The sequence below is a fragment of the Cupriavidus yeoncheonensis genome (genome assembly GCF_905397275.1).
Lineage (GTDB): Bacteria > Pseudomonadota > Gammaproteobacteria > Burkholderiales > Burkholderiaceae > Cupriavidus > Cupriavidus yeoncheonensis.
In genome coordinates, this window is record NZ_CAJPUY010000013.1 from 171590 (window position 1) to 226583 (window position 54994).

At 66.4% G+C, this 54994-nt stretch carries 58 protein-coding genes, 1 tRNA gene and 1 riboswitch (2 of these 60 cut by a window edge); of the genes, 33 read left to right on the top strand and 26 right to left on the bottom strand.

Translation table 11 applies throughout. The annotated features are described in order from the left end of the window. Positions 1–1017: the 5' portion of a CoA transferase gene (locus KHO22_RS18980; protein WP_211948708.1), read on the bottom strand. 438 nt of this gene lie to the left of the window's left edge; 1017 of the gene's 1455 nt are visible here — the first part of the coding sequence; it begins with the start codon at positions 1015–1017; the stop codon falls past the left edge of the window. A gap of 254 nt (positions 1018–1271) precedes the next feature. Here KHO22_RS18980 and KHO22_RS18985 point away from each other — a divergent pair, with 254 nt between their 5' ends. The 7 genes from KHO22_RS18985 to KHO22_RS19015 all read left to right on the top strand — a co-directional run bounded on the left by KHO22_RS18985 (position 1272) and on the right by KHO22_RS19015 (position 5848). Continuing rightward, a complete protein-coding gene (locus KHO22_RS18985) occupies positions 1272–3032 on the top strand; it encodes a glutamine--tRNA ligase/YqeY domain fusion protein (protein ID WP_211948709.1) in 1761 nt (586 codons plus the stop codon). Next, entirely contained in the window at positions 3032–3274 is a 243-nt protein-coding gene (locus tag KHO22_RS18990) for an RNA-binding S4 domain-containing protein (RefSeq protein ID WP_211948710.1), read from the top strand. Before KHO22_RS18985 ends, KHO22_RS18990 begins: the two co-directional genes overlap by 1 nt. 59 nt (positions 3275–3333) lie before the next feature. Further along, on the top strand, positions 3334–3720 hold the full coding sequence (locus KHO22_RS18995) for an MAPEG family protein (protein WP_211948711.1): 387 nt from the start codon (positions 3334–3336) through the stop codon (positions 3718–3720). A gap of 12 nt (positions 3721–3732) precedes the next feature. Next, a complete protein-coding gene (locus KHO22_RS19000; RefSeq protein ID WP_211948712.1) occupies positions 3733–4320 on the top strand; it encodes a YceI family protein in 588 nt (195 codons plus the stop codon). Between the two features lie 110 nt (positions 4321–4430). Further along, on the top strand, positions 4431–4739 hold the full coding sequence (locus tag KHO22_RS19005) for a hypothetical protein (protein WP_211948713.1): 309 nt from the start codon (positions 4431–4433) through the stop codon (positions 4737–4739). Between the two features lie 126 nt (positions 4740–4865). Continuing rightward, positions 4866–5414, top strand: a complete 549-nt coding sequence (locus KHO22_RS19010) for a YaeQ family protein (protein ID WP_211948714.1) — start codon at positions 4866–4868, stop codon at positions 5412–5414. 86 nt (positions 5415–5500) lie between these two features. After that, on the top strand, positions 5501–5848 hold the full coding sequence (locus KHO22_RS19015; protein ID WP_211948715.1) for an FKBP-type peptidyl-prolyl cis-trans isomerase: 348 nt from the start codon (positions 5501–5503) through the stop codon (positions 5846–5848). A gap of 45 nt (positions 5849–5893) precedes the next feature. On the opposite strand, the gene KHO22_RS19020 is transcribed toward KHO22_RS19015, so the two are convergent. After that, positions 5894–6214: a hypothetical protein gene (locus KHO22_RS19020; RefSeq protein ID WP_211948716.1), complete on the bottom strand. Its 321-nt coding sequence runs from the start codon at positions 6212–6214 to the stop codon at positions 5894–5896. A 224-nt stretch (positions 6215–6438) separates the two neighbouring features. Between KHO22_RS19020 and KHO22_RS19025 the strand changes: the two genes are divergently transcribed. Together KHO22_RS19025 and KHO22_RS19030 are read left to right on the top strand one after the other, a co-directional pair. After that, complete coding sequence (locus tag KHO22_RS19025; RefSeq protein WP_211948717.1) at positions 6439–7227, top strand: gamma-glutamylcyclotransferase; 789 nt, start codon at positions 6439–6441, stop codon at positions 7225–7227. Positions 7228–7243: 16 nt separating this feature from the next. Then, a complete protein-coding gene (locus KHO22_RS19030) occupies positions 7244–8044 on the top strand; it encodes an ankyrin repeat domain-containing protein (protein ID WP_211948718.1) in 801 nt (266 codons plus the stop codon). Between the two features lie 20 nt (positions 8045–8064). On the opposite strand, the gene KHO22_RS19035 is transcribed toward KHO22_RS19030, so the two are convergent. After that, positions 8065–9780 carry a long-chain fatty acid--CoA ligase gene (locus KHO22_RS19035; RefSeq protein WP_211948719.1) on the bottom strand — a complete coding sequence of 572 codons (1716 nt, stop codon included), beginning with the start codon at positions 9778–9780 and terminating at the stop codon, positions 8065–8067. Between the two features lie 209 nt (positions 9781–9989). On the opposite strand from KHO22_RS19035, the gene trxA reads away from it, so the two are divergent. Together trxA and KHO22_RS19045 are read left to right on the top strand one after the other, a co-directional pair. Beyond that, positions 9990–10835, top strand: coding sequence for a thioredoxin (gene trxA, locus KHO22_RS19040; RefSeq protein ID WP_211948720.1), 846 nt, complete (start codon positions 9990–9992; stop codon positions 10833–10835). Between the two features lie 58 nt (positions 10836–10893). Continuing rightward, entirely contained in the window at positions 10894–11277 is a 384-nt protein-coding gene (locus KHO22_RS19045; protein WP_211948721.1) for a cupin domain-containing protein, read from the top strand. Between the two features lies 1 nt (position 11278). Here the strand turns inward: KHO22_RS19045 and KHO22_RS19050 are convergent, their stop codons facing one another. Continuing rightward, positions 11279–11722 (bottom strand): bacteriohemerythrin, encoded by a 444-nt coding sequence (locus KHO22_RS19050; RefSeq protein WP_211948722.1) that lies wholly within the window; start codon positions 11720–11722, stop codon positions 11279–11281. Positions 11723–11878: 156 nt separating this feature from the next. Between KHO22_RS19050 and KHO22_RS19055 the strand changes: the two genes are divergently transcribed. Continuing rightward, positions 11879–12457, top strand: coding sequence for a P-loop nucleotide/nucleoside kinase family protein (locus tag KHO22_RS19055; RefSeq protein ID WP_211948723.1), 579 nt, complete (start codon positions 11879–11881; stop codon positions 12455–12457). 46 nt (positions 12458–12503) lie between these two features. Here KHO22_RS19055 and tcdA read toward each other — a convergent pair whose 3' ends face one another. Continuing rightward, positions 12504–13376, bottom strand: a complete 873-nt coding sequence (gene tcdA, locus KHO22_RS19060) for a tRNA cyclic N6-threonylcarbamoyladenosine(37) synthase TcdA (protein WP_230426926.1) — start codon at positions 13374–13376, stop codon at positions 12504–12506. Between the two features lie 189 nt (positions 13377–13565). Here tcdA and KHO22_RS19065 point away from each other — a divergent pair, with 189 nt between their 5' ends. From KHO22_RS19065 to KHO22_RS19085, 5 genes are all read left to right on the top strand, one after another. Then, positions 13566–15923, top strand: a complete 2358-nt coding sequence (locus KHO22_RS19065) for an AsmA family protein (RefSeq protein ID WP_211948724.1) — start codon at positions 13566–13568, stop codon at positions 15921–15923. A 249-nt stretch (positions 15924–16172) separates the two neighbouring features. Beyond that, the gene (locus KHO22_RS19070; protein WP_211948725.1) at positions 16173–17378 is read left to right on the top strand and encodes an MFS transporter; all 1206 of its coding nucleotides are present in this window, start codon (positions 16173–16175) and stop codon (positions 17376–17378) included. A gap of 84 nt (positions 17379–17462) precedes the next feature. After that, on the top strand, positions 17463–18101 hold the full coding sequence (gene pdxH / locus KHO22_RS19075; RefSeq protein ID WP_211948726.1) for a pyridoxamine 5'-phosphate oxidase: 639 nt from the start codon (positions 17463–17465) through the stop codon (positions 18099–18101). Positions 18102–18310: 209 nt separating this feature from the next. Continuing rightward, positions 18311–19546: an SAM-dependent methyltransferase gene (locus tag KHO22_RS19080; RefSeq protein ID WP_211948727.1), complete on the top strand. Its 1236-nt coding sequence runs from the start codon at positions 18311–18313 to the stop codon at positions 19544–19546. After that, positions 19543–20604: a DUF72 domain-containing protein gene (locus KHO22_RS19085; protein WP_211948728.1), complete on the top strand. Its 1062-nt coding sequence runs from the start codon at positions 19543–19545 to the stop codon at positions 20602–20604. The genes KHO22_RS19080 and KHO22_RS19085 overlap by 4 nt, the downstream gene beginning before the upstream one ends. A gap of 24 nt (positions 20605–20628) precedes the next feature. Here KHO22_RS19085 and msrA read toward each other — a convergent pair whose 3' ends face one another. After that, entirely contained in the window at positions 20629–21171 is a 543-nt protein-coding gene (msrA, locus tag KHO22_RS19090) for a peptide-methionine (S)-S-oxide reductase MsrA (protein ID WP_211948729.1), read from the bottom strand. A 330-nt stretch (positions 21172–21501) separates the two neighbouring features. On the opposite strand from msrA, the gene KHO22_RS19095 reads away from it, so the two are divergent. Then, a complete protein-coding gene (locus KHO22_RS19095; RefSeq protein ID WP_211948778.1) occupies positions 21502–22062 on the top strand; it encodes a flavin reductase family protein in 561 nt (186 codons plus the stop codon). Between the two features lie 18 nt (positions 22063–22080). On the opposite strand, the gene KHO22_RS19100 is transcribed toward KHO22_RS19095, so the two are convergent. After that, positions 22081–22569: an Lrp/AsnC family transcriptional regulator gene (locus KHO22_RS19100; RefSeq protein ID WP_211948730.1), complete on the bottom strand. Its 489-nt coding sequence runs from the start codon at positions 22567–22569 to the stop codon at positions 22081–22083. Positions 22570–22723: 154 nt separating this feature from the next. Between KHO22_RS19100 and kynB the strand changes: the two genes are divergently transcribed. From kynB to kynA, 3 genes are read left to right on the top strand one after another with little or no spacing between them, the layout of a single operon-like run. Beyond that, positions 22724–23383 carry an arylformamidase gene (gene kynB / locus KHO22_RS19105; protein WP_211948731.1) on the top strand — a complete coding sequence of 220 codons (660 nt, stop codon included), beginning with the start codon at positions 22724–22726 and terminating at the stop codon, positions 23381–23383. 31 nt (positions 23384–23414) lie between these two features. Further along, positions 23415–24671, top strand: coding sequence for a kynureninase (kynU, locus tag KHO22_RS19110; RefSeq protein ID WP_211948732.1), 1257 nt, complete (start codon positions 23415–23417; stop codon positions 24669–24671). Between the two features lie 12 nt (positions 24672–24683). After that, positions 24684–25568: a tryptophan 2,3-dioxygenase gene (gene kynA, locus KHO22_RS19115; RefSeq protein WP_211948733.1), complete on the top strand. Its 885-nt coding sequence runs from the start codon at positions 24684–24686 to the stop codon at positions 25566–25568. Between the two features lie 25 nt (positions 25569–25593). On the opposite strand, the gene KHO22_RS19120 is transcribed toward kynA, so the two are convergent. Next, on the bottom strand, positions 25594–26397 hold the full coding sequence (locus KHO22_RS19120; RefSeq protein ID WP_211948734.1) for an IclR family transcriptional regulator: 804 nt from the start codon (positions 26395–26397) through the stop codon (positions 25594–25596). A 218-nt stretch (positions 26398–26615) separates the two neighbouring features. On the opposite strand from KHO22_RS19120, the gene KHO22_RS19125 reads away from it, so the two are divergent. After that, entirely contained in the window at positions 26616–27809 is a 1194-nt protein-coding gene (locus KHO22_RS19125; protein ID WP_211948735.1) for an acyl-CoA dehydrogenase, read from the top strand. Between the two features lie 148 nt (positions 27810–27957). Here KHO22_RS19125 and KHO22_RS19130 read toward each other — a convergent pair whose 3' ends face one another. Continuing rightward, positions 27958–28596, bottom strand: coding sequence for a peroxiredoxin (locus KHO22_RS19130; protein ID WP_211948736.1), 639 nt, complete (start codon positions 28594–28596; stop codon positions 27958–27960). Between the two features lie 228 nt (positions 28597–28824). Between KHO22_RS19130 and KHO22_RS19135 the strand changes: the two genes are divergently transcribed. The 3 genes from KHO22_RS19135 (at position 28825) to KHO22_RS19145 (ending at position 30192) form a co-directional block, all read left to right on the top strand. After that, positions 28825–29151 carry an ElaB/YgaM/YqjD family protein gene (locus KHO22_RS19135; protein WP_338031349.1) on the top strand — a complete coding sequence of 109 codons (327 nt, stop codon included), beginning with the start codon at positions 28825–28827 and terminating at the stop codon, positions 29149–29151. 172 nt (positions 29152–29323) lie between these two features. Beyond that, a complete protein-coding gene (locus KHO22_RS19140) occupies positions 29324–29704 on the top strand; it encodes a phage holin family protein (protein ID WP_211948738.1) in 381 nt (126 codons plus the stop codon). Next, complete coding sequence (locus KHO22_RS19145) at positions 29701–30192, top strand: DUF3318 domain-containing protein (protein ID WP_211948739.1); 492 nt, start codon at positions 29701–29703, stop codon at positions 30190–30192. The genes KHO22_RS19140 and KHO22_RS19145 overlap by 4 nt, the downstream gene beginning before the upstream one ends. Here KHO22_RS19145 and KHO22_RS19150 read toward each other — a convergent pair. The 11 genes from KHO22_RS19150 to ybgC form a co-directional block, all read right to left on the bottom strand. After that, positions 30189–33026 (bottom strand): EAL domain-containing protein, encoded by a 2838-nt coding sequence (locus KHO22_RS19150; protein ID WP_211948740.1) that lies wholly within the window; start codon positions 33024–33026, stop codon positions 30189–30191. The genes KHO22_RS19145 and KHO22_RS19150 overlap by 4 nt on opposite strands. A gap of 189 nt (positions 33027–33215) precedes the next feature. After that, a tRNA-Lys gene (locus KHO22_RS19155) sits at positions 33216–33291 on the bottom strand. Positions 33292–33353: 62 nt separating this feature from the next. Continuing rightward, a complete protein-coding gene (locus tag KHO22_RS19160) occupies positions 33354–34475 on the bottom strand; it encodes a YeeE/YedE family protein (protein WP_211948741.1) in 1122 nt (373 codons plus the stop codon). A 34-nt stretch (positions 34476–34509) separates the two neighbouring features. Further along, positions 34510–35190: a 7-cyano-7-deazaguanine synthase QueC gene (gene queC / locus KHO22_RS19165; RefSeq protein WP_211948742.1), complete on the bottom strand. Its 681-nt coding sequence runs from the start codon at positions 35188–35190 to the stop codon at positions 34510–34512. A gap of 120 nt (positions 35191–35310) precedes the next feature. Beyond that, positions 35311–36069: a tol-pal system protein YbgF gene (ybgF, locus tag KHO22_RS19170; RefSeq protein ID WP_211948743.1), complete on the bottom strand. Its 759-nt coding sequence runs from the start codon at positions 36067–36069 to the stop codon at positions 35311–35313. A 23-nt stretch (positions 36070–36092) separates the two neighbouring features. Next, positions 36093–36602: a peptidoglycan-associated lipoprotein Pal gene (pal, locus tag KHO22_RS19175; protein ID WP_211948744.1), complete on the bottom strand. Its 510-nt coding sequence runs from the start codon at positions 36600–36602 to the stop codon at positions 36093–36095. A gap of 23 nt (positions 36603–36625) precedes the next feature. Next, positions 36626–37990: a Tol-Pal system beta propeller repeat protein TolB gene (gene tolB / locus KHO22_RS19180; protein ID WP_211948745.1), complete on the bottom strand. Its 1365-nt coding sequence runs from the start codon at positions 37988–37990 to the stop codon at positions 36626–36628. Between the two features lie 199 nt (positions 37991–38189). Further along, positions 38190–39308 carry a cell envelope integrity protein TolA gene (gene tolA, locus KHO22_RS19185; protein ID WP_211948746.1) on the bottom strand — a complete coding sequence of 373 codons (1119 nt, stop codon included), beginning with the start codon at positions 39306–39308 and terminating at the stop codon, positions 38190–38192. 19 nt (positions 39309–39327) lie between these two features. Continuing rightward, complete coding sequence (gene tolR / locus KHO22_RS19190; RefSeq protein WP_211948747.1) at positions 39328–39765, bottom strand: protein TolR; 438 nt, start codon at positions 39763–39765, stop codon at positions 39328–39330. Between the two features lie 26 nt (positions 39766–39791). Further along, positions 39792–40475 (bottom strand): protein TolQ, encoded by a 684-nt coding sequence (gene tolQ / locus KHO22_RS19195; RefSeq protein ID WP_211948748.1) that lies wholly within the window; start codon positions 40473–40475, stop codon positions 39792–39794. Beyond that, complete coding sequence (ybgC, locus tag KHO22_RS19200; protein WP_211948749.1) at positions 40472–40876, bottom strand: tol-pal system-associated acyl-CoA thioesterase; 405 nt, start codon at positions 40874–40876, stop codon at positions 40472–40474. Before ybgC ends, tolQ begins: the two co-directional genes overlap by 4 nt. Positions 40877–41031: 155 nt before the next feature. After that, positions 41032–41133: riboswitch (ZMP/ZTP riboswitch) on the top strand. A 126-nt stretch (positions 41134–41259) separates the two neighbouring features. Here ybgC and glyA point away from each other — a divergent pair. Next, complete coding sequence (gene glyA / locus KHO22_RS19205; RefSeq protein ID WP_211948750.1) at positions 41260–42507, top strand: serine hydroxymethyltransferase; 1248 nt, start codon at positions 41260–41262, stop codon at positions 42505–42507. A 143-nt stretch (positions 42508–42650) separates the two neighbouring features. Then, positions 42651–43115 carry a transcriptional regulator NrdR gene (gene nrdR / locus KHO22_RS19210; protein ID WP_211948751.1) on the top strand — a complete coding sequence of 155 codons (465 nt, stop codon included), beginning with the start codon at positions 42651–42653 and terminating at the stop codon, positions 43113–43115. A 10-nt stretch (positions 43116–43125) separates the two neighbouring features. Here the strand turns inward: nrdR and KHO22_RS32510 are convergent, their stop codons facing one another. From KHO22_RS32510 to KHO22_RS19240, 6 genes are read right to left on the bottom strand one after another with little or no spacing between them, the layout of a single operon-like run. Next, positions 43126–43614 (bottom strand): type IV pilin protein, encoded by a 489-nt coding sequence (locus tag KHO22_RS32510; protein WP_211948752.1) that lies wholly within the window; start codon positions 43612–43614, stop codon positions 43126–43128. Next, positions 43611–47288: a pilus assembly protein gene (locus KHO22_RS19220; protein ID WP_211948753.1), complete on the bottom strand. Its 3678-nt coding sequence runs from the start codon at positions 47286–47288 to the stop codon at positions 43611–43613. Before KHO22_RS19220 ends, KHO22_RS32510 begins: the two co-directional genes overlap by 4 nt. Further along, positions 47285–47911 carry a pilus assembly PilX family protein gene (locus KHO22_RS19225; RefSeq protein ID WP_211948754.1) on the bottom strand — a complete coding sequence of 209 codons (627 nt, stop codon included), beginning with the start codon at positions 47909–47911 and terminating at the stop codon, positions 47285–47287. The genes KHO22_RS19220 and KHO22_RS19225 overlap by 4 nt, the downstream gene beginning before the upstream one ends. After that, the gene (locus tag KHO22_RS19230) at positions 47912–48664 is read right to left on the bottom strand and encodes a PilW family protein (protein ID WP_211948755.1); all 753 of its coding nucleotides are present in this window, start codon (positions 48662–48664) and stop codon (positions 47912–47914) included. It abuts the gene before it with no gap. A gap of 41 nt (positions 48665–48705) precedes the next feature. Next, the gene (gene pilV, locus KHO22_RS19235; RefSeq protein ID WP_211948756.1) at positions 48706–49293 is read right to left on the bottom strand and encodes a type IV pilus modification protein PilV; all 588 of its coding nucleotides are present in this window, start codon (positions 49291–49293) and stop codon (positions 48706–48708) included. Beyond that, positions 49284–49922: a GspH/FimT family pseudopilin gene (locus KHO22_RS19240; RefSeq protein WP_338031350.1), complete on the bottom strand. Its 639-nt coding sequence runs from the start codon at positions 49920–49922 to the stop codon at positions 49284–49286. Before KHO22_RS19240 ends, pilV begins: the two co-directional genes overlap by 10 nt. A gap of 409 nt (positions 49923–50331) precedes the next feature. On the opposite strand from KHO22_RS19240, the gene KHO22_RS19245 reads away from it, so the two are divergent. The 6 genes in view from KHO22_RS19245 to KHO22_RS19270 are tightly spaced (at most 11 nt apart) and all read left to right on the top strand, a layout consistent with a single transcriptional unit that may run on beyond the window. Next, positions 50332–50718 carry a type IV pilus modification PilV family protein gene (locus tag KHO22_RS19245; protein WP_211948758.1) on the top strand — a complete coding sequence of 129 codons (387 nt, stop codon included), beginning with the start codon at positions 50332–50334 and terminating at the stop codon, positions 50716–50718. Beyond that, on the top strand, positions 50715–51647 hold the full coding sequence (locus tag KHO22_RS19250; protein ID WP_211948759.1) for a PilW family protein: 933 nt from the start codon (positions 50715–50717) through the stop codon (positions 51645–51647). Before KHO22_RS19245 ends, KHO22_RS19250 begins: the two co-directional genes overlap by 4 nt. Beyond that, entirely contained in the window at positions 51641–52237 is a 597-nt protein-coding gene (locus tag KHO22_RS19255; RefSeq protein ID WP_230426927.1) for a pilus assembly PilX family protein, read from the top strand. Before KHO22_RS19250 ends, KHO22_RS19255 begins: the two co-directional genes overlap by 7 nt. An 11-nt stretch (positions 52238–52248) precedes the next feature. Then, a complete protein-coding gene (locus KHO22_RS19260) occupies positions 52249–54078 on the top strand; it encodes a pilus assembly protein (RefSeq protein WP_230426928.1) in 1830 nt (609 codons plus the stop codon). Beyond that, positions 54075–54542, top strand: coding sequence for a type IV pilin protein (locus KHO22_RS19265; RefSeq protein ID WP_211948760.1), 468 nt, complete (start codon positions 54075–54077; stop codon positions 54540–54542). Before KHO22_RS19260 ends, KHO22_RS19265 begins: the two co-directional genes overlap by 4 nt. A gap of 1 nt (position 54543) precedes the next feature. Continuing rightward, positions 54544–54994, top strand: partial view of a GspH/FimT family pseudopilin gene (locus KHO22_RS19270; protein WP_211948761.1) — the 5' portion only. 98 nt of this gene lie beyond the right edge of the window; only the first 451 of its 549 coding nucleotides appear in the window; its start codon is at positions 54544–54546; the stop codon falls past the right edge of the window.

Genomic DNA, 54994 nt, shown 5'->3' on the forward strand with positions numbered 1-54994 from the left:
TGGGCCGACATGGCCATAGGCACTCAGCGACACATAGACGAGGCCAGGCCGTGCACGCGCCGCCGCCTCCGGGCCAACGCCGAGTTCCGCGAGGCCGCCGGGCCGGTAGCCCTGGATCATGACGTCAGCGCCGTGCAGCAGCTTGTGCAGCGTGCGCTTGTCGTCGGGATCGCGCAGGTCGAGCTCGCAGTTGCGCTTGCCGCGGCCGGTATCGATGACCAGCGGCGCAATCGACGGCAGGTGTGCCGCCGTGACCAGCAGTACGTCGGCGCCATGTGCCGCCAGCGTGCGCCCGGCCACCGGGCCCGCAATGATCCGCGTGAAATCGAGGACCCGGACCCCGGAAAGCGGCCGGCTTTCGGCCGAAGACAGCGCGGGAAGCGCGGGCAGTGGCTGGGGCGGCGCTTCGCCGATCCGCTCCAGCGTCACCGGCGGCAGCCCGCGCAACGCCTCGGCCTGCGGGTGCCGGTCCCATTCATCGAAGCTGCGCATGGCCGCGACCACCAGGCCGGCATCGGAAGCCGTGGCTTCGAACGCCTCGGCTTCCCACTTGCCTAGCGCCGCCTGCACGGCGGCCTTGTCGTGGGCGCAGCCGAGCAGGCGCAGCACGCCGTCGCGGTGGTGCGGGAAATTGGTATGCAGCCGGACCCAGCAGCCATCGCCGCAGCGGTAGACGCCGGCGATCCTGTCCCACAACTCCGGCGCCGGGCCACCGTCCACGCGCAGGTAGCGTTCGCTGCGGAACTCGGTGATGGCGTGGCGCATGTCCACGGCCACCTGCTGCCAGCGTCCGGTGCGCTGCTGCCAAAGCGCCGCAGCGGCCAGGGCCGAGGCTGCCAGGCTGGCCTGCGCCGCGGTGCCGACGGCAAAGCTGGACGGAAGCACCGGATCGGCGCCCGTCAGATCAAGGTGGCCCAGCGCTTCGGCAGGCAGCCCGGCGCCTTGCCACAAGGCGGCGGCGACACTGGCGGGAGCGGCGGAAGCGGAAGCGGAAGCGGTATCGAGACTGGCAGTCATGGCGGCAAACCCCGAAAAAATGGCGGATGGCGCGAGGCCAGCCGGCCGGTGAACGTTCGGCCTCCATGCTACCCCCGGACGTCACTTTCGGCTGCCTCGGCGTGCCGGCCGGACAGCCCCGGACACAAAAGCGGGCACAAATCCGCCATGCTCGCGCCGAGTGGCGCCGCTGGCACGGTAAAATCACGAAATTGGCAATCCGCCACGCAACACTGAAGACCAAGCGGTCCATCCAGCCGCCAAACGGCGCCACCATGAGCCACGACAACAAGCCTACCGACAGCACGCCCGCCTCGCCCGCAGCCTCCAACTTTCTGCGGAGCATCATCGACCAGGACCTCGCCGCCGGCACCTACGCCGGCCGCCAGGACAGCCAGGGCGAACCGCTGCCGACCGTCATCACCCGTTTCCCGCCGGAGCCCAACGGCTATCTGCATATCGGCCACGCCAAGAGCATCTGCCTGAACTTCGGCCTGGCCCGCGACTACGGCGGCCGTTGCCACCTGCGCTTCGATGACACCAACCCGGTCAAGGAAGACACCGAATACGTCGACTCGATCATCGACGCGGTGCACTGGCTGGGCTTCTCCTGGGACAACAAGACCCCGGGCGGCCAGCCGCACCTGCACTATGCAAGCGACTACTTCGATCAGCTCTACGCGTTCGCCGAGAAGCTGATCGAGCGCGGCGCCGCCTACATCGACAGCCAGAGCGCCGAGCAGATGGCCGCCAACCGCGGCAATTTCTCCGAGCCGGGCAAGCCTTCGCCGTTCCGCGACCGCAGCGTCGAGGAAAACCTGCAGCTGTTCCGCGACATGCGCGACGGCAAGTACAAGGACGGCGAGCACGTGCTGCGCGCGAAGATCGACATGGCCGCGCCGAACATCGTCATGCGCGACCCGGTGCTGTACCGCATCCGCCATGCGCACCACCACCGCACGGGCGACAAGTGGTGCATCTACCCGATGTACGACTTCACGCACTGCATTTCGGATGCGATCGAGAACATCTCGCATTCGCTGTGCACGCTGGAGTTCGAGAACAACCGCCCGCTGTACGACTGGGTGCTCGAGCATCTGCGCGACTGCGGCGTGTTCCGCGATCCGCTGCCGCACCAGTATGAATTCGCGCGCCTGAACCTGACCTACGCCATCACCAGCAAGCGCAAGCTCAAGCAGCTCGTGGACGAGCAGCGCGTGGACGGCTGGGACGATCCGCGCATGCCGACCATCGTCGGTATCCGCCGCCGCGGCTATACGCCGGAATCGATCCAGCTGTTCTGCGACCGCGTCGGCGTGGCCAAGGCCGACAGCTGGATCGACATGAGCACGCTCGAAGGCTCGGTGCGCGATGACCTGGACGGACTCGCCGCACGCGGCGTGGCCGTGCTCGACCCGCTCAAGCTGATCCTGGACAACTACCCCGAAGGCCAGACCGAGGAATGCTCGGCGCCCGTCCACCCGAAGAAGCCGGAACTGGGCAAGCGCGTGTTCCCGATCTCGCGCGAGCTGTGGATCGAGCGCGAGGACTTCAACGAGAACCCGCCGAAGGGCTATTTCCGCCTGTTCCCGGGCAACAAGGTGCGCCTGAAGTACGGCTACGTGATCGAGTGCACCGGGGTGGACAAGGACGCCGACGGCAACGTCGTGGCCGTGCATGCCAACTACCTGCCGGACACCAAGAGCGGTACGCCGGGCGCGGACAGCGTCAAGGTCAAGGGCGTGATCCACTGGGTCAGCGCCGCAGCCGCCTATGAGTGCGAAGTGCGCCTGTACGACCGCCTGTTCAACGACCCGAACCCGGATGCCGGCGGCAAGAACTTCCTGGAAGCGCTGAACCCGCACTCGAAGAAGGTCGTCACCGCCTACCTGGAGCCGAGCCTGCGCGACGCCAAATCGGAAGACCGTTTCCAGTTCGAGCGCCACGGCTACTTCGTCGCCGACCGCATCGATTCGCAGCCGGGCAAGCCAGTCTTCAACCGCATCGTCGGGCTGAAAGACAGCTGGGGCAAGTGATGGCAAAGGCAGGCAAGTCACAGGTGCAGGTCATTACGTTCCCGCTCGATCGCGAGTTCATCGCGCTCAATGACCTGCTCAAGCTGGCGGGCGTCTGCGACAGTGGCGGCGCCGGCAAGGCGCTGGTCGCTGCCGGCGAGGTCTCGGTGGACGGCGAGCCCGAATCGCGCAAGACTGCGAAGATTCGCGCCGGCCAGGTGGTCAGCCTGTCCGGGATCGACATCCGGGTGGTCGCGGCCTGACGGCTGGCGGTCGGGAACTCGGCCGCTGCGAAGATTCAGCTTCACCGAAGGACGAAACCATGCCGATCGCATTCTGGTGTGTCCTCGTGGCAGGCATCCTGCCCGTGGCGACCGTGGCCATCGCCAAGGCCGGCGGCAAGGCCTTTGACAACCACGACCCGCGCGGCTGGCTGGAGCGCCAGAGCGGCCGCGCGCGCCGCGCCGACCTGGCGCACCGGAACCATTTCGAAGCCTTCCCCTTCTTTGCCGCTGCAGTGCTGGTCGCCAGCCACCTGCAGGCGCCCCAGGCGCGCATCAACGAACTGGCGGTGGTCTTCATCATCGCGCGTGTGCTGTACACAGTGTGCTACCTGACCGACCGCGCCACGCTGCGCACGCTTTGCTGGACCATCGGCTTGCTGTCAGTGGTCGGCATCTTCCTGCTGCCGGTCTTCGTGCATAACTAGGAGCAACCAGCCATGCGCGCGCTTCGCCTTGCGTGGCCGCTGGCCGTCCTGAGCGCAGCGGCTGTCGCCGCCCCGGTCTCCTACACCGTCGACCCGACGCATACGAGCGTCTACTTCGCCGCCAGCCACTTCGACCGCACCACGGTACGCGGGCGGTTCGGCAAGATCGACGGGCGGATCGTCTACGACCCCGCCACCGGCGCCGGCGGCATCGACTTCACCGTGGAAACGGCTTCGGTCGACAGCGGCAATCGCAGTCTGGACGGCGTGCTTCGCTCGCCGCAGTTCCTGGATGCCGCCAATTCCCCCGTGGCCAGGCTACGGGCCGACCGCTTCGTCGTCGAGAACGGCAAGCTCGTGGCGGTGGAAGGCGAGTTGAGCCTGCTCGGCACGACCCGGCCGCTGAGGCTGGAGGTCGATCGCTTCAGTTGTGGCGAAATCTCGCTGTTCGGCATCCGTCGCAAGGTCTGCGGCGGTGACTTCCACGCCACTGTGGTGCGCAGCGCCTTCGGCATGACACGCTTCCTGCCGGAAGTGGGCGATAACGTAACACTGCAAATCTCGGTCGAGGCATCCCCTGCGGATTCGACTGCGCCATGACGGCATCCGATCACCTTTACGGCAGGATTCTTTTGTAGAATCAGCGGTTAGCTTCCCCACAATTGCCTGCCGCGCGTCGCATTCAGCGTGCCGGCGACGCGAGACAGACAATGATCGATATCCACTCCGGCGACATCGTGGCCGCCGCGCTGGCGGCGTCCGGTGCCTGCCTGCTGTGTGCCATCCCCCTCGAATTCCTGCGGCGTTTCCCGCTCTGGGCCGTGCGCACCTATGGGCGCGGCGCGCTGCTGCTGCCGTTCCTGGCCATGACGGTCGGAACCTGGCTGTTCCGCCTCACGCTGGCAGGCCAGCTCGACAGCCCGGCAGGGAATGCCATGGTGGTCGCGGCAGCCTTCCTGACGACGGTGCTGATGTCGGCGCTGCTGCGCTTCTATCTCAGCGACTACCGCAAACGCTGACACCCTCCGGCTGGCCAGGCGCCAGCCCGCCCGCGCCGGAGTCGGGGCCGGTCATATGGCCGGCCGCCCGAATCACGTATGATGCGGCCTTTCGCGTCGCACGACGCGTGCCGCCCACCTTTCTCCATGGCGCTCAAATCCACCATTTTCAAAGCCGAACTGGCCGTTTCCGACATGGACAGGCCGTACTACGGCAGCCATACCCTGACCATCGCCCAGCACCCGTCCGAGAACGACGCGCGCATGATGGTGCGCCTGCTTGCCTTTGCCTGCGAGGCGAGCGAAACCCTCGCCTTCACGCGCGGCCTGGACGAACCCGACGAACCCGACCTGTGGGACCGCAAGCTGACCGGTGACATCGAGCACTGGGTGGAACTCGGCCAACCCGACGAATCACGCCTGAAGCGCGCGGCCGCCCGCTCGGATCGCGTCACGGTCTATGCCTACAACGGCGCCAGCGCGCGCGAGTGGTGGAAGGGCATGGCCGGCAAGGCTGGCAAGCTGCGCAATGTGACGATCTACAATGTGCCGACTGACGCTGTCGACGCGCTGGCCGGGCTGGCGCAACGCGCCATGCGCCTGTCCGTGACGATCCAGGACGGCGAAATCTGGGTCAGCGACGATGACCGCAATGTGCAACTGACGCTGGACGTGCTCCAGCGCGCCGCAAGCTGAACAGGCCCGGGACGCACCGCGCACTGGCCTGCCCCGCTCCCCCGCTCCAACCGCATTTTTTTGCACCAACCGGAAGGAATAACACCATGCAAACCACCCCATCTGGCCTGCAGTACGAAGACACCACCGTCGGTTCCGGCGCCGAAGCCGTTGCCGGCAAGCACGTTACCGTGCACTACACCGGCTGGCTGTACGAAAACGGCCAGGCCGGCCGCAAGTTCGATTCGAGCAAGGACCGCAACGATCCGTTCGTGTTCCCGCTGGGCGCCGGTCATGTCATCCGCGGCTGGGATGAAGGCGTGCAGGGCATGAAGGTCGGCGGCGTGCGCCGCCTGGTGATCCCGGCCGACCTAGGCTACGGTGCGCGCGGCGCCGGCGGCGTGATTCCGCCCAACGCCACGCTGCTGTTCGAAGTGGAACTGCTGGCCATCTGACGCCAGTGCCGAGGCGGGCGCTGCCCGCCTCGCTGGTGGATGGACTCAGAAACCGATGGCGGCATTGCCGACATCGACACGGACCTTGTCGCGGTCCAGCAGGCGAGCCGCATGGCGGGCATAGTCCTGTGCCCAGGCGGTATCGCCGGCAAAGCGCGACTCCCCTGAAAATTTGGCCACGTTCAGGATCTTGTCGATCACGAGCACCTTGCCGACCGGGCTCGACGCCTGGCAGTCCAGCTCGGTGTACTCCTTGTCGAACCAGCGCCACGCCGCCTCTTCCCCGACTGCTGCCAGTTCCGCCTGGCCGATCGAGAATTCGAACTCCTTGCCGTTGCCGAACACCACCGTAAGCGTACGCGCCATTGCCGGTTCTCCAAGGTCGGGATGATGCCGCCATTGTAAGGACAAGGTGGCAGCCTGGGCCAGCCCGGACAGCCTGAAGACGCGCCGGCCTGATCGCGGACAAGGCGGCCGTTGCGGACCGAGCGTTGCCTGGCGCCCACACCCATGCCTGCCAGCGACGCAATATGACGGCCATGCCGCTTCCTGTCCCCGCCCGTTGGCCGACTTTGCATTATGCTGGCAACATGGCCATCACCCGACAGGACCTCGAAACGGATCGGCTGCGCGCCTCGCTGTGCAGCACGCCGGTCGCGTCCGCCCTGTTGCCCGTGGAAGCCTTCGAGCGCTCCCTGCGCGACGCGCTGGCCAGCCGCCCCGACGACTGCGCGCTGCGTGGCGATGTCTGGGTGTTCGGCTACGGCTCGCTGATCTGGAACCCGATGGTGGTGCATACCGAGCGCCAGCGCGCCACCGTGCATGGCTACCATCGCGGCTTCTACCTTTACTCCCGCATCAACCGCGGCACCTGGGACAACCCGGGGCTGGTGCTTGGCCTCGACCGCGGCGGCTGCTGCCACGGCATGGTGTTCCGCATTCCGAGTCACGTGGTGGAGCAGGAATTCCGGCTGTTGTGGCGCCGCGAGATGCTGACCGGCGCCTATCATCCACGCTGGCTGCGCATCCGCACCGGCCCGGCCGACGACGCCGGTGGCCGTGAGCAGCGCGCGCTCGCGTTCGTCATGAATCGCGACCACGAAGGCTATGCGGGCCGCCTGCCCGACGCCAGCGTGGTGGAACGGCTGCGCCATGCCGTCGGCCTCTACGGCCCGGCCCGTGAATACCTGCAGCAGACGCTGCTGGGCCTGGCCACCAATGGCGTCGACGACCCCTACCTCGGCCGCCTGTGGCGCCAGCTCCAGGCCCATGACGCCGCCGATGCGGACCACGGCCATGGCGGGCCGGCCCATCCGTCGCAGCCCGGTGGCGAAGAGGCGCCGTTGCCCGCGCCGGCCAGCCCGCACGAGACCGTCTGACCCAGGAGCGAACGCCATGACGCGCCCCTTTGTCCGCACCCGTCGCCAGGCGCTCGCCGAAATGCTGGGACTGATGGGACTGTTGAGCTGTGGCGCCCTGCTGGCCGGCCAGGGTGGCCCGACACTGGCTGCACGCCCCGCTGGCAGCACGGAGGGAGCCGGCTCGTCGCGCGGCACACAAGGCAACGGCGCACACGTCCCGAATCGCTCGGAAGGCATCAGCGCGCTGGACCGCAACCTGATTACCGCCGCCACGGGAGGCGACCTGGAGCTGGTCAACCGACTGCTGGCAGCCGGCGCATCGGCGCAGGCCGTCGACGAACGGGGCCGCAGCGCGCTGCTGGCGGCGGTCTACAACCGGCGCGGCGACGTGGCGAAGACGCTGACCCTGGCCGGCGCCGACGTCAACCGCAAGGACGCGGAATCCAACAGTCCGTTCCTGCTGGCGGCCGCCACGGGCCAGGTCGAGGTGGTGCGGCTCGCCCTGTCGCACGGCGCGGACCTGGCCAGCACGGACCGCTACGATGGCACCGCGCTGATCGCGGCCAGCCAGCACGGCAATGTCGAGGTGGTGAAGCTGCTGCTGCAGAAAGGCATCGCGGTCGACCATGTCAACCAGCTTGGCTGGACGGCCTTGCTCGAGGCGGTAGTCCTCGGCGATGGCAGCGCGCGCTATGAAGAAATCGTGCAGTTGCTGATCGACGCCGGTGCCGACGCCAACCTGGCCGACCGCGAAGGCGTGTCGCCCACGCGCCATGCGCGCGAGCGCGGCTACAAGTCGATGGTCAAGATCCTCATGCGCGCACGCGGCCACTGACCGCGGCGCGCCCGTCCGCCTCAGGCCACGGCAGGCTTCTGCGCGTCGGCATTGCGCGCGTTCTCGGTTTCCTGCAGCTGGCGCCACATCACCTTGCCCGTGCCGGACTTGGGCAGGGCATCGACGAACTCGACCACGCGCGGGTACTTGTAGGCCGCCATGTTTTCCCTGGCCCAGTCGACGATTTCCTCGGCCGTGGTCTTGCCCCTGGCATGCGCGCGCAGCACCACCACGGCCTTCACGGTCTCGCCGCGATACGCGTCGCGTGTGCCGATGATGCATGCCTCCTGCACGTCCGGATGCTTGTACAGCAGGTTTTCCACCTCGGCCGGCCACACCTTGAAGCCGGAGGCATTGATCATGCGCTTGAGGCGATCGGTGATGAAGTAGTAGCCCTCTTCATCCATGCGCCCGAGGTCGCCGGTGCGGAAGAAGGTCCTGCCCTCGAACTGGATGAAGGCGTCGCGCGTGGCCTCGTCCTTGCCCCAGTAGCCCTTGAACACCTGCGGGCCCGACACGATGATCTCGCCGACCTCGTTGGGCGGCAGCTCATTGAGCGTGACGGGGTCCACGATGCGCGCGTCGGTATTGAAGGTCGGCACGCCCAGGCATTGCAGCTTGGGGCGGTCTCCCGGATTGCTGTGCGTCGGCGCCATGGTCTCCGACAGGCCATAGCCTTCCAGGTAGTTCAACCCGAACTGGTCGCGCAGCCGCTCGGCAATGGCCTGCGGCATGGCCGCGCCGCCGCCGCCGATGTAGCGCAGGCTGGACAGGTCGAACTCCGGCAGGTTGGGGCTGGCCAGGAAGTCGATCACCATGGTCGGGATGTTGGTCCAGTGCGTGACCTGGTAGCGCGAGATCAGGCGGCCGGCCACCTCGCGGTCCCAGCGCGGCAACATCACGACCGTGGCGCCGCTATAGATCGGGCCGTTCATGCCGTACTGCATGCCCGTCACGTGGAACAGCGGCAGCACCGACAGGATCACCGATTCCGCGCCGCTGCCCGACCAGGTCGCAGCGCCGACGACGTTGTGCATCACCGAACGGTGCGTGTGGATGCAGCCCTTCGGGAAGCCGGTGGTGCCGGAGGTATAGGGCATCACCGCCATGTCGTCGGGGCCGGCCGTGTGCGGCCCCGGCTGCAAGCCTGCGCCAAGCGCTTCAGCCCACGGCGTGGCGCCGGTCGGCAGCGGATGCTGCGCGGTCAGCCAGGCGGCCGGGGCGTCTTCGGGATGCTCGTGGGTGGCCGGCAGTGCGTCCGAATATTGCGACACCAGCAGGTGCTGCAGGCGATCGGCCGGCGCCAGTTCGGACAGCGCCTGCGCGACACCGGCGCCCAGGTCGGCGGTGCAGATGGCCACGCGGGCACCGGCGTCAGTCACGTAGTGCTTGAACTCTTCGGCGCGGTTCATCGGATTGACCGGCACCACCACGGCGTCCGCGCGCAGGATCGCGTAGTAGCTGATGATGAACTGCGGGCAGTTCTGCATGTACAGCAGCACGCGGTCGCCCTTCTTCACGCCGGCCTTCTGCTGCAGCCAGCCCGCCAGCGCCGTGGCCTGCGCCTCCAGTTCGCGGAACGTGACCGCCTTGCCGAAATAGCGAATGGCGGCCTTGTCCGCATAGCGATGGGCGGAAACCTCCAGGTTGTACCAGAGCGACGTCTCCGGCAGCACGATCGTGGTCGGCACGCGCTTTGGCCAGAACTGGAAATGCGGGCGAGCAAGGTTCTGCATCGAAGAGTCTCCTGAGCGGTCTTGGGCGACCTGTTTGTAAGGGTGTCATCGACTATAACCGAACGATCGTTCTATTTTCAACCGGTGGCTTCCCTCAATCTCGCGCCGGATGGCAGGCGGCCCGGTTGCATTCCCGGTTGCATTTGGCGCCCTTGCCCTCACAATCGTTGTATTCCAGAACTCCATGCCTGCCCGACAGGCCCGCTGCCATGAGCGATGTCACCTTGCAGAACTTTGAACCGGAAGTGATCGAAGCCTCGCGCCAGGCGCCGGTTCTCGTGGATTTCTGGGCGCCCTGGTGCGGCCCCTGCCGCACGCTCGGCCCAATGCTGGAGAAGCTCGAAGCGGAAGCCGACGGCCAGTGGAAGCTGGTCAAGGTGAATGTGGACGAGAACCAGGAGTTGGCCGGCCATTTCGGCGTGCGCAGCATCCCCCACGTGGTGGCCATCGCCGACGGGCAGGCGGTGGACCAGTTCACCGGCGTGCTGCCGGAATCGGGCCTGCGCGAGTTCCTGTCGCGTCTTACGCCGGACCCCGCGCAACTGGCATTGCAAGAAGCCCGGACCCTGGCCGCCGCTGGCGACCGGCAGGCTGCGGGCGATGCCTTCCGGTCAGCGCTGGCGCTGGATCCGGGTTCGGATGCGGCGCGCTTTGCGTACATCAGCTTCCTGCTCGATGGCAATGCGCTCGCCGAGGCGGAAGCCGAGTTCGGCAACTTGTCTGCGCAAGCCGCCCAGGACGATGCCTACGCTGCCCTGCTCACGCGCGTGGATGCCATGAAAGGCGTGGCCGACCTGCCCGACGAGCAGACCCTGGCCGACCGCGTCGCGGCCGACCCGCATGACCTGCCCGCCCGTCTTGACCTGGCGCGGCTGCTGATCGCGCGGCAGCAGTACGAACCTGCGCTGGAGCAGTTGCTGGCAATCGTGCGCGCGGACCGCGGCTTCGAGGAAGACATTGGCCGCAAGACCATGCTCTCGGTATTCGACATGCTCGCCGACCAGCCCGACGTGGTGTCGCGCTGGCGCCGGCAACTGAGCACCTCGCTCAACTGACGGCATCCCCGCATGGCGCGGTAAACTGGCGGGCCTGATTTCCGGCATTCCACCCGCCATGACTGCATCCGTGCGCCTGATCGATTTCCAAGCCGCCGCGCCCGCGCCCACCCACGACCGTCCGCGCCCTGACCGTCTAGTCGCGGGCAACCCCGACCGCACCACCTGGACGCACTACAGCGCCCGGCACGGCGATTTCGACTGCGGTGTCTGGGCGTGCGAGCCCGGTGCCTGGCGCATTGCCTTCCCGGCCGGCAAGGAGGAATTCTTCCACGTGATCAGCGGCCGCATCCGCATCAGCGACGACGCCGGCGCGGCCAGCGAGTTCGGGCCGGGCGATGCCTGCGTGATTCCAGCCGGCTTCACCGGCCTGTTCGAAGTGCTGGAACCGGTGCGCAAGTATTTCGTCGTGATCGACCGCGAAGCGGCGCGGCCTGCCTGAATCAGGCCGGCTGTCCGGCCGGCGCCTCGACCAGCGTGAAGCCGTTCTCGCGCATGTGCTCGACCATCATGGTGTCCATCGACTTGACGTGGTGGTCGAACCAGCCTGAAAGCTCGGCCACCAGGCGGCGGCCCAGGTCCAGTTCCCCGTCGCTGACGACCTTGTCGCGCACGGCCTGGGCAACGGCCAGTACCTGCTTGTGCTCACCGGCATGGCAATGACGCGGGCCGAACTCCATGGCCTCCATCCAGGTTTCCTCCTGGGCGAAGTGATGCCGGGTGTGCTCGATCCACTCGTCCATGGCGGCCAGGAATCCGGCATCGTCCGCGCGCGCGACGGCATCCAGCAACTGCACGAATTCCGCATGGGTGGCGTCGGTGACCGGTTCGCCCAGCAGCAGGTGGTCAGGCAGGCCGTCAGTGGAAAGTTGGTCTTTGGGATCCATGGAAGGGGCTGGCGCGGCGGGCGGCATGGAAAGAAACGGAAAGGATACCGAATTCAGCCCCGTGGCATCTGATATTGCGCAAATCCGCCCGAAACGCGCGGGAGGTTATGCTTGCTGTTGCGCCGCCCCCGGCGGCACCCTGAGCCAAGCTCCCAGATGCCACGACTGATCTTCTTCTGCGGCCATGCCGGCACCGGCAAGACCACCCTGGCGCATCGCCTGATCGGCCCGCTGATGCAGGCCACCGGCGAGCCGTTCTGCCTGCTCGACAAGGACACGCTGTATGGCCGCTACAGCGCGGCGGCCATGGCCGCCATCACCGGCGACCCCAACGACCGGGACAGCCCGGCTTACCTGGAAAACCTGCGCGACCCCGAATACCAGGGCCTGCTCGACACCGCGCGCGAAAACCTGGCCCTCGGCATCAGCGTGCTGGTGGTTGGCCCGCTGTCGCGCGAAGTGAAAGCCCACCAGCTTCATGATCCGGCCTGGCTCAAGGTGCCGGCCGGAACCGTCGTCCACATCGTATGGGTGCACCTGCCGGAAAACGAGGCTCACGACCGCATCGTCCGGCGCGGCAACCCCAATGACGCCTACAAGCTGGCGCACTGGGACGCGTATCGCACGCGCCGCTTCATGCCGGCCCCGGCGGAATACCCGGAACTCACCTACTTCGACAACCTCGCCCCCGACGATGCCGGGACGCAAGCGCTGCTGCACGCGCTGGCCGCTTAGAACCCATTTCAGCATGAGGAAGGGGCGCAAAGGCTGAAATGGGTTCTTAGGCCTTGCCCCTGGCGACGGCGCCGATCACGGCCGACGCCGCCACGAAGCCGAACACCGCGGTCACGGCCACCGAGGAGCCAAAGCCGGCGCAGGCCAGCCCTTGCGGACCCGATGCTGGCGCCACGACGGCGCCCGGCGGCGCCTCGTCGATCTCGCAGGCCTGCTGCTCGGGCTCGGGGTATTGCAGCGGTTCGTCCGAATAGACCGCGGCAATGCCGAACTTCTTCTTCGGGTCGCGCGTAAAGCCCCAGTCCTTGCGCAAGCCGGCGCGCACCTTGGCAAGCAGCGGATCCTGGATGGTGCGGGCGAGGTCATCGATGCGCACGCGCGTCGGGTCAAACTGGCCGCCGGCGCCGCCGCAGGTGATGACGGGCACGCCCTGGCGGCGCGCCCAGCCCAGCATGGCGGTCTTGACCCGCACCGCGTCGATGGCGTCGATCACATAGTCATGGCCGTTGCCCAGCAGCTCGGCCACGTTGTCGGTGGTAACGAAGTCATCGACCTGCGTGACCCGGCAGCGCGGATTGATGGCCACGATGCGTTGCGCCATGGCCTCCACCTTGGCGCGCCCGTAGGCATCGCCGAGGGCGTGGATCTGCCGGTTGGTATTGGACAGCGCGATATGGTCCAGGTCGATCAGCGTGATGCGCCCGACCGCATTGCGCGCCAGCGCTTCCGCGGCCCAGCTGCCGACTCCGCCGATGCCCACCACGCAGACACTGGCGGCTTCCAGCCGCGCCAGCCCGGCATGGCCATAGAGCCGGGCCACGCCGCCGAAACGCCGGTGGTAATCGTCATCGGCCGGGCTTTCGTGGGTCAGCGGCTCGGGCAATTCCGGCCGTTGGGACGAGGAGACAGCGTCGTTCATGCTGGCAGTCAGTGCTGGGGAAGCGGGTGGAAAGGGGTGAAAAGAGCATGCTGGCGTCGCAAGACGCGCACGCCACCGTGTCAGCCATCCCCCGACAGGTAAGCGAAGCGCGCAACTATACAATAGACGTAGTGCCCCGTCCGCCGCACAGGTTGCCGGTGCGGGGCACCCTCCCACAGGAGACTACCCATGCCGGTGCGCCGCAAGGTCGTTCTCTGGACAGCGCTGACGCCGATCCTGCTGATTGCCCTGCTGATCATCCTGATCGTGACCTTCGACTGGAACCGCCTCAAGCCCTGGCTGAACGAGCGCGTTTCGGAAGCCATCGGCCGTCCGTTCGCGATCAATGGCGACCTCGCCGTCACCTGGCGCACGGCAGAAGGCGAAACCGGCTGGCAAACGCTGGTGCCATGGCCCCGGCTGTCGGCGCGCGACATCACCATCGGCAACCCGGACTGGGCCAAGACGCCGAACATCGCCACCGTGCGCGAGCTGATCTTTGTGCTGCGCCCGTTGCCGCTGCTGTCGCACGAGATCGCGGTGCCGACCATCGTCGTCGACAGCCCGGCGGTGTGGCTCGAACGACTGGCCGACAATCGCAACAACTGGACCTTCGACACCGGCCCCAAAGACCACCCCGCTTCCTGGCACCTGGATATCGGCGAAGTGGTGCTCGCGCGCGGCAACCTGGCGCTGTCCGACCAGGCGCAGAAGATCGAGCTGCAGGCGACGGTCGACACCATCGGCAATGACGCGGTGTACGACCGGGCGCGCGATGGCGAACTGGTCGTGCCGGGCGCCTCGGCCCCGGCAAGCGGACCCGCACCGGCCGCCGCAAGCACCCCCTCGGCGTCCGGGCCGCCGGCCACTGCCGTAGCCGGCAACCAGCGCTACGGCCTGCGCTGGAAGGCCTCCGGCCGCTACAACGAAGCGACCATCAATGCCAGCGGGAAGGCCGGCAACGTGCTGAGCCTGCGCAATATCAACGTACCGTTCCCGCTGCTGGCCGATGTGCGGGTCGGCGCGACCCGTGCCGTCATCGAAGGCACGCTGACCAACCCCGCGCATCTCGCTGCGCTGGATGTCCACCTGCAGTTGCAGGGCGACAGCATGGCCAAGCTGTACGCGCTGACCGGCATCGTGCTCCCGTCCACGCCGCCGTACGAAACGCGCGGCCGGCTCGTGGCGACGATCCACAAGGGCGCCTCGGTCTATGAGTACCGCGGCTTTACCGGCCGCGTCGGCGGCAGTGACCTGAGCGGTACGCTGACCTTCACGCAGCGCGCGCCGCGGCCGCTGCTGGAAGGCAAGCTGGTCTCCAACGAACTGCGTTTCGTCGACCTGGCACCGCTGATCGGCGCTAACGCGCAGCCGGGCAAGGCGGCGCCGGACAGCAATGTGCGCCAGCCGGCCGAGAAGGCCCTGCCGGTGGCACCGTTCCGCACCGAGCGCTGGGACGCCATCGACGCCGATGTGCACTTCACCGGCAAGCGGATCATCCGCGACGAACGGCTGCCGATCACCGACCTCGAGACGCACCTGAAGCTCAAGGATGCCGTGCTGCTGCTGGACCCCCTCAACTTCGGCGTGGCCGGCGGCAATCTCGTGTCCACGATCCGGCTTGACGGCAAGCGCGAGCCGATGGGCGCCATGATCGATATGCGCGCGCATCGTCTCAAGCTCAAGCAGTTGTTCCCGACGGTGCAATCGATGCGGGCCAGCATCGGCGAGATCAACGGCAGCGCCAAGCTGTCGGCGGCCGGGAATTCGGTGGGCGCGCTGCTGGGATCGTCCAATGGCGAGGCCAAGCTGCTTGTGGAAAACGGCACCGTGAGCAAGTTCCTGCTGGAAGCCATGGGCCTGAATGTCGGCAGCGTGATCATCTCGAAGCTGTTCGGCGACAAGCCCGTGCAGATCAACTGCGGCGTGGGCGATTTCGCCTTCACCAACGGCATCGCGCGCGCGCGCACGTTCACGCTGGATACGCAGGACGCCGAAATCAATGCCGTGGGAGCGATCGACCTGAACAGCGAAAAGCTGGCGATGACGATCCACCCGGACTCGAAGGGCATGCGGATCTTCTCGCTGCGCTCGCCGCTGTATATCGGCGGTACGCTGAAGAAGCCGCGCGTCAGTCCCGATATCGGCGTGCTCGCCCTGCGGGCCGGCGGTGCGTTGGCACTGGCGCTCGCGGCGCCAGTGGCCACGGCCGTGGTGCCCCTGGTCGACCTGTCGTCGTCAAAGGAAAACCAGTGCGGCCGCCTGCTGGCGGAGCTTGGCAAACAGCCGATCGCGCCGCCGCCGGGCAAGACCTACCGCGATCCGAAGGCCCCCGGCGCGGCCAGTGCCGTGGCCGCCGAACTGCGCAAGCCGGGGCAGCCGGACAGTGCCAAGGCACAGGCGAAACAGGCTGAGCAAGCGCAGGAAGGCAGCACCGCGCCGGGCCGGCAGGCCGCCGATGGGGTCCGTCCGCCTGCGCAACAGCCTGAGGCGCCGGCGCCGGCCAACCGTCCCGCCCACGACACGGAGCTGTACAAGGGCGGTTGACGCCCTCGGACCATCACCGCTGCAAATTCACAACACTGATGAGTGAATTCCCCGCTCGGGGCGATTCGGCGTTGTGCTGCGCCCACAGCCGGCGCATAATTAAATGGCCATTTACAAGATGTATCAAACAAATGGCACACTCCGGGTGCCGGCAACGGCGCCCTTCCGAAGGTGCGGCCTGTGGCCGCCCTTGTTTTTTTGTTGCCCGTTGCAGGTCGGCAACAAGAACCCAATTCGCCGCCCGCCCCCATGACGCTGCCACACGCCGCCGTCCCGCCGATCAGCTGGCTGATCGCGCTGACGGTGTGCAATCACGTGGCGTTCAATGCAAGCCGCGTGGTGGTGTCCCTGTTTGCCATTTCCCTGAAGGCGTCGACCGTGACGCTGGGCTTGCTGATGTCGCTCTACGCGCTGCTGCCCATGCTGCTCGCGATCCGCGCCGGCAAGCGCATTGACGAGATCGGCCCGCGCAAGCCGATGATGGCAGGCTCGCTGATGGTCGTGGCCGGCACGCTGCTGCCGGCGGTATGGCAGGAGATTGCCGCGCTCTATTTCTCCTGCGCGCTGATCGGCGTGGGCTTCATGCTTGTCCAGGTGGCGATGCAGCTGCTGATCGGCCAGGTTTCCACCAACGACACGCGCCTGCGCAACTACACGCTGCACGCGCTCGGCATGTCGGTGTCGGGCACGCTGGGCCCGGTGGTGATGGGCTACGTGATCGAGCATGCGGGATTCCGGCCCGCTTTCCTGGTGCTGGTCGCGGTCGCGCTGGCCGGACAGGCCGGCCTGCAATGGGTGCGTCCACGCCTGCCCGCGCAGGGCGGCAACGCCAGTCGCATCGCCATCGAAGATGGCAGCCGCCGCTCCACGCTGGATCTGTTGCAGTACCCCGAACTTCGCGCCGTCTTTGTCGCCAGCGCGGTACTGTCGGCCGCCTGGGACCTGCACGCGTTCCTGATCCCCATCCAGGGTTCGCGCATCGGCCTGTCGCCGTCGTCGATCGGCTGGGTGCTGGGTGCCTTCGCGATTGCCACGTTCGCCATTCGCGTGGCCATGCCGATGGTGTCGCGCCGCCTGTCGGAGTGGAAGATCATCCGTATCGCGCTGATGGTGGGCGCATCGGCCTACCTGGTCTACCCGTTCGTCGCCCATTTCTGGATGATGTGCGGCCTGGCCTTCATCCTTGGCCTGGCGCTTGGCAGTGCCCAGCCCAATGTCATGAACATCCTTCACACCGCCTCGCCCAGCGGCCGTGCCGGCGAAGCACTCGGGCTGCGTTCCGCCGTGCTCAACACCAGCCAGGTGGTATGGCCGCTCACCTTCGGCGTGGTCGGCACGGCACTGGGCATGCTGCCCATCTTCCTGTCCATGGCGGGCGCCATGGGCATGGCAGGCCTCTATTCACGGCGGCAGTCGCGCGCCGCAACGGTGGAACTTTCCCCGCCGACGCATTGATTTGCCTGCACACAAATGCGGCTTGCAGCGCATTCGCTATACTCAAATCAACCGGATTTCCGGCTGATTCCAACCGAATGCGACATGACTCAACTCGCTGACCTCCGCCGTACCTATGTCCTGGGCTCCCTGAACGAATCGGACGTGGCGGCCGACCCGATGGCCCAGTTCAAACGCTGGTTCGATGAGGCCGTGACCGCCAAGCTTCCCGAGCCCAATGCGATGACGCTGGCCACCGTCGGCGCCGACGGCCAGCCGTCGGCACGCATCGTGCTGCTCAAGGGCATTGACGAGAAAGGCTTCACCTTCTTCACCAACTACGAGAGCCGGAAAGGGCTGGACATTGCCGCCAACCCTCGCGCCGCGCTGCTTTTCCACTGGGTGCAGCTCGAGCGCCAGGTGCGCGTGGAAGGTCGAGTCGAAAAGGTCGACGATGGCGAGAGCGACGCGTACTACGCCTCGCGCCCGCTGGGCTCGCGACTGGGCGCCTGGGCCTCCGAGCAAAGCCGGGAAGTGGCCGGGCGCGATGTGCTCGAGCAGCGTGAATCGGAATACCGGGCCAAGTTCGGCGAGAACCCGCCGCGGCCGGCACACTGGGGCGGCTACCGCCTGGTTCCGACCGCGCTCGAATTCTGGCAGGGCCGGCCGTCGCGCTTGCATGACCGCATCGCTTATCGGCTGGACGCCTCCGACGGCTGGAAAATCGTGCGGCTGTCGCCCTGATGGGTGCACAGCACATGTTGGCGAATTGTCCTAAAGTGGGATAAGCGTCGCTTTGGGAATGTGTCAGACACCGCGTAGCGCGACGCTTGCGCGGATGACCTGACACGCCCGTTACCGCGACCAGGCTGCGCCGGGCAACGACTGCCCTGCTTGTCATCGCCCGGCGCCTTCGTTCGTCACGTGTGCCGCAACGACAGGAGGTAACGCGCATGTTCTTCAAGCAAGCCCTCGACAAGCAACTGGACAGCTGGATCGCCGATCTGCGCGAGCACGCCAACCTGCCCGTCAAGCTACGCCTGTGGAATGGCAGCGAATACCCGCTGGGCCGCTACGACAAGCCGAACGTGACCCTGACGGTGCGCGAGGCCGGCGCCCTGCCCCTGCTGCTCACACCAAGCCTGGACAACCTGGGCGAGGCCTATGTCCAGGAGAAGATCGACCTGGACGGCAAACTCACCGACATCATCGACGTGGGCTACCGCTTCTCGGCGGCGGCCAAGCGGCGCGCCGGCGGCGCGCTGGCCAAGGTGGCCCGTCATTTCACGCACACCAAACAGGAAGACAAGAACGCGATCCAGTACCACTACGACGTCTCCAACGAGTTCTACAGCCAGTGGCTGGACCCGGGCATGGTCTATTCCTGCGCGTATTTCGAGCAGGGCAATGAAGATCTGGCCACGGCGCAGCGCAAGAAGATCGACCACATCCTGACCAAGATCCGGTTGCAGCCGGACCAGACCTTGCTGGATATCGGCTGCGGCTGGGGCGCGCTGGTACTGCGCGCCGCAGAGAAGTTCGGCGGGCGCTGCGTCGGCATCACGCTGTCGCAGAACCAGTTCGATCTGGCCACCGCGCGCGTCAGGGCCGCCGGACTGTCGGACCGCATCGAGATCCGGTTGCAGGACTACCGGGACATTTCCGGCACGTTCGATCGCATCACCAGCGTCGGCATGTTCGAGCACGTGGGCAAGAAGAACCTCACCGCTTATTTCGGACGCATGCGCGAACTGCTGGCCGACAACGGCGTCGCCATGAACCACGGCATCACGGTGCCCGACCCCAGCGATGCGCCGATGGACGGCTCCACATTCATGGACCGCTATGTGTTTCCGCAAGGCGAGCTGCCGCACATCGGGCTGGTGCTGAAGACCATGCAGGAAGGCGGCCTCGAAGCATTTGACGTGGAGCTGCTGCGCCGCCACTATGCGCAGACCCTGCGGCACTGGGCCGACAACTTCGAAGCCCATTCCAGCGCCATCCGCGACATGGTGGGCGAAAAGAAGTACCGTATCTGGCGCGTCTACCTGGCTGGCTGCGCGCACGCCTTCGATACTGACACGATGTCGATCTACCAGGTGGTGTGCCACAAGGCGGGCGAGCCGTCGTCCGGGATACCCTGGTCGCGCCGCTATATCTATGACCACCCGATTGGCCTGAACGATTGACTGAAGACCTGTTTGGCGAACTGCTTCCGCCAGCTTCGCCACCCCAACCGCGCGCCGCCGACGGCGGCGCCGCGGACGCCTCAAGCAAACCCTCGCGCGGCAAATCCGTCCTGCCGGCACAGCTCGATCCCTCGCTCGATGCGCTGGGAAAGCGGCTGCCGCCCAAGCTCTATCTCGGCACGTCGTCGTGGTCCTACAACGGCTGGAACGGGCTCGTCTACGACGGCGAGTACAGCGACAGCCTGCTCTCACGCAAGGGCCTTGCCGCTTACTCGAAACATCCGCTGCTGCGCGCGGCCGGCATCGACCGCGGCTTCTATGGCCCGATCCCGCTGGCGGACTACCTTTCGTACGCAGCCCAGGTACCGGAGTCATTCCGCTTCCTGGTGAAGGCGCCGGCCAGCGTGTGCGATGCGTGGCTGCGCGGGTCGGATGGAGTCGGCCGGCTGGCCAATGCCGCCTTCCTCGACGCCGAAATCGCCATCCGTGACTTCATCACGCCTGCTGCCGCCGGGCTTGGCGCCAAGTGCGGCCCGCTGTTGTTCCAGCTTTCGCCGCTGGGCAGCCTGGCCAACGAGGGCGCGGCCTTCCTCGAACGGCTCGACGGCTTCCTTGGCGCGTTGCCGCGGCTGGATCCGTCCCTCACGCCGCACGCCTGCTACGCGGTGGAGATGCGCGACCCGGTCCTGCTGACGCCGCGCTACATCAAGCTGCTGCGCAGGCACGGCGTGCGCTTCTGCCTGTCGGCGCGCGACCGGCTGCCACCGGTGCATCGCCAGGCCTCGGCGCAGGCCTTGATGGACGCCGACGCGCCCGGCCCGCTTGTGTTGCGCTGGATGCTCCATGCCGGCCGGCCCTACGAAGTGGCCGAATCGATCTATGCGCCGTTCAATCGCCTGGTGGATGAAGATCCTGAAACGCGTGAGGCCATCGCCGACCTGGTCGTGCGCACGCTGCGCGCCGGGCAGAGCGCGACCGTCATCATCAGCAACAAGGCGGAGGGCTGCGCGCCGTTGACGTGCGCGCGCCTGGCCGAATCGATCACCGCGCGCCTGTGAATGCGCGCGGCCAGCCGCCAGTCACTAGCGGCGCAGCTTGCCTGCGAACCTCTCGCGGAACTTGGCCAGCTTCGGCGAGATGATAAAGGCGCAGTACCCCTGGCTCGGATGATCCTGGAAGTAGTTCTGGTGGCTGGCCTCGGCGCGCCAGTAGGGCTGCTCCGGTTCGATCTGCGTCACGATGGGCGCATCGAAGGTCTTGTTGGCGACCAGTTCCCGCATGACGTACTCGGCCACGGCACGCTGCGCTTCGGAGTGCGTGAAGATGACGGAGCGGTACTGCGGGCCCACGTCATTGCCCTGCCGGTTCAAGGTGGTCGGGTCGTGGATCGCGAAGAAGATCTCGATGATCTCGCGAAAGTTGATGACGGCCGGGTCGAATGTCACCCGGACGACCTCGGCGTGACCGGTATCGCCCTCGCTGACCTGCTGATAGGTCGGATGGGTGACATGCCCCCCGGTATAGCCGGACTCCACGGCGCGGACGCCGTTCACCTGCTGGTACACCGCCTCAAGGCACCAGAAGCACCCACCACCCAGTGTCGCCGTCTCCAGCTCGTGTTCCATGTTCGCCGCCCCCCGGGGATCCATGCGTTTTGTCGACCTGCCGGTCTTAAGCATAAGCGCAGATAAGGCAATCTGCCTGCGGCTTATCCCTGTTGCGCGAGCCGTATCGCGGCCCGCGCGGCGCAGCGTGTTTCCAAACCCGTTACAATTCTCAAGAATCTGTCGCCGACAGGACACATCGTTGCACGGCGCGAGATCGAGGCGCAGGCCCGAAACCTTGCCGCCAACGTTGGCTGCCACACCGACGCCAGCGCACAGCCGGGCGGATCTTGTCCCTGTCGCCGCGACCCCCAACTATGAATCATCATGACCGCCAGTGGAGCCCTTGCGATGGGCATGCCTGAAGCCCCGCCGCGGGAGGCCGGCCAGGCCGCATCGCCGGATTTCGATACGATGCATTTCCGCCGCACGCTGTCGCAGTTTGCGACCGGCGTGACGATCATTACCACGCGCGCGAGTGGCGCATCCGTGGCCGCCGGGGCGCCCCCGTTCATCGGCATCACGGCCAGTTCCTTCAATTCGGTTTCGCTGGACCCGCCACTGGTGCTGTGGAGCATGGCCACGCGCGCCAACAGCCTGCCGATGTTCCGCGACGGCTCGCACTATATCGTCAACGTGCTGTCGGCATCGCAGCTCGACCTGTGCAAGCGCTTCTCCACGCTCAAGGGCGACCGCTTCGCGGGCGTGGAATACCGGCTGTCCGAGAATGGCCTGCCGATCCTCGGCAATGCCCTCGCGTGGTTCGAATGCCACAATCGCAGCCGCTATGACGAAGGCGACCACGTCATCTTCGTCGGTGAAGTCGAGCGCTGCGGCGTGCTCGACAGTCATGAACCACCGCTGGTGTTCCAGAACGGCACCTTTTCGACCACCTCGCCACTTGAAGACTGACGCCCTGCCCCTGCCCGCTCAGGTTCCCGGGGAATCCGCGGCCTTCAGCACGGCCAGCGGTGAACTGTCGGTCTTGATCCGCTGCAGCACGATGTTGGAGCGGATATCCATCACGCCCGGCGTGCGATACAGCCGGTTCACGATGAAATCCGAGTAGTGCTTCAGGTTGCGCGCCTGCACGCGCAGGATGTAGTTGCTGTCGCCGGTGATGATGTAGGCCGACAGCACCTCGGGCCACGCCTGCACTGCCGCGATGAATGTGTCGTGCCAGCCTTCCACGTCGTGCCGCATCGAGACCTGCACGATCGCTTCCAGCTCCAGCCCCAGCCGCTCGGCATCAAACCAGGCGCGGTAGCCGCCGATCACCCCTGACTCTTCCAGCAACCGCACGCGCCGCAGGCACGCCGACGGCGACAGGGCCACGCGGTCGGCCAAGTCCTGGTTACTGATCCGGCCGTGCTCCTGGAGGCACTCAAGAATGCGCAGATCGATAGGATCGAGGTTCATTCGAATATCCCAGCGTTAATTCTTGCATTAATCGCATTTTATGCGAAAACGCGCTAGTTACGCGGTGGATTTCGCAAGCCTCTTGCCGGTTTTTTTGACTATCATGCCGTCATCGAGGACGACACAGGCACCGCTCAGCGGCAGCCGTGCAGACATGACCAAGCGCCCTGCCACACCCGCCGACAGCCGCAAGCTGTGGGACATCAGCCCCCCGCTTTCGCCCGCCACGCCCGTCTGGCCCGGCGACACGCCGTTCCAGCAGGAAACGGCCTGGCAGATAAATGAACACTGCCCGGTGAACGTGGGCCGCATCACGCTGTCGCCGCACACCGGCGCGCACGCGGATGCGCCGCTGCACTATGCCGCGGATGGGGCGCCGATCGGCGCCGTGGGACTGGAGCCCTACCTCGGGCGCTGCCGCGTGATTCATTGCGTGGGTGCCGCGCCAGTCGTCGCGCCGCACCACGTGGAGCACGCGCTGGATGCGCTGCCGCCGCGCGTGCTGCTGCGCACCTACGCGCGCGCGCCGCTTGAACAATGGGACGCCGGCTTCTGCGCCGTGGCCCCGGAAACCATCGCGCTGCTCGCCGCGCACGGCGTGCAGCTGATCGGCATCGACACGCCGTCGCTGGACCCGCAGGAATCCAAGACCATGGATGCGCACAACGCCGTGCGCCGCCATGGCCTGGCCATCCTGGAAGGGCTGGTGCTCGATGCCGTCGCCGCAGGCGACTATGAACTGATCGCGCTGCCGCTGCGCTTTGCCGGGCTCGACGCCAGCCCGGTACGCGCCGTGCTGCGCAGCCTTGACTGATTTCCCCCGCCATCCATTGCCTCTTTCCGACATGACCGCACTCACTCGCGAGCAATGCCTGTTGCTCGACCAGCAAGACCCCCTGCGCGCATTGCGCGACCAGTTCGCGCTGCCCGATGGCGTGATCTATCTCGATGGCAATTCGCTGGGCGCGCGGCCGCGCGCCGCGGCCGCGCGCGCCGCCGAAGTCGTCAGCGAGGAATGGGGCACCGGCCTGATCCGCAGCTGGAACACCGCCGGCTGGTTCGAGCTGCCGCAGCGGCTGGGCAATATGGTGGCGCCGCTGGTCGGCGCCGGCGAGAACGAAGTGGTCGTCACCGACACCACCTCCATCAACCTGTTCAAGGTGCTCGCCGCCGCTGTGCGCGTGCAGGCCGCGCGCGATCCGTCGCGCAAGGTGATCGTGTCCGAAGCCAGCAATTTCCCCACCGACCTGTATATCGCCCAGGGCCTGGCCGACCTGCTGCAGCAGGGCTATTCGCTGCACCTGGTGAATTCGCCGGACGAGATCGAAGCCGCCGTCGGCGCCGACACCGCCGTGCTGATGCTCACGCACGTCAACTACAAGAGCGGCGAGATGCTCGACATGGCCGCGCTGACCGAGCTGGCCCACGCGCGCGGCGCGCTGACGGTGTGGGACCTGTGCCATTCGGCCGGCGCCGTGCCGGTGGCGCTGAACGCGTCGAAGGCCGACTACGCCATCGGCTGCACCTACAAGTACCTCAACGGCGGGCCGGGCTCCCCGGCCTTCGTCTGGGTGGCACCCGCGCTGCGCGACGCCTTCTGGCAGCCGCTGTCGGGCTGGTGGGGCCATGCCGCGCCGTTCGCGATGGACCCGCAGTACCGCCCTGTCGACGGCGTGCGCCGCTTCCTGTGCGGCACGCAGCCGATCACGTCGATGGCCATGGTCGAATGCGGCCTGGATGTCTTCGCGCAGACCGATATGTCGGCCCTGCGCACCAAGTCGCTGCAGTTGACCGACCTGTTCATCGCACTCGTGGAAGAGCGCTGCCGCCACCATCCGCTCACGCTGGTCACGCCGCGCGAGCATGCGCGCCGCGGCAGCCAGGTCAGCTTCGAACACCCGCAAGGCTATGCCGTGATGCAGGCGCTGATCGAGCGCGGCGTGATCGGCGACTACCGCGAGCCGCGCATCATCCGTTTCGGCTTCACGCCGCTTTACACAAGCTTCACCGAGGTGTGGGATGCGGTGGAAACCCTGCGCGACGTACTCGATACCGAAACCTACCGTGACGCGCGCTTCCATGCGCGTGGTGCGGTGACCTGAACGGAGCAAACCATGAGCGAATTCAAGGGATGCCCGATGTCGGGCACCGCGGGGCAGGACGCGCAGGACAAGCAAGCCGACCGATGGCACGGCGCGCAGATGGACTTCGCCAAGGACATGAGCTACGGCGACTACCTCGGCCTGGACCAGATCCTGAACGCGCAGCACCCGCTCTCGCCGGACCACAACGAGATGCTCTTCATCGTGCAGCACCAGACCACCGAGCTGTGGATGAAGCTGATGCTGCACGAACTGCGCGCGGCGCGCGAATCGGTGCGGGAAGACATCCTGCCGCCGGCCTTCAAGATGCTGACGCGCGTGTCGCGCATCATGGACCAGCTCGTGCAGGCGTGGAACGTGCTGGCCACCATGACGCCACCGGAGTATTCGGCGATGCGGCCCTACCTGGGCATGTCGTCAGGGTTCCAGTCGTACCAGTACCGCGAGATCGAGTTCATCCTCGGCAACAAGAACGCGGCCATGCTGCGTCCGCATGCGCACCGCACGGAACACCTGGCACTGGTGGAAACGGCACTGAAGACGCCTTCGCTGTACGACGAAGCCATCCGCCTGATGGCGCGCCGCGGCTTTGCCATCGACGCGGACTGCGTCGAGCGCGACTGGAGCCAGCCGACTGCCTACAACGCCTCGGTCGAGGCGGCGTGGCTGGAGGTCTACCGGAATCCGAACGCGCACTGGGAACTCTACGAACTCGGCGAGAAGTTCGTCGACCTCGAGGACTCGTTCCGCCAATGGCGCTTCCGCCATGTGACCACGGTCGAGCGCGTGATCGGTTTCAAGCGCGGCACCGGGGGCACCGAGGGCGTGAGCTACCTGCGCAAGATGCTCGACGTGGTGCTGTTCCCCGAGTTGTGGAAGCTGCGTACGGACCTCTGATCCGCAGCGATCCGCGGACCCGGCTTCAGCCAGCCGGGTCCGACAGCCGCGCGGCCAGCGCCTTCAGGGCGGGCGCCAGGGTCTCGTGGAAGACGGACTCCTCCACGGTGCCGTAGGACGCGCTGCAGCTGAGCATATGCAACTCCTTCTCCCCCACCGGCCGGAATGCCACCGCACAGGCGTGGATGGCCGGATGCCAGTCGCGGAACGATGACGCATAGCCGCGGCGCTCCGCATCGTCCAGCGCCACGCGCGTCGGCGATTCCTGCTGCTTCCACTGCTCGGGAAAGGCCTGGCTGAACTCCGCCAGCACCCGATCGCGCCGGGCCGACGGCAGGGCCGACAGATAGGCGCGCCCCATCGAGCTGGATACCAGCGAGAGCCGCGATCCCACGCCCAGCCCGAGCATCACGCCCGCGTCATTGCGGATCGACTCCAGGTAGATGACCTCCATGCGCTCGCGCTTGCCCAGCGACACCGAGACGCCATACGACTGCGCAAACGCCAGCATGTGCGGACGCGCCAGCATCACCACGTCCGAAGCGGACAGGTAGGCATAGCCCAGCGCCAGCACGCCCGCATCGAGCGCGTACTTGCCCAGGCTTTCGTCATAGCGCAGGTAGCCAAGCTGGACCAGCGTACCGGCCAGCCGGCTCACCGTGGCCTTGGGGAAGCCGGTGCGGCGCACGAAATCCTGGTTGCCCAGCATGGCTTCGCCGGTGCGGAAGCAGCGCAGCAGCTCCAGGCCGCGCGCCAGCGCGGTGACGAAATTGGGATCGCTTTCGCGCGGAGTGACCGCGGGCGGGATGTCGGGAGAAAGGCTGCTCAAGGCTGGCTCCTGTGGGAGGTCCGTCACCACGCGCGACAATCGAACACGCTGGTGTTCTTCCCGCTTGCATGGCGAACGCATTGCGATATACTAATTCAACGGAACACAGTTCCGCAATGCGGAACTTAAAATTCCACCGATTCCCTGGATTGCCGCTGAGACGGGCGCGCCACAAAGCGCCTGGCGGCGGTACCCCCGTTCTACCGAAGGAGACCTGCATGGCTGCCAACGCCGAATTCCACTGGGCCGATCCCCTGCTGCTGGACCAGCAACTGACCGCCGACGAGCGCATGATCCGCGACGCCGCGGCGGCGTATAGCCAGGACAAGCTGATGCCGCGGGTCCTTCAGTCGTTCCGCAATGAAAAGACCGACGTAGAAATCTTCCGCGAGATGGGCGAACTGGGCCTGCTCGGCCCGACCATCCCCGAGCAATACGGCGGCCCGGGCCTGAACTACGTCAGCTACGGCCTGGTCGCGCGCGAAGTCGAGCGCGTGGATTCGGGCTACCGCTCGATGATGAGCGTACAGTCGTCGCTCGTGATGGTGCCGATCTATGAATTCGGCAGCGAAGCGCAGAAGCAGAAGTACCTGCCCAAGCTGGCCACCGGCGAATGGATCGGCTGCTTCGGCCTGACCGAGCCGAACCACGGCTCCGATCCGGGCTCGATGGTCACGCGCGCCAAGAAGGTCGACGGCGGCTATGAGCTGAGCGGCGCCAAGATGTGGATCACCAACTCGCCGATCGCCGACGTGTTCGTGGTCTGGGCCAAGCTGGTGGGCGAAGACGGCAAGGATGACATCCGCGGCTTCATCCTGGAAAAGGGCTGGAAGGGCCTGAGCGCTCCGGCCATCCACGGCAAGGTCGGCCTGCGTACGTCGATCACCGGCGAAATCGTGCTCGACCAGGTCTTCGTGCCGGAAGAGAACATCATGCCGGGCGTGAAGGGCCTGAAGGGTCCGTTCACCTGCCTGAACTCGGCGCGCTACGGCATCGCCTGGGGCGCACTGGGCGCCGCCGAATTCTGCTGGCATACCGCGCGCCAGTACACGCTGGACCGCAAGCAGTTCGGCCGCCCGCTGGCTGCCACGCAGCTCGTGCAGAAGAAGCTGGCCGACATGCAGACCGAGATCACGCTGGGCCTGCAAGGCTGCCTGCGCCTGGGCCGCATGAAGGACGAAGGCACCGCGGCGGTAGAGATCACCTCGATCATGAAGCGCAACTCGTGCGGCAAGTCCCTGGACATCGCCCGCGTGGCGCGCGACATGCTCGGCGGCAATGGCATCTCGGACGAGTTCGGCGTGATCCGCCATGTGGTGAACCTGGAAGTGGTCAACACCTACGAAGGCACGCATGACATCCATGCGCTGATCCTGGGCCGTGCCCAGACCGGCCTCCAGGCCTTCTTCTGATCGAAGCCTGAGGCTTGCGGACAGGCACTCCGCCATAAAAAAGCCCGGCTGCGAGGCCGGGCGAAGCACACTACCAAGGAGACGACGAGGCTGCCCCGTCGGTAAAACACCTGTCCTGAACGCGGCCCCGCACCATGCGGGGCCGCGTTCATTTGTTCGGTTGCGGCGTGAGGCGCAGGTAGGGCCGCACGGCCTTGTAGCCTTTCGGGAATTTCTCGCGGATCACCGCCTCGTCCTTCAGCGAAGGGACGATCACCACGTCATCGCCGTCCTGCCAGTTGCCCGGCGTGGCCACGCTGTGGCTGTCCGTGAGCTGCAGCGAATCGATGACGCGCAGGATTTCGTTGAAATTGCGCCCGGTGCTGGCCGGATAGGTGATGATCAGGCGGACCTTCTTCTTCGGATCGATGATGAACAGCGAGCGCACCGTCAGAGTCTCGTTCGCGTTCGGGTGGATCATGTCGTAAAGCTGGGAGACCTTGCGGTCGCCATCGGCCAGTATCGGGAAGTTGACTGTGGTGGACTGCGTTTCGTTGATGTCCCGGATCCAGCCCTGGTGCGACTCGACGCCATCCACAGAGAGCGCGATGGCCTTTACGCCGCGCCGCGCGAATTCGTCCTTGAGCCTGGCGGTCAGGCCGAGTTCCGTGGTGCACACCGGCGTATAGTCGGCCGGATGCGAGAACAGCACACCCCAGCCCTCACCCAGCCAGTCGTGGAAGCGGATGCGGCCTTCGCTGGAATCCTGCTCGAAGTCGGGGGCGAGGTCGCCCAGGCGCAATGCCATGCTTTGTCTCCTGAAAAAAGCGTGGAACCAGCGTATCCGCATTGCGATCGAACCCAAACGAATATAAAGTCACTACAAAATCACTCCAAGTCATATAGCGTGGGCCGGGGCGGGCCCGCCATATGGCTGATTTGCCCTTGTAGGCGACGTGGTCTTGAAACCACGGGTGCCCGCCACATATGCTAAGTAACAAACAAGACGTGCCGTTACTCTCGCAAGCAAGGCAAAATGTCAGAAACCGCACAATCCGAACCAACCGCCCGCAAACAGGAGAAACTGATGAGCGATGTCAAGACCGTTCTGTCCGACGCCGAAGAACTGCTGAAGCAAGCGGCGTCGACCACCGGCGAAAAGGCTGCCGAACTGCGCGAGCGTGGCATGGGCCTGCTGAAGCAAGCCAAGGAAAAAGCCCAGGACCTGCAAGACGCCGTGGTCACCAAGAGCAAGGCAGCCGCGCGCGCCACCGATGACTACGTGCACGACCATCCGTGGCGTGCCGTCGGTGCGGCAGCCGGCGTAGGCCTGCTGATCGGTCTGCTGCTGAACCGCAAGTAAAACAGCCCCGGTCGCGGCGCGCTGGCGCCGCGGCAACACTGGCATTGACCGTCACCGCGTACGGGCATGCCGTTAGCCCGGGCCCGGGCACGATGGCTTGTGCCTACCGGGCTTTGCACGCTGAAGGGCGCCGCCGGCCAGGGCCGGCGCGCCGTTTCCTCGCCGGAGCCGCATGAGCGAATCCCCTCCCTCACCCAAGTTGCTGGAGTCCGTGCGCAACCTGCTCGGTTCGCTGGTTGCGATGGTCCAGACGCGCCTGGAACTGGCCAGCGTCGAATTCGCCGAGGAGCGCTCCCGGCTGATGAAGGTCGGCCTGCTGGCCTGCTTCGGCCTGGTCTTTTTCGGGATTGCGCTGGTGACCTTCACCGCGCTGATCGCCATCCTGTTCTGGGACACCTACCGCTGGCAGGCGCTGGTCGCGCTGGTAGTCACCTACCTTGTACTGTCAGCCGGCTGCCTGGCAATCGCCCGCCACCTGGTGCGCAACGCCCCGACGATGTTCGAGGCCACGCTGGCGGAAATCGACAAAGACCGGGAGACCCTGCGCCGATGAACACTCCGGAATCCGGGCCGGACGCCGGCAAGGCGCCCCGCCGCGAACATCCGCGCCCCGTGCGCTACGCGCGTGAAGTTCGCCTGCCGCTCGAGGTACGCAAGGAACTGCTGCTGACCCGCGCCGAACTGGAGCGCCACGATCTGCTCAAGGCCGTGCACGAGGTAAAAGGCGGGGCCAGGCGCCTGGGCAGCTTCGCCAACTGGCTGCCGCGCGCGGTCCGGCCGGGCTCGTGGATGAAGGTGCTGGGCCTGGCGCAGGACTATCCGCTGCTCAGCGCGGCCGTCACGCTCGCCCTGCCGCTGCTGCGGCGCACGCCGCTGCTGCGCTGGACGTGGAAAGCGTCCAAGCTTGGCGTACTCGCCGGCGCCGCCTACTGGGGCTACAAGACATGGCGCCAGGCCAATAGCCAGGCGGTGGCAACGGCTGACACCGGTGGCGCCAAGGCGCCGCAGGACACCGGCTTCCGCGACCCGCTCGTGCGTTAGCCCGGCGTCAGGGCCTCCTGGCCCTGACCGCCATCGATCGTGGCCGGGTCCTGCCTCAATCCTGAGGCGAACGGCCTGGGCATCGCAATGTGATGCCCTTGCGCGAAATCCACGCCAAGCTCGCGCAGCCGCGCCAGCATGGCCTCGGTCTCCACATACTCCGCGATGGTCTTCTTGCCCGTGGCATGGCCAATGCGCTGGATGACCTCCACCATCACCTGGTTGACGGGATCATCCAGCATTGCGCGGACGAAGCTGCCATCGATCTTCAGGTAGGCTGCCGGCAGGTGCTTCAGGTAGGTGAACGACGCCATGCCCGCGCCAAAATCGTCCAGCGCAAACACGCACCCCAGTCGCTGCATCTGTTCGATAAATGCTGCCGCCTGCGTCAGGTTGGCAATCGCCGCGGTTTCGGTGATCTCAAAGCAGATACCGCTCAGTGCGATGCCGGTACGTTGCGCCTGGTCGCGGACAAACGCCGGGAACCGGACATCGGCCAGTGAAGACGCGGACAGATTGATCGCGCACAGCGCAATGTGCTCGCCGTGTTCCGCCCGCCGGCGCGCCAGCGCGGCGAACGCGGTTTCGACGACCCAGCGGTCGATCATCGGCATGAGGTTGTAGCGCTCGCAGGCTGGCACGAACGCCATCGGAGGCACCAGCTGGTTGCGCTCGTCCACCATGCGCAGCAACAGCTCGATATGGCGCCCGCCACGCCGCTCCCCCTGCAGCGGGACGATTTCCTGCGCGTAGAGGCAGAACCGCCCGGCGGCCAGCGCCGCATGCACCCGGCTGACCCATTCCATCTCGCCGTGCCGCGCCTGTACCACGCTGTCCTTCGGATGGTAGACCTGGACGCGGTTGCGGCCGTTCTCCTTGGCCACATAGCACGCGGCATCGGCGGCGCTGAGCGCCTCCGCCACGCCGCCGGTGCCGGCGTCCAGCGCCACCAGCCCAATGCTGGCACCGACGGCAAACGTGCGCTGGCGGTGCGTGAAGCGGAACCCCGCCACCGCGCGCCGCAGCGCCTCGGCCTGCCGCTCGCCATCGGGCGCCACGCAATGCTCCAGCAGGATGCCGAATTCGTCGCCACCCAGGCGCGCGAGCGTATCGCCCTTGCGCAACTGCCCGCGCATGATCGCGGCGATCTGCCGGATCAGCTCATCGCCCGCGGCGTGACCGCAGGTGTCGTTGACCACCTTGAACTGGTCCAGGTCGAGGTACATCAGCGCGTGCGTGCCACCCGCCTCCTGCATCCGCGCGATGGCTGCGGCCAGCCGACGCTCGAACTCGGTCCGGTTGAGCAGTCCGGTCAGCGCGTCATGGCTGGCCTCATGGGCCAGCCTGGCGGCATGTTCGCGCTCCTGGCTGACGTCGTGCAGGACCACGACCACGCCGATCGCCTGCGCCGCGCGGTCGCGGATCAGCGCCACCGATGGCTTGACGGCCACCGTGCGCCCGCCGCGGCCAGCCAGCAAGGCCGTCACGCCGGGCCAACGCTGCTGCAGCGCCAGCGCGACCAGCTTGCGCAGCGGCGCCTGGCTGCCCTCCTCGCACAAGGCGCATACCTGTTCGAGCGGGCGGCCGCGGGCCTCGGCCTCGCTCCAGCCCGTCAGTGCTTCGGCAGCGGGATTGAGCGATTCAATGCGGCCCCATACGTCGGTGGTGACCACGGCATCGCCGATCGCCTGCAGCGTGACCTGGGCACGCTCCTTCTCGGCGAAGAGCTGCACCTCGTAGCGCTTGTGTTCCGAGATATCGGTGAGCGAACCGGCCATGCGCATCACCCGACCGTTCTCACCACGCACCAGGCGTCCGCGTGCGCGCACCCACAGATAGCCATCGCCGCGCGTACGCAGGCGGAACTCGGCATCGTAGGGTTCACCGCGGCGCAGATGAGCCGAGAGCTTGTCGTCGAGCACATTCACGTCAGCAGGATGGAGCAGTCCGAGCAGCGTCTCGCGCGCCTGCGGCAACGCGTCCGGCTCGAATCCGAGCATCTGCGCGCAGCGCGGCGAGAAATACAGCCGGCCACTGTGCAGATCCCAATCCCACAGCCCGTCGTTGCTTCCGCCCACGGCCAACTGCAGGCGTTCCTCGCTCCCGGCCAGCGCCTCGCGCAGGCGGCGCTCGAGCCGCAGCCGCCGGTGTGACAACAGGATTGCCGAGAGCAGCAGCGCGACCGCCACCACGGCGGCCCCGACGGTGAGTGCCTGCGTGACGCGCCGCGACGCCTTGCCCAGCTGATGCGAGAACGCGTACTCAAGCGGCGTCAACCGCGCGTCGATGGCGACGATGCCCTGCAGCACCGGTTCGGTACACGCCACGCCGCAGCCGGGTTGCGCAGTCAGTTGGCGCAGCACCATCGCCTGCTCATGGAGGGCGGCGATCTCGCGATCACCCTCCGCCCAGATCCGGATCGCGGCATCGACCTCCTCGACATGGCGAAAGTTGCGGTAGAGGCGGATGATCCCCGCGATGTCATCGGGGTGGATGGCGCCGGCGAGGAAGCCAGCACGCGCGCGCTCGTCGTCCGGCGTGTCGCGGTCGAGCTCGATACGGGCGCGGTGGTCGCCCATCGGCACGGCGATATTCGACAGGTAGGCCTGGAAATCGGCTTCGTTGCGGTCTTCGCCATAACGCAGCAGATGCATGACGGCGTTCTTCTGGCCCTTGGACCATTGGCTCTCGCCCGCGACAAAGGCACGCACGGCGGACAGGACGTCGACGCTGGCGATGGTAAACAGCGCCAGCGCAACGACCACGGGGACGAACGGCCAGATAACGCGCAATGCATGCACATCGCCCGGCAAAGACCTGCCTGCTTGCCGCATAGGACTTCCGACGGTTGTGGCGCTGACGGCGTGGCTGCGCCAGCAAGCCAGGAACTCGCTTCATTGTCCGTTGCGGGCCCGGTGATGTCTCTAACTCGAAGTGGTTAATGCGCGCCCATTGCGCGGCGGGCAGCCCGGGCGAAAAAACAAAAAGGGCCTGTGACTTGCGCCACAGGCCCTTCGAAATACTGGTGGGTCGTGCGTGACTCGAACACGCGACCAACGGATTAAAAGTCCGCTGCTCTACCGACTGAGCTAACGACCCGAAAAAACAGAACCGCGATTATAGTGACACGATTCCCGATGTGTCAAGCGTACGGCGCCGCCTCAGGCAAATGCCATGCGCTCAAGGCGCCATATCTGGTACCGGAACGCCAGTACTGCACCCGCCACGATGCCGCCCAGCGCGATAAACGAGCCGATGGCCAGCGTCGACACCCCAGACAGCCCCTGCCCCACCGTGCACCCGAGCGCCGTCACGCCGCCGGCACCCATCAGGATGCCGCCGATGATGTGGTTGGCGACGTCTTCCGCATTGCCAAACCCTTCCCAGCGGAAGGTGCGCGTGGCCAGCGCGTACACCGCCGCGCCGGCGATCACGCCGAAGACGCTGATGATGCCGACGGTCAGCACCTTGCTCTTGTCGCTGAACATCATCAGCCAGTCCAGCGTGTACGCATACGGCGCCACGAAACTCAGGCTCTCCATGCGGCCGCTGTTGGTGGCCACGAACACTTCCTCCAGCGTGTTGGGATCTTCCGCCACGTAGCCGATATGGCCCGAGACATACCACATGCCGACGATGATCAGCCCGACAGCGATGCCGCCCAGCAGGTTGTCGAACGTGCGGAAACCGCGCGCGGCCAGCGCCCACACCATGAGCGCACCGCCGAGCAGCAGGCCCAGGCCGAGCTGCAACGCACCGCGGGCGGCACCGGTGCCCTGCGACAGCAGCGACGGCAGGTCCTGCGTGGCCGGCAGCGTGATCGCGACAGCATCCACGGTATTGACGCGCACCACGCCGAACAGGCCGCGCAGCGTCATATAGGCCGACAGCCCCAGGAAGACGAACACCACCAGCGACTTGAGGTTGCCCGCGCCGATGCGCACCAGCGTCTTGCTGCCGCAGCCCGACGCCAGCACCATGCCGAAGCCGAACATCAGCCCGCCGGCCAGCGCCGACAGCCAGCTGAGCTTGCTGGCGGTATAGATGGTCTTGGTCGGATCGATCAGCCCGGCCCAGGCAAGCACGCCGGTGCCGATCATGGCTACGCCGACGGCCAGGCCCCACATGCGCATGCGGCTCCAGTCGCCCATGTTGACGATGTCCGAGACCGCCCCCATCGTGCAGAAGTGCGTGCGCTGCAGGATGGCGCCGAACAGGAAGGTCAGGGCGAAAGTGCTCAGCAGCACGGTGCGCGAAAGCGCGGCGATATCGATCTCGGGCATATCCGGGGGCGGTGAATGGAGGCTGGTGGCGCGCTCAGGCGTTCTGGTAGCGGGTCGGGTCGGCAACGCCGGCCGCCTCGAAGCCGGCGCGGCGGATGCGGCAGGAATCGCAGACGCCGCAGGCACGGCCATCATCGGCGGCCTGGTAGCACGACACCGTCAGGCTGTAGTCCACGCCCAGGCGGATGCCCGCGCGGATGATCTCGGCCTTGGTCATGTCGATGATCGGCGCGTGCACGCGGAACCGGTCGCCCTCCACGCCCGCCTTGGTGGCGAGGTTGGCCAGCGTCTCGTAGGCCGAGACGTATTCGGGGCGGCAATCCGGGTAGCCCGAATAGTCGACCGCGTTGGCACCGAAGAACAGGTCGCGCCCGCCGACGGCTTCGGCCCAGCCGAGCGCCAGCGACAGCATGATGGTGTTGCGCGCCGGCACATAGGTGATCGGGATGCCCGACGACGCGCCATCGGTCGGCACCTCGAGCTTGTCGTCGGTCAGCGCGGAACCGCCGAAGCGGCGCAGGTCCAGGTCGACGATTTCATGGCGGACGGCGCCAAGCGCACTGGCCACGCGCTTGGCGGCCTCGAGCTCGGACGAATGGCGCTGGCCATAGCGCATCGACAGCGCATAGGTCTCGAAGCCCTGGGCCTTGGCCATGGCGAGAACGGTGGCGGAATCAAGCCCGCCCGAAAGCAGAACAATGGCGCGTTTGGTCATGATGGCAGTCGCGCCGCGCAGGCGGCACACGGAAATTGCAGGCGAATCGCGTATTTTAGCGCGACTGGCAAAAAGGCCCGCAAATGCGGGCCTTGAAGGCTGTTCCGGTGCCGGCCTGGCTTACTTCAGGGTCTTTAGCCGGTTGGAGGCTGCCTGCGCGCCTTCGGTGCCCGGATACTTGGCCACCACCTGTTCCAGCGTCTTGCGGGCCGCAGCCTTCTGGCCGGTTTCGAGCTGGTTGTTGGCGATGGCGATCATGGCATCGGGCGCCTTCGGGTGCGTGGGATTCCCCTGCAGCATGTTCTGCAGCACCGTGGTCGAGCCCTTGTAGTCGCGCTGCGCATAAAGCGAGTTGCCGAGCCAGTATTGCGCCAGCGGCAGGTACGGGCTCTGCGGATACTTCTTGGCGAACGCGGAGAAGGAATTGCCCGCGCTCTTGAAATCGCCGGCCTGGAACTGCTTGAGCGCGGCGTCATACTCGGGCTTCTCGTTCGGCTGCACCAGGCCCTCGCGGCCTTCCACGGTGGCCTGCTGCGGCTCGAACTTCTTCAGACGCGCATCCAGGTCCGCGTAGTAGTCCTTCTGCTGCTTCTGCAGCGTATCCACCGTGTTCTGCAGCACCTCGTTCTGGCCGCGCAGCCGGGCGACCTCCTGGCGGAGGCCCTCCAGCTGGTTCTGCATATCGATCGTGGTGCGGCTGTTCTGCTCGATGCGCTGCGTGGCGGTCGCCTGGAAACCGTTGAACTGGTCACGCAGGGTGAGGACCGCGCGGCGCGCCTCGTCATCGTCGAACACACCGGCACGGGCCGGAGCAAGGGGCAGCATGGCTGCGCCCGAAACGGCGGCGAGCCACAACAGGGTGGAAACGCGTGCTTTCATGGATGGCCTGTACGCGGATCAGATCAGTAGTTGATGTCGGCGCGGCGGTTCTCAGCCCAGGCAGCCTCGTCGTGGCCCGTTGCCTTCGGCTTTTCCTTGCCCAGGCTCACGGCTTCCATCTGGTTGTCGGGCACGCCCATGGTCGCCAGCGAACGGCGCACGGCCTCGGCACGCTTCTGGCCCAGCGCCAGGTTGTACTCGCTGGTGCCGCGCTCGTCGGTGTTGCCCTGGATCAGGATCTTGCGGCCCTTGTTGGTGCTCAGGTACTTGGCGTGATCGCCCAGCATGCCCTGGTAGTCCTGCTTGACGCTGTAGCTGTCAAAATCGAAGTACACGCTGCGCTTGGCCAGCGGGCTGTTCGGGTCGTTCAGCGGGTCGCGCGAGACGTCCACGGGCTGCACGGTGCGGGCGTCGGCGCCGGTACCCTTGTTTGCACCGGCATTGGCCGTGTCGTCCAGCTTCACGCCGGAGCTGCAGGCACCCAGGGCCAGCAGAGCGGCAACGGCAAGGGTTTTGGTCATCAGTTGGGGCATGGCGAGAGACTCCTGTTATTGCGTTATTGCATGAAAGGACCCCAGGACGGCTCGCGGACATCGCCGGACTGGAGAGACAGAACCTGCCGGGTACGCCCGTCCGTGGACACCGCCGCCAGCACCGCGCGGCCGCCCACACGGGTGGCGTAAAGGATGTACTTGCCGTTGGCGGCAAAGCTCGGCGCTTCGTCATTCGACGTATCGGTCAGCGAGGTGACGTCGCCGTTGGTCAGGTCCTGCAGTTGCAGCTTGAAGCCGCCCGAACGCGTGATGTACGCCAGGTACTTGCCGTCCGGCGAAATCCGCGGGCTCACGTTGTAGCTGCCCTTGAAGGTCACGCGTTGCGCGCTGCCCGCTTCCTCGCCGCCTGCCGGCATGCGATAGACCTGCGGGGCACCGCCGCGGTCGCTGGTGAAATAGATGCTCTTGCCGTCAGGTGCATACTGCGGCTCGGTGTCGATCGCGCTGCTGCGGGTCAGGCGGCGGATGCCCGAACCATCGGCATTGACCTGGTACACCTGGGTATTGCCGTCGCGCGAGAGCGCCACGGCCAGGTGCTGGCCATCCGGCGACCACGACGGTGCGCTGTTGTTGCCCTTCTGGTTGGACACCAGCGTGCGCTTGCCCGTGGCCAGGTCGTGCACGTACACCACCGGCTTCTTGGCCTCGAACGAGACATAGGCCACGCGGCGGCCGTCCGGCGACCACGACGGCGAGATGATCGGCTCGTTGCTGGTCAGCGCGACCTGCGAATTCTGGCCGTCCGAGTCGGAGATCAGCAGCTGGTAGCGGCCGCCGACGCGCGACACGTAGGACAGGCGCGTGGCAAACACGCCGCGCTCGCCGAGCAGCTTCTCGTAGATGTAGTCGGCGATCTTGTGGGCCGTCACGCGCAGCTGGCCCTGGTTGACGTTGTACGCGAGGCCACCCAGGCTCTGACCCTTGACGGTGTCGTACAGGCGGAAGCGCACTTCGTACTGGCCGTTGCCCGAAGGCGTCACGCTGCCGGCGACGAAGGCGTCGGCACCGCGGCCCTTCCAGCTGCCGAGATCGACATTGGCCGACTCGGCCACCGTGGCGCCGCCCGGATCAACGTTGCGGAAACGGCCGCTGCGCGCGAGGTCGCTGCGGATGATCGCGGTCAGATTCTGCGGGGCCTGCGCCTCGCCCTGGAAATTTGCCGTTGCAACCGGGAACTGGCTCGAACCGACCCCGGAGATCTCAACGTTCAGTTGCGCCTGTGCGACGCCGGCGGACAAGGCCAGCGCGGCGGCCAGCCAGACCATCAGGGCGTGGCGGCCGCTGAGCCGGTTCGCCGCCCGGGTTGCGGCCTGGTTTGCTTGGTGCCGCTTCGCGGACAGCCAGTTGGGGGCCCAAAGCTTTCGCATGCTGCTCCTCAGTCGATTTCAGGTTTCGTCGGGCACGGCAGGCAGACAGCGGAACAGGCGTCGATGCGCATGGCGCATATCCGTTCCGCGTGCGCATCGCACGCTGCCGGCCGCGTCGGGCAACCTGTCATGGTAGCGGTGGGACTGGCACCGGTTAATGAAGGTTGCATTATGTTGCAAGTCATGGCGCCTGGGTCACTTAGTCCTTGGGACGGAAAGTGATCGTGAAGCTCGCAGGCGCCTTGCCGTTCTCGTCGCGCGGCAGCGGGTCCGAGCGCTCGACGGCGCGCAGCACGGCGTTATCCCAGGCCGAATTGCCACTGGGCTTGCTCAGCCGCGCCGACATCAGCGAGCCGTCCGGCGCAAGCTGCACGGACACCACGGCGGTCGGGTTGCCCGGCGCGTCTTCCGTGAACACGATGTTGGGCTTGACCTTGCGGCGCACGCGATCGGCATAGCCCGACGACGCCTTGCCGCCGCCGCCAGCGCCCGCACCGGCAGCACTACCCACACCGCCGCCGCCCTGGCCACCGGCGCCGCCGCCGGCCATGGCCTGCAGTCGCGCGAGTTCACCCTTGCGCTGCGCATTGGCCGCGGCTTCGCGCCTGGCCCTGGCGTCGGCGTCCGCCTTGGCCTTGGCTTGCGCTTCCGCCTTCGCCTTGGCATCCGCTTCCGCCTTGGCCTTGGCTTCGGCTTTCGCGTCGGCCTTGGCCCTGGCATCCGCCTCGGCCTTGGCTTTCGCCTGCGCGTCGGCCTTGGCCTCGGCATCCGCTTTCGCCCGGGCCTTGGCATCGGCTTCCTTGCGTTCGCGCTCGGCTTGCTCGCGGTGCTGCTGCTCCTGCTGGGCGGCCTTCTTCCTTGCGTCGTCCTTGCGTTGCGCCTCCTGGCGCTCGGCTTCCTTGCGCTCCGCCTCTTTACGCTCGGCTTCCTTGCGTGCGGCGTCCTTGCGCGCAACCTCTTCGCGCGCGGCCTGCTCGGCGGCGCGGCGCTTCTGGCGCTCCAGCGCGATATCGGCGTCTTCCTCGACCTTGCTCTTGACCTCGGGCGCCGGCGGCACAGGGCGCGGCTGGACCACCGGCTCGGGTGGTGCGGGCGGCGCGGGCGGCGGTGCGGTGGTGGCGGGAATCTCGTCCCAGAGCTCCGCTTCGGAGCCGACCGGGGTGCTGCTCTGCCAATGCACGCCGTAGTACAGCACGATGCCGAGCAGCAGGTGCATGAAGAGCGCGAGCACGAAGGAACGCAGGGTTCCCCGCTCCTTCACCGGCTGGTAAGGAAAGGCGGCAGCGATCGTCATGGGGCGCGGCATTCGGACAGGCATCTCACGCAGCAGGCGCGTTCTACTTGGACTTCACCATCAGGCCGACACGCTTGATGCCGTCGGCCTTGAGCACGGACATGACGTCAAGCACGGACTCGTACTTGACGGCCCGGTCGGCGGCAATCACCACCGGCTGGTCCGGGTTCTCGTTCTGGCGCTGGTGCACGAAATCGAGCAGGCCGTTCTTGTCGAGCTTGCGCTCGAATGAATTGCCGGCGTTGTCCTTGCCGCTCGCGGTCAGCGCACCGTCTTCATGCACGGTCACGACGATCGGCGGCGCCTTCTGTTGCGGCGTGGCGTTGGCCACGGTCGGCAGGTCGACGACGGCGGGGCTGACGATCGGTGCCGCCACCATGAAGATGACCAGCAGCACGAGCATCACGTCGATATATGGCACGACGTTGATCTCGGCACTGGCCCGGCGGCGTGATCCGCCGCGGCGCTGAATGGCTGCCATTGCTGGGCTCCTGGGCGTTCAGTCGGTCAGCGGGTCTGCCGCTGCAGGATGTTCAGGAATTCTTCCATGAAGCTTTCGAACCGGATCGCCAGACGGTCGATCTCGGTGGCGTAGCGGTTATAGGCGATCACGGCCGGAATCGCCGCGAACAGGCCGATTGCGGTGGCCACCAGCGCTTCGGCGATGCCGGGAGCCACCGATGCCAGCGTCGCCTGCTGCACATTCGACAGGCCACGGAAGGCGTTCATGATCCCCCACACGGTACCGAACAGGCCGATATAGGGACTGACCGAGCCGACCGAGGCCAGGAACGGCAGGTGCGATTCGAGCACGTCCATTTCGCGCTGGTAGGCCGCGCGCATGGCGCGGCGGGCGGCGTCGAGCAGCGCGCTCGCTTCATTGCCGCGCTCGCGCGCCTTGAGGAACTCGCCCATGCCCGATTCGAAGATCCGTTCGAGCGCGCCCGTGTTGTGCCGGTTGTTCACCGCACTGTTATATAGCGCCTGCAGGTCGCCGCCGGCCCAGAAGTCGCGCTCGAACACTTCCGTCTGCGTGCGCGCCGAGCGTAGCGCCAGGTGCTTGCGGAAGATATACGTCCAGGAGAACAGCGACATGACGAGCAGCAGCGCCATGACGGCCTGTGCGAGCAGGCTGGCGTGCATCACCAGCGTAATGATCGACAGGTCTTGCGTGACGGTCACGGGATTCATCGGGCGGTCTTGATGGTTGCCAGAACAGGGGCGGGAATGGGAGACGGACGGAAAGTGCTTCGATCGACACAACCAACGCGAATCTGGCCGCTGGCGAGTATGGTCTCGCCGCGCCAGGCCTCTTGCGCGAACTGCACCGAGGCCGGTCCTACGCGTTCGATGCGCGTGCGGATCTCAAGCTGGTCGTCGAGCCGGGCGGGCGCATTGTAGTCCACTGCCGTGCTGCGGACGATAAACACCACGCCGGCCTCATCGGCCAGCGCCTGCTGTTCGACACCAAGCGAGCGCAGCCACTCGGTTCGGGCGCGCTCGAAGAACTTGAGATAGTTGGCGTAGAACACTACGCCGCCAGCGTCGGTGTCTTCCCAGTACACCCGCAGGGTCCAGACAAAGTTTGTCATGGCCGCGATTGTAACGGACAGCGAGACGGCTTCGGTGTTAACCCGCAGGACGAGTTTGCAACAGCAAGTTGCGGGCCGCCCGGGGCCTGGCGTTGCGGGCCATGGGTCGCGGCTTGCGGCGAATCCCCGCCTCACGCTAAACTGCGCCCAACCATTCCATCTTGCGCGACTGGCGATGTCAGTGGGTACTACCACGAGGAAGCGCAAGTTCTCTGGCGTGAAGTTTCAAGCGCCTGCCGCTCGCCTGGGCAGCGAATGGGAAGCAGGGTGCGCCCTGCACCGACGGTTCGTTGTGTTCCGCCGGTGCCGGCCGCCAACCGCTTTCCCCGCGCGCCCTACCCCGATGCAGTAATCGGATTCCCTTTTTTCAGACGAGTTTCGCCATGTTCGAACGCAGCCGCTATACGATCGACCAGATCGACCCCGAGGTCTTTGCCGCTATCCAGAAGGAAAACCAGCGCCAGGAAGACCACATCGAGCTGATCGCCTCCGAAAACTACACCTCGCCGGCCGTGATGGCCGCGCAGGGCTCGCAACTGACCAACAAGTACGCCGAAGGTTATCCCGGCAAGCGCTACTACGGTGGCTGCGAGTACGTCGACATGGTCGAGCAGCTCGCCATCGAGCGCGTGAAGGAGCTGTTTGGCGCCGAAGCCGCCAACGTGCAGCCGAACTCGGGTTCGCAGGCCAACCAGGGCGTGTACTTCGCCGTGCTGAAGCCGGGCGACACCATCATGGGCATGAGCCTGGCCGAAGGCGGTCACCTGACCCACGGCATGGCGCTGAACATGAGCGGCAAGTGGTTCAACGTGGTCAGCTACGGCCTGAACGCGCAGGAAGACATCGACTACGACGCGCTGGAAAAGCTGGCCCACGAAAAGAAGCCGAAGCTGATCATCGCCGGCGCCTCGGCCTTCGCGCTGCGCATCGACTTCGAGCGCATCGGCAAGGTCGCCAAGGCGATCGGTGCCTACTTCATGGTCGACATGGCCCACTACGCCGGCCTGATCGCCGCGGGCGTCTACCCGAACCCGGTGCCGCACGCCGACTTCGTCACCACCACCACGCACAAGAGCCTGCGCGGCCCGCGCGGCGGCGTGATCCTGATGAAGGCCGAGCATGAGAAGGCCATCAACTCGTCGATCTTCCCTGGCATCCAGGGCGGTCCGCTGATGCACGTGATCGCGGGCAAGGCGGTGGCGTTCAAGGAAGCGCTGACGCCGGAATTCAAGGCTTACCAGGAACAGGTGGTCAAGAACGCCGCCGTGCTGGCCGAAACGCTGATCGCGCGCGGCCTGCGCATTGTCTCGGGCCGCACCGAAAGCCACGTGATGCTGGTCGACCTGCGCGCCAAGAACATCACCGGCAAGGAAGCCGAGCGCATCCTGGGCGAGGCGCACCTGACCGTGAACAAGAACGCCATTCCGAACGATCCGGAAAAGCCGTTCGTGACCTCGGGTATCCGCGTCGGCTCGCCGGCCATGACCACGCGCGGCTTCAAGGAAGAAGAAGCGCGCATCGTCGGCAACCTGATCGCCGACGTGCTGGACAACCCGCACGACGCCGGCAATATCGCCAGCGTGCGCGAGCAGGTGTCGGCGCTGACCAAGCGTTTCCCGGTCTACGGCTGATGCCGCGCAAGGCCGCCCGCGAGGGCGGCCGGCAGCCCCGCAGGCGCGCCGTCGTGCCGCTTGCGGGCCTCGCCAACCCACCCTGTTGCCACAGAAGGACAAGATACCAAGGCGACGGGGCTCAAATCTGAAGGTGGTCAGGCATGAAATGCCCCTTTTGCGGACATTCCAATACCCAGGTGCTCGACACGCGCATGTCGGAAGACGGCGACACCGTGCGCCGGCGCCGCCGCTGCGAAGCCTGCGACCGCCGCTTCACCACCTACGAACGGATCGAACTGTTCTTCCCGGCCATCGTCAAGAAGAACGGCTCGCGCGTGGACTACAGCCGCGCCAAGCTGAAGGATTCGATGCGCCTGGCGCTGCGCAAGCGCCCGGTTTCCGCCGAAGCCATCGATGAAGCCATCACCCGCATCGAAGAGAAACTGCTGGCGCTGGGCGAGAAGGAAATTCCGAGCAGCCAGGTCGGTGAACTCGTCATGCGCGAACTGCGCAAGCTCGACAAGATCGCCTATATCCGCTTTGCTTCGGTGTACCGGAGCTTCGAGGACGTCGCCGAGTTTTCCGACGTGCTGGCCGAAGTGACGTCGGGCAACAGCAAGCGCTAGCGCCACGCGCTCAGCGTTCCCAGCAGTTCTGCAGGTACGCCGCCGGGTTCGCGCCGACGGTATTCAGCCGCGTGCCGGTCTGGTCCAGCGTGTAGGTACCGCAGGCATCGGCGGCATCCACGGGAACGGCTTGCAGGACATAGCCATTTGCGGTCAGCGAGTTGGCCACGAGCGAGACGTTGTAGCGCACGTTCGCGCTGTCGCGCGGCGACGTTCTCAGGGCCGCCGGCAATGCAAAGGCCGTTCCGCCCGCGTCCTGGTTATAGCGGCCGTTGACCGAGCGGAACCGCTCCAGCAGTTGTGCCGCCTCCGTCATCATGCCGCGCGCGTCGGCCCGGTAGCCGCGGCGCACGTACTCCGTATAGTTGGGAATGGCGATCGCGGCAAGGATGCCGAGGATGGCCACCACCGCCATCAGTTCCATCAGCGTCATGCCCCGCGTCAGTCCGGCCCGGCTGACGCCGGCATGTCGAAGGCGCGGCGAAGTTCGTGCGTTCATTGCGAGATCTGCCTCCACGAAAGCCGGTTGCGTGCGACGTTGCCCTGCTCGACCACGCTGATGACCTCGCCGGTCGTCGCGCTGGCAACCTTCAGGTGATTGTTGCCGCCCCCTCCGCCGCCACCGCCGCCACCGCCGCCCCCTCCTCCTCCGCCCCCACCACCGCCTCCGCCGCCACCCAGGAAGATGGTCGAGCCGAAGTTGCCTTGCTGGGACACGCCCGATACCACAAGAATCTTGTTGTTGCTGCCCGTGACCTTGTCCGAGGCATCGATCTTGCCGTCGCTGTTGACGTCGAGCACCGAGTAGCTCAATGCCGAACCATTCAGTGCGGAGAAATCCAGCAGGCTGGAGCTGATCCCGCCCACGCACTCGTCCGTGGACGGCGTCAGCGTCGTGATCACCAGGCGCTCCGCGTCCACCTTCGGCTTCACGACCACGCGCTCGCCCTGGCCCAGCAGGTCGATACGCCAGCCCTTCTGCTTGGTGTAGTCCACCGTATTGCCGGTGAGCGTGTACAGCGTGCGCGACGCGCCGCCCACGGTGATCGCGGTCGAGGTCAATGTCTGGGGCTGCAGCATGGAGCGGGTGACCGAGGTCGACTGATCGTCCCAGACCCCATACACCGAGTTGTAGCCGGTGGCACCGGAATCCGCGGTGTCATAGAAGCGCCCGGTCCCGAATGTCAGCAGGAACCCCTTGCTCGGATCTTTCGGATTGATCAGCGCGGTAGGCGCCGCCGTGATCGGCTGGACCTGCGCCGGAGTATTCACGCCGTCGACCGCCGTGAACAGCGGAACCCCCTGCGTGGTCCCCATGCGCGCGGCCCAGGCCGTGGGATTGGTGTCGGACAGGTCGAACTTCCACATCCGGCCCTTGAGGTCGCCCGCGTAAGCCGCCTGGATGGTGAGGTTATTGTCATACACCACTTCCGGACTGCCGAGCCCGTTGCCATTGCCCGTTGCACCGGTTTCCTTCGGGTCCGCGTAGATCTTGCGGATGCCGCCGGCGCCGGAAGGATTGGCCAGGTCAACGACGTAAAGGACCGCCTTGCCCGACGCGCTCTCGTACCCGTTGCCAAAGATCGCCACCCACTTTCCGCTGTTCAGGCGACCGATGACCGGCGTGCCGATGGTAAAGCCGAGGTCGGTTTCGGTATCGGCCGAAATCTCCCACATGACCTTGCCGGCGTCGAAGTTCGCCGGATCGGTGACGTCGAGCGCAAACATGGCCTTGCCGCCCGCACCCATGCCGCCGACAATCACCGTCCTCCAGCTTGCCGCGGTTTCGCCCGTGCGCTGGAAATAGGCATCGCCCGAGGCAGGCGTTGCGTCGACGAAGAAGCGGTGGATGTAGTCCGGCGAAGCCGTTGCTTTCACGGCGTTCGCACCGACGATCGCCTGGTTCGGCATGTAGGCGAATTTCTCGACGCCGGTCAGCGCATCAAACCCGTGCAGCATGCCGTCGTTCGCCCCCACGTAGATCATGGCGCGGCGATTGGCGCGATTGCCGGCCAGGAAGGAAAAATAGCTGCGCCCTTCGGTGGCCTTCAGGAAGTCATAGCCCGAGTCCGCAGCCTTCACGTAGATCGGCGAGGAATTGACGATATCGCCAAGCACGTTCGACACCAGCACGCCGCTGCCGTTGTCGGTCACGCGATCGCGGTACTTGCCGCCGTTGCGCTTCTCCAGCGTGGTATCGCCGCGCAGGTAGGCCACCATGGCCTTGTCTCCGCCCAGCGCGGTCTTCTGGGTCGTCGACAGGGACGTGTCGGTGTCGCTCGCCCACGTGAACGGCTTGCCGGCCGGCGTGGTGCCGCCCGGCGACCATGTGTAGATGCTGCGACTGGCCGCGGCAGGCATCTTCTGGTAGGCGTTCCAGTTCAGCGTGGTGAAGCCCTGATCGGCGGGGTTGTAGCTCTGTGACAGCAATTCGCCGGTCCACGCGCCGGAACGGAAGCGCGTCAGGAACAGGGCCGTGTCGGTGTTCAGCGTGGTCGAATTGGTAGCCGCCGATGACGACGATCCGCTGCGCGAAGCGATCTGCGACAGCGCATTGTTGAGGGCTGCCGTCAGCCCCGACGCGTCGCCGGCGCTGTAGTTGTCGCCGCGCGAGTTGACGGCCGCGTGCCAGAGATCGTCGATCTTAGTCTGGTCGCTGGTCGATGCCTTGGGCCACGACACGGTACCGGCCTTGAGCTTGTCGAGGATCGCCGACAGCACGTCGGCGCGCGGCGTGTTCGGGTTGCCGGGCTGGTTGGCGGGCGCCGACTCCAGCGTGCCCTTCACGCCGACCCCAAGCGTAAAGGTGACAAGGTGCTGCCAGAACGCGTCGTCACGCGCGTTGGTCGGTACGCGGTTCTCGGCGCTGCGCAGGTCGTTGACCCAGTACTTCATGGCAACGTCCGCGAGCGTGTTGCCGTAACCGTCCTTGTAGGGGGTCTTTGGCGAATACTGGTAGGACGTGCCGGACACCGGCGCAATGCTGGAGCCCTTGCTGCCGTCTACGTCGCCGACTGAAGTGGAGTCGGAGTAATAGCCATCGGTGGAAAGAATGTGATAGCTCGCGCGGCAAGCGCTTTCCGGCCTGCCGGCGGACTCGATCCACGGCTGCGCGTTGTTCTGGAAATACTTGCCCACGGTATCCATCGCGCCCAGCAGCGGCGTACCGTTCGCAGTGATATCCAGGCCGTAGAAATCCTGGTAGAAGGCCGCCTTGTTGGTCGTGTCGAACGGCGCGACCGGCCGCTTGATCCCCGCGTAGGAGCTGCCTCCACCCTTGGTACCGTCGTTGATGGTCGTATAGCCGACACGGATGGACTCGTTCTGGGACGAGAACGCCTGCCCCACCGCCGCGCGCATGGCCAGGATGCGCGAACGGTAGTACTGGAACCAGTTGGCGAAGTTCTGGATTTCCTCGGCATAAGTACAGCTGGTGGTCGACGCGCAGTCCGTGCGCTTGCCACTCTGGGCGTACGTGTAGCCCGATCGGATCTCCACCCGCTTGAAACACTTCAGGCTGGACGTGCTGCTGTTGCAGCCCGAAAGCGTCGTATCGTAGCGATAGTAAAGCGCCGGATAGAACGTTACCGTCTTGCTGGAATACCCCTTGCCATCGTCATCGAGCCAGTAGGCCTTGACGGAGTTGTCCTGCGTCAGATTGATCGACCCGTTGCCGGTCATCAACGGGTTGTAGTACGCCTTGGTGGCATCGGCGTTTTTCAGGTTGCCCGAAGGGTCGTACCATGGCCGATAGGTCACGTCCGGGTTGTAGTACGAAACGTTCAGCGCCGCCGTTCGATAGCGCGCCGCCGCCAGCGAGGTGCTGCTGAAATTGACGACCGATGCCTTGGTGCCCGAATAGACCGAGCCACTTGCCGAGTAGACCTGCCCGCCCGATGGCAGCGGAAACGCGTAGATCAGCCAGTTGCCACTGTCCGGCGTCAGGTCCCAGTTCGACTCCGTGCCGTTCGGCGACAGGCTCTCGGGCGTGATCTCGAACATCATCGAGCCTGAGTCATCCAGCGTGAACATCACGTTGGGCGCAATCGACGTCGCGAAGATCAGTGGCTGCTGCGACACCGCGGCAAAGCTCGCTGCGACTGGCGTGAAAGCCATCAGTCCCGTCAGGGCTGCCGCCACGGCCTGGCGAAACGCTGTGGTATAGCCTGTCATTGCCGTACCTCCGACTGGAGCGTGACCTGGGTCTGGGCATGGATGCCGGTGCCCAGCGCGGTGATCCGATAGTGAATATTGATCGGCATGCCGGTCTGCGGATTGCGGACTCGCGACGGCGTGCGGATCTCCTCCATGAAGCACCTCGGTGTCGAGGCGGCCTCGCTCAGCGTCACGCCGTTCGTCGCCGGCACCACGACCACATTGGTGTTGGGTTCGCTGTTCACGCTGGTGTCCCAGTTGGACGGCACTTCCCAGAACTGCCGGCCGCTGGCATCGAGATAGCCGAGCTTGAGGTTGCCCGCACTGTCGACCGGCGGCGCACTGGCGTTCACGGTGCTGCTCATGTCCTTGCGGTACATCCGGTTGAACAGCGCCGCCGGTTGCCCGGTGACGACGATCCCCTCGCAAAAGCGCAGGCCCAGTTCCGCCGCCTGGAATGCCACCTGGTGGTCGCGGTTGTTGCCGGCCAGGCGCTCGTCGAAGAGGCTGCCGCGCATGCTCCACGCGGCCAGCAGCGAAATGACGACGAGCAGCACCAGCGCCACCACCAGCACCACGCCGTTCGCATAGCGCCTGCCGCCCGACCTCGAAAGCCGATGGTTTGCCGCACGCTTGCTCATCTATCCCACCCGGTTGCGCAGCGCAAAGCTGCTGTAGAAACGGCGGCGCAACCTGCCGTCGGCGACGTTCTGGAGCGCGTCATTGCAATCGCGGTAGGTCGTGGCGACATCCGCGTTCCCCGGCGTGGCGTCGAACACCAGCAGGCACACGCGCACGCTGACCACGCGGTTCCAGTCCGCCGCAACCATGCCGCCTGCCGGCATGTACTGCGTCACGTTTGCCGAATCCGCGTCCTGCGCCAGCCCGTAGGTCAGTTGCAGGTCCTGCACGTTTTCGAGCACGGCTTCGGGCATGGAGAGCGCGTTGGTGTTCTGGTCGGACCCTCGGCACATCAGCGTATTGCCGGCGACGTAGAAGGCGTTCTCCGCCACGGCTCTTGCAGCCGGGATGGCGCGGCCGTTGCAGTCCGTCGTACTGGACAGGGATCCGTCGATACGCAGGTAGCGCACGGTAATGGCGTCCGGATTGCTGTTGGGCGCCGCAATGCACGCGCCCGTCGACACATTGGAGAATCCGCCATCGCATCCTTGCACGGGCGCCCCGTCGAACGTCACGGGGCGGGCGCCCAGCAGTGACAGGTCCACGCGGCCCAGGCCGGCAAGCCGCAACTGCTCGCCCATGACCGACAGGGCCCAGCGGGCGCCGTCGTCGGCGCTGCGCAAGCCCTCTTGCGTGCGGCTGCCACGCTGGGAGGTGAGGTAGAAGGCGGTGATCGCGGCGAGCAGCAACAGGCCGATCACGATCGCAATCATGATCTCCACGAGCGAGCGCCCATGGCTGGCACGACGCCGTCTCAGGGCCGCAGGGTTATGGTGGCGCATGTGACCCCCCTGGCATCGAATTGAGGCAGCGTGGCGAAATAGTCCGTCGCGACTTTCGAACAGCCGACCGATGCGTCGGACGTCGACGGATCCTTCCAGTACAACTCCAGGCGATAGCTGACAAAGCCGGCCGGAATCGTCCCGGCCGCCCCGCTGACGTCCGGCGACGTCCAGGACGCCACGCCGGCGCCCGGCAATTGCGCGGTCATCGACGCCCACCATTGCGAGACATCCCAGGCGGCATATTCACTGCCGTCGCACACGACCCTGCTGCAATCCTTGGCCGGTGCCGCCGGCGGCCGCACGCTCAGCGCGGCGAGGTAGGCGTTGGCATCGCTCCCCTCGCCAAGGCCGGACGTATTGGCACGAATGCGTTCGGAAAGGTCCGTGGCGGCATCGACCACGCTGTAGCGCACGCTGGCACCGGCGCGGTATCGCAACGATGCCGCCTGCAGCGACAGCATGCCGAGCAGGGCGATGGCGACCAGCACCAGCGTGATCAGCACTTCGATCAGGCTGGCACCGGACTGACGCCGGAGGGAACGCATGTTCAGGCGCATGCTGCCGTCCTCTGATCGATACGGCCCGCACGGGACACGCAGACATTGAGGTTGCGGCGATCCGAACTGGAGGCGCTGACCTGGAAGGCCAGTGCGCCGTCCGCGAACAGGTAGCCGCGCGACGTGAGCTGAATCGACCGCACGGGTGCGGCGAGCGACACGGCCAGGCTGGCATTGACCGGCTCATGTACGCGGATGAGTTCCTCCACGGGCGCGCGCACCTGGTCGTTGTCGGTGTCCTGGAACAGGATCCAGCGGCCCGACCAGTCCGACTGCGAGTCCTGCGCGCAGCTTGTGGAATTCGCGGCGGTCGCTCGGCAAATCGTCACCGGCGCATTGCGCCGGATGGCCTCGCTGCGCGCGAGCGACAGCAAGCCGGCAAGCTCGGCCGCCGCGGCATCGGTGCGGGCGCGGTCAAGAAACCCCTGGAACGAGGGGACAGCGAACGACAGGGTGATGGCGATCAGCGCCACCACCACCATCAGTTCGATCAACGTGAAGCCGCGAAGCGGCCGGACTGCCCGTGGGCGCAAGGCACGCATGCCACCGGCGCAGGCCCCGTGCGAGCGGCCAGCAGGCAGCAGACGCCCTTCGCCCCCGGTCACCCGGGTGCGCGAAAGGCATTCCATGTCAGCGCAACCAGACGCCGACTGGCAATGCCTTCCGGCAATGCGTAGAAGTGATCCAGCTCATGTGACCCCCGGTAGAAACCGTTGCGGTGGCAGGCTTCTCTCTGTGGAGCAGCGCTGCAACCCACCCGAATATGTTCTTTTGATTTTGATTCTGTGGGCCGATCGAAACCGACTGACAAACACGTTGCAGCTGTCAGCAAGAATCCGGCTCTGAAGATACCCCGCCATAGTGGGGAACTCTCAATGCGATGTCAATAGCACTTGTCTAGTAGACATTTCCTAAATGTCGAGATCGTGCAACGCCTTCGTGGCGTAACCAAATTCGCCAGATTCGCTACGTTTGTCCACGGATCGGCGACCTGTAGCGCGGTACGTTGAAGGCCTCACTGCCACCATGCCGCCTGCCATGCAGCCTTGCTTTCGTTCAGTCCATTCCTGTTGCCGTCACGGCCGCGGCTATGCCCTGGCCGAGTCGCTCTGCGCCCTGCTGATCGTCAGCGTCGGCCTGATCCCGCTGGCCGGAGTGGGGACCACGGCGCTGGCACGGCTGCGCGGCCACGAGCATCTCGCCCAGGCAACGCGAGCCGCCGGAGAATTCACGGAGATCGCGGAACTGGGCGTAGTGCCCATGAACCGGTCCGATCCGGTCTCGACCGAAGGCTGTCCCCCGCTTCAAGACAAGGGGCAACCCGCTTGCCCGGTTGGCGGCAAGCTGGCCATTGCCAGACTGGCGGTTGGAGACCCAGGTTCAGCGGTCACGTTGCGCGGCATCGCACTGTGGATGCAGCCATGAGATCACGCCTTGCACAGGGCCATTTCCGCAATCTGCCAGCGAATGGCTTCACGCTGACGGAGACGATGGTCGGCCTGGCGCTGGGGCTGGTGGTCACAGCAATTGCCGGCACTGCGTTCCTGCTATGCCGCGCGGCCTACCTCGCCACCGCGGAGCGGGTCCTGCTGGAGGAACGCGGACAGCGCGCACTGAGCATTCTTTCCCTGCTGATCCGGCAAGGCGGCTGGCGTCCCGACCCGGCCGCCAAGGCGCCGGCCCAACCCGCGATCAGCGGTGCGGACGATTGCGGCCAGCCGTCGATCGCAGCCATACCAGGCTGCGGCAAACCCGGTATTGCGGGCAGTGACGCGCTGCTGGTCCGCTTCAACGGCAGCAGCCACGCGCGCGGAGGCACCCTGCCCGACCAGACCATGATCGACTGCAGTGGCTACGCCGTTGCCGCACAGAGCCTGGACGCCTCGGCCGGCGCGAACTACGTTGCGGCGAATCTCGTCTACGTGGCCACCGCCAGCGATGGCGAGCCCCAATTGCTATGCCGATACCCGTCGCGCCGCAACGGGCGCATCGACGGCAGCGGCTGGACGTCCGGCGCGCTGGTGCGGGGCGTGGAGTCGATGCAGATTCGTTACGGCATGGATAAGCGCGGCGGCAGGCAACCCGACACCTTCCTGCGTGCGGACCAGGTCAGCGCCATGGGCGAAGACGCATGGCACCGTGTGGTGGCGGTGCAGGTAGCACTGGCCGTCCGGCTGGAGCGGCGCGGCGCCACCCCGGCGAGCATTCCGGCAACGACCGCCAATGCCCACGTCGACGATGCCATGGCCGACGTCGTCGAACTCCTCCCCGGACATGGCCGGAACACCTGGCGAATCTTCGCCACGACCATCCGCCTGCGAAACGCTGCGCACTGTCAGGAGACATTGTGCTAGCCCCGCCCATGGCCCGCATCCGCAGGATGCATGGCGGCGCGACACTGCTGTTCGCCTCGACGCTCCTGCTGCTCGCGGTTTTCACCGCCGCCGCCGCGCTGCAGTTCCTGCTCTCCACCCGCCAGCTCGCCACCATGCAGCTCGATCGCGAAATCGCCTTCCGGGCTGCCGAGGTGGCGCTGCTGGATGGCGAAGCGGACCTGCTGACTGCCGCCGCGGGCAGCGGCCCGCCCGGCCGTCTCGATCCGCTTCCGGCAAGCGGGACTTGCGGCACAGGCATGCAGGCCGGGGTCTGCGTTCCGGCCCCCGATGGCATGCCCGCATGGCAAGCGTGGCTGTCGGGCACGGGGCCCACCGATGATGTCGGCGTGCCGTTCGGCGCGTTCACCGGCAATGCCATGCCAAGGTTGCCGGAAGGCATCGCCGGTACGTCCGTTTCGCCGCGCTATGTCGCCGAACTGATCGGCGATGCCGCAGCCTCCAGCGGATATGGCCCGCAGCCGGCCGCCCCGCGCTTCCGTGTCACGGCAATCGGTTTTGGCCGGAGCCGGGACACGACGGCCGTGGTCCAGAGCGTGATCCAGCCATGAGCCCGCAAAGCATGATCGCCGTTGTCCTGGCCTGGTTCCTGCCGCTGTCGTGGGCAGCATGGGCCGGCAGCGCCGCCGGCAACCTCCCCCTGGCATACCTGCCCCAGGACGGCAAGTACCCGTGGACCGGCCGCCTGTACGCACTCGGATGGAGCCCCGAACAGTCGGCCACGGATACGGTACCCCTCGCGCTCTGGGAAGCCGGCGCATGGCTCGACGCGAACCCGGTGGCTTCCCGGCGTCTTTACACCTCGATTGCCCCGAGCGGCCCGGATTCTGAACGCCTGGTACCGCTGCAGTGGTCCGCACTCGATATGGCAAGCCAGCCAGCGGCGGCACCGGACCCGGAAAACGGCGTACCCGGACAGGACAAGCTGGCCTGGCTGCGCGGCGAACGCACCAACGCCGCCTTGCGTCCGCGCGAGACTCGCATGGCCAACGCCCGCGGCGCACGCGTGCTCGTCGTTAGCCCGCCGGCATGGCAACCCGGCAAAGCCGGCCACGCCGCGTTCCGGGAGCGATATCGCACGCGGCCACACATGGTCTGGCTTGGCACCAAGGACGCCTGGCTGCATGGGTTCAATGCCATCAACGGCGAGGAACTTGTCGCCTATCTGCCGCGGACCTTGCTGTCGCAGGCGCTCGCCCTGGCCGGCCCGAGGGGTGCGCTCCCACCCTTACCCTGCCCGCGTCCGGAGGCCGCCGACGTCGTGATCCAGCGGGAATGGCGCACCGTGCTGCTGTGCGCCATCCCGGCCACCGCCAAAGGTGATAGCGCGCCCGGCATATTTGCGCTGGATATCACCGCCCCGACGGATCTCGCGCCAATCGCGCTTCTGTGGGAAATGACGGCAACGGCTGCCTTGCCGCTTTCCGCCCGCGGCCCCGTTCGCGCCGCGGCCTTTGCCGGGGACGACGGGCTCCGGTGGTTCGCCGTCACAACCGCCGAAGCGCGCGCCGACAGCCCGGCATCCCGTCCGGGCCTGGTCCTGATACCGCTGGAACGGGCCGCCGGGGATTCCGCGCTGACCTGGCCGCTGCCCGAACGCGATTGCACCGGCGCACCCGTGACGTCGGCACTTGCGGGCGTCAGCGTCCTGAGCGACATGACTGGCGGGACGATGGCCATCTATGCCACCGACGACAGTGGCCAGCTCTGGCACTTCCCGTTGGCCGATGCCACGCGACGTCCCAGGCCGGGAACCCCGACTTGCCGGCACAGGCTGCCGGTGACCGCCGGGACGGACCACGCGGAGCCTCCCTTGCTATTGGGCGGGTCCACGTCTGCGCTCATCGTATATGGCCAGGGCAGCGAAATCGCGGCCATCCCGGCCCGGCCGGGCGGAAGCCCGGCCCGCATCGTGGCCGAGCCCGCGAACGGAGGGTTCCTGCTGCGCGCGTTGCCAGGCCAAGGCGGCACGAGCGACCAGGCCGGCTGGCAGCTGACATTGCCGAATGCCGGGGAAAAGCTTGAGGCGCTGAGCGACGTGTTTCCCGGCTATCTCCACTTCACGACCCGCACCGCCGACGGTCTTCAGCGGGCCTACCTTGTGCAGGCGTCGACAGGCGAATCCACGGGCCGTACCCGGGAAGGCGGGCCGCCGCAGCCATTCGTGACCGGACAGGCCGCCACGCCGGAAGGCGAGCTCGTTCTGACGAGTACCCCTCGACCGGGCCCGCGTCAGCCCGCTGGCACCAGTGGCGCGCAAGCTCACACGATCACGCTGTGGTCGGTGGACCGGTCGTCCGCCCGGCCGCTGTCCACAACCGTCGCAACACGCCGCACGGGCCGCATCAGCTGGCGGGAAATCATGGCGCCCATTCAGCAGGACGCCCCATGAAGCCCGCGCTTGCCCCGGAATACAAAACCTCGGCGCAACGGGCTTTCAGCCTTATCGAGCTATTGATCACGCTCGCCATCGTGGCGATCCTCGCCGCCATCGCCGTACCGACATGGGACCAGTACCTTGCGCGCGGCTGGCGCGCGCAGGCGCGCGCGGAACTGGTCGCGGCGATGCTGGAGCTAGAGCAGCACGCGATGGCTGCCACGACCTATGCCCGGCAGCCGGGGAGTGACATCGCCGCCGGGAACTGGCCCCGGCCGGTGCCTCCCGGCACCCGTCCCCGCCACCTCCTAACGGCTGCCGCATGCCCGCAAGCCGACCTGGATGCCTGCGTCGAGATCCGGGCGACGCCGGTGGTGCCGGACCATCGCTGCGGCGTGCTCATCCTGCGCAGTACAGGTCAGCGACTGAACCTTGCGGGGGACACGACGCAGGCCGCTCAATCGGGACCGGACTGTTGACATGCCTGAATCAGCACTTTGTCGTCAGGGCGGCATCACGCTGGCTGAACTGCTGGTTTGCCTGGCAGTCCTTGCGTTACTGGGGGCAGCCACTTATCACGCCGCCGACGTCATGATGGCCCGCCAGCACGTGACGATTGCCGCCGACCGGCTCGCTGCATCGCTCGCGCTGGCGCGCAGCGCGGCCATGGCCCGACGGGTGGAAGTCGCCTTGCAGCCGCTCGACGGCCAACTCACGCTGGACCATGGGTGGCAGCTGGCGGCCACAAGCGGACGACCGGGGCAGGACGCCGTCCTGTCAGTCGTCCAGCTCGATGCGCCGTGCCTGTCCATCGTCCTGCGCCAGACCGCGCGCGCCAGCAACGTCCTGCGATTCGCAGCTGTGGGATACTCTCGGTCTGAGCAGGGCGGATTTCAGGCCGCCACTTTCACGCTCAGCTGCCGCGGCGAGC

Coding starts and splice junctions, on each gene's coding strand:
- KHO22_RS18995 (WP_211948711.1), top strand. CDS start 3,334: ATGCCGATCGCATTCTGGTGTGTCCTCGTGGCAGGCATCCTGCCCGTG.
- KHO22_RS19135 (WP_338031349.1), top strand. CDS start 28,825: ATGTCAGAAACCGCACAATCCGAACCAACCGCCCGCAAACAGGAGAAA.
- KHO22_RS19220 (WP_211948753.1), bottom strand. CDS start 47,288: ATGACAGGCTATACCACAGCGTTTCGCCAGGCCGTGGCGGCAGCCCTG.
- KHO22_RS19065 (WP_211948724.1), top strand. CDS start 13,566: ATGCCGGTGCGCCGCAAGGTCGTTCTCTGGACAGCGCTGACGCCGATC.
- KHO22_RS19245 (WP_211948758.1), top strand. CDS start 50,332: ATGCAGCCTTGCTTTCGTTCAGTCCATTCCTGTTGCCGTCACGGCCGC.
- KHO22_RS19160 (WP_211948741.1), bottom strand. CDS start 34,475: ATGCCCGAGATCGATATCGCCGCGCTTTCGCGCACCGTGCTGCTGAGC.
- KHO22_RS18990 (WP_211948710.1), top strand. CDS start 3,032: ATGGCAAAGGCAGGCAAGTCACAGGTGCAGGTCATTACGTTCCCGCTC.
- KHO22_RS19055 (WP_211948723.1), top strand. CDS start 11,879: ATGCCACGACTGATCTTCTTCTGCGGCCATGCCGGCACCGGCAAGACC.
- ybgF (WP_211948743.1), bottom strand. CDS start 36,069: ATGAAAGCACGCGTTTCCACCCTGTTGTGGCTCGCCGCCGTTTCGGGC.
- tolQ (WP_211948748.1), bottom strand. CDS start 40,475: ATGAATCCCGTGACCGTCACGCAAGACCTGTCGATCATTACGCTGGTG.
- KHO22_RS19145 (WP_211948739.1), top strand. CDS start 29,701: ATGAACACTCCGGAATCCGGGCCGGACGCCGGCAAGGCGCCCCGCCGC.
- queC (WP_211948742.1), bottom strand. CDS start 35,190: ATGACCAAACGCGCCATTGTTCTGCTTTCGGGCGGGCTTGATTCCGCC.
- KHO22_RS19150 (WP_211948740.1), bottom strand. CDS start 33,026: ATGCGGCAAGCAGGCAGGTCTTTGCCGGGCGATGTGCATGCATTGCGC.
- KHO22_RS19010 (WP_211948714.1), top strand. CDS start 4,866: ATGGCGCTCAAATCCACCATTTTCAAAGCCGAACTGGCCGTTTCCGAC.
- tolR (WP_211948747.1), bottom strand. CDS start 39,765: ATGGCAGCCATTCAGCGCCGCGGCGGATCACGCCGCCGGGCCAGTGCC.
- tolB (WP_211948745.1), bottom strand. CDS start 37,990: ATGCGAAAGCTTTGGGCCCCCAACTGGCTGTCCGCGAAGCGGCACCAA.
- KHO22_RS19225 (WP_211948754.1), bottom strand. CDS start 47,911: ATGAGCAAGCGTGCGGCAAACCATCGGCTTTCGAGGTCGGGCGGCAGG.
- KHO22_RS19130 (WP_211948736.1), bottom strand. CDS start 28,596: ATGGCATTGCGCCTGGGCGACCTCGCCCCCGACTTCGAGCAGGATTCC.
- KHO22_RS19140 (WP_211948738.1), top strand. CDS start 29,324: ATGAGCGAATCCCCTCCCTCACCCAAGTTGCTGGAGTCCGTGCGCAAC.
- kynB (WP_211948731.1), top strand. CDS start 22,724: ATGACCAAGCGCCCTGCCACACCCGCCGACAGCCGCAAGCTGTGGGAC.
- KHO22_RS19260 (WP_230426928.1), top strand. CDS start 52,249: ATGATCGCCGTTGTCCTGGCCTGGTTCCTGCCGCTGTCGTGGGCAGCA.
- KHO22_RS19000 (WP_211948712.1), top strand. CDS start 3,733: ATGCGCGCGCTTCGCCTTGCGTGGCCGCTGGCCGTCCTGAGCGCAGCG.
- KHO22_RS19125 (WP_211948735.1), top strand. CDS start 26,616: ATGGCTGCCAACGCCGAATTCCACTGGGCCGATCCCCTGCTGCTGGAC.
- tcdA (WP_230426926.1), bottom strand. CDS start 13,376: ATGAACGACGCTGTCTCCTCGTCCCAACGGCCGGAATTGCCCGAGCCG.
- KHO22_RS19045 (WP_211948721.1), top strand. CDS start 10,894: ATGACTGCATCCGTGCGCCTGATCGATTTCCAAGCCGCCGCGCCCGCG.
- KHO22_RS32510 (WP_211948752.1), bottom strand. CDS start 43,614: ATGAACGCACGAACTTCGCCGCGCCTTCGACATGCCGGCGTCAGCCGG.
- glyA (WP_211948750.1), top strand. CDS start 41,260: ATGTTCGAACGCAGCCGCTATACGATCGACCAGATCGACCCCGAGGTC.
- kynU (WP_211948732.1), top strand. CDS start 23,415: ATGACCGCACTCACTCGCGAGCAATGCCTGTTGCTCGACCAGCAAGAC.
- KHO22_RS19230 (WP_211948755.1), bottom strand. CDS start 48,664: ATGATTGCGATCGTGATCGGCCTGTTGCTGCTCGCCGCGATCACCGCC.
- KHO22_RS19020 (WP_211948716.1), bottom strand. CDS start 6,214: ATGGCGCGTACGCTTACGGTGGTGTTCGGCAACGGCAAGGAGTTCGAA.
- pdxH (WP_211948726.1), top strand. CDS start 17,463: ATGACTCAACTCGCTGACCTCCGCCGTACCTATGTCCTGGGCTCCCTG.
- msrA (WP_211948729.1), bottom strand. CDS start 21,171: ATGGAACACGAGCTGGAGACGGCGACACTGGGTGGTGGGTGCTTCTGG.
- kynA (WP_211948733.1), top strand. CDS start 24,684: ATGAGCGAATTCAAGGGATGCCCGATGTCGGGCACCGCGGGGCAGGAC.
- KHO22_RS19030 (WP_211948718.1), top strand. CDS start 7,244: ATGACGCGCCCCTTTGTCCGCACCCGTCGCCAGGCGCTCGCCGAAATG.
- KHO22_RS19015 (WP_211948715.1), top strand. CDS start 5,501: ATGCAAACCACCCCATCTGGCCTGCAGTACGAAGACACCACCGTCGGT.
- KHO22_RS18985 (WP_211948709.1), top strand. CDS start 1,272: ATGAGCCACGACAACAAGCCTACCGACAGCACGCCCGCCTCGCCCGCA.
- KHO22_RS19100 (WP_211948730.1), bottom strand. CDS start 22,569: ATGAACCTCGATCCTATCGATCTGCGCATTCTTGAGTGCCTCCAGGAG.
- KHO22_RS19025 (WP_211948717.1), top strand. CDS start 6,439: ATGGCCATCACCCGACAGGACCTCGAAACGGATCGGCTGCGCGCCTCG.
- tolA (WP_211948746.1), bottom strand. CDS start 39,308: ATGCCTGTCCGAATGCCGCGCCCCATGACGATCGCTGCCGCCTTTCCT.
- KHO22_RS19080 (WP_211948727.1), top strand. CDS start 18,311: ATGTTCTTCAAGCAAGCCCTCGACAAGCAACTGGACAGCTGGATCGCC.
- KHO22_RS19070 (WP_211948725.1), top strand. CDS start 16,173: ATGACGCTGCCACACGCCGCCGTCCCGCCGATCAGCTGGCTGATCGCG.
- pilV (WP_211948756.1), bottom strand. CDS start 49,293: ATGCGCCTGAACATGCGTTCCCTCCGGCGTCAGTCCGGTGCCAGCCTG.
- KHO22_RS19005 (WP_211948713.1), top strand. CDS start 4,431: ATGATCGATATCCACTCCGGCGACATCGTGGCCGCCGCGCTGGCGGCG.
- KHO22_RS19095 (WP_211948778.1), top strand. CDS start 21,502: ATGGGCATGCCTGAAGCCCCGCCGCGGGAGGCCGGCCAGGCCGCATCG.
- KHO22_RS19035 (WP_211948719.1), bottom strand. CDS start 9,780: ATGCAGAACCTTGCTCGCCCGCATTTCCAGTTCTGGCCAAAGCGCGTG.
- KHO22_RS19240 (WP_338031350.1), bottom strand. CDS start 49,922: ATGGAATGCCTTTCGCGCACCCGGGTGACCGGGGGCGAAGGGCGTCTG.
- ybgC (WP_211948749.1), bottom strand. CDS start 40,876: ATGACAAACTTTGTCTGGACCCTGCGGGTGTACTGGGAAGACACCGAC.
- KHO22_RS19050 (WP_211948722.1), bottom strand. CDS start 11,722: ATGGATCCCAAAGACCAACTTTCCACTGACGGCCTGCCTGACCACCTG.
- KHO22_RS19250 (WP_211948759.1), top strand. CDS start 50,715: ATGAGATCACGCCTTGCACAGGGCCATTTCCGCAATCTGCCAGCGAAT.
- KHO22_RS19265 (WP_211948760.1), top strand. CDS start 54,075: ATGAAGCCCGCGCTTGCCCCGGAATACAAAACCTCGGCGCAACGGGCT.
- pal (WP_211948744.1), bottom strand. CDS start 36,602: ATGCCCCAACTGATGACCAAAACCCTTGCCGTTGCCGCTCTGCTGGCC.
- nrdR (WP_211948751.1), top strand. CDS start 42,651: ATGAAATGCCCCTTTTGCGGACATTCCAATACCCAGGTGCTCGACACG.
- trxA (WP_211948720.1), top strand. CDS start 9,990: ATGAGCGATGTCACCTTGCAGAACTTTGAACCGGAAGTGATCGAAGCC.